Origin of the sequence: Enterococcus termitis, from assembly GCF_001730305.1 — a bacterium.
GTDB lineage: Bacteria > Bacillota > Bacilli > Lactobacillales > Enterococcaceae > Enterococcus_L > Enterococcus_L termitis.
On the sequence record NZ_MIJY01000003.1, the window covers coordinates 1 to 57,671 of the forward strand.

Annotated in this window: 49 protein-coding genes and 3 other annotated features (1 of these 52 running past the window's edge); of the genes, 34 read left to right on the forward strand and 15 right to left on the reverse strand. The window is 37.2% G+C overall.

Annotation, left to right across the window (positions count from 1 at the left end; all coding sequences use genetic code 11):
- A partial coding sequence (locus BCR25_RS03730; protein WP_069662284.1) for an IS3 family transposase occupies positions 1 to 617 on the forward strand: 617 nt, incomplete at its 5' end.
- A 97-nt stretch (positions 618 to 714) separates the two neighbouring features.
- On the opposite strand, the gene BCR25_RS03735 is transcribed toward BCR25_RS03730, so the two are convergent.
- Positions 715 to 1,746 carry a DUF4097 family beta strand repeat-containing protein gene (locus BCR25_RS03735; protein ID WP_069662285.1) on the reverse strand — a complete coding sequence of 344 codons (1,032 nt, stop codon included), beginning with the start codon at positions 1,744 to 1,746 and terminating at the stop codon, positions 715 to 717.
- Between the two features lies 1 nt (position 1,747).
- Complete coding sequence (locus BCR25_RS03740) at positions 1,748 to 2,401, reverse strand: DUF1700 domain-containing protein (RefSeq protein ID WP_069662286.1); 654 nt, start codon at positions 2,399 to 2,401, stop codon at positions 1,748 to 1,750.
- 308 nt (positions 2,402 to 2,709) lie between these two features.
- Here BCR25_RS03740 and BCR25_RS03745 point away from each other — a divergent pair, with 308 nt between their 5' ends.
- From BCR25_RS03745 to BCR25_RS03805, 14 genes are all read left to right on the forward strand, one after another.
- Positions 2,710 to 4,734 (forward strand): muramidase family protein, encoded by a 2,025-nt coding sequence (locus BCR25_RS03745; protein WP_069662287.1) that lies wholly within the window; start codon positions 2,710 to 2,712, stop codon positions 4,732 to 4,734.
- Between the two features lie 51 nt (positions 4,735 to 4,785).
- Positions 4,786 to 5,028: a binding site (T-box leader), on the forward strand.
- A 58-nt stretch (positions 5,029 to 5,086) separates the two neighbouring features.
- Complete coding sequence (locus BCR25_RS20280) at positions 5,087 to 5,245, forward strand: hypothetical protein (protein ID WP_169818981.1); 159 nt, start codon at positions 5,087 to 5,089, stop codon at positions 5,243 to 5,245.
- Between the two features lie 177 nt (positions 5,246 to 5,422).
- Positions 5,423 to 7,936, forward strand: a complete 2,514-nt coding sequence (leuS, locus tag BCR25_RS03750) for a leucine--tRNA ligase (protein WP_069662288.1) — start codon at positions 5,423 to 5,425, stop codon at positions 7,934 to 7,936.
- Positions 7,937 to 8,584: 648 nt separating this feature from the next.
- A complete protein-coding gene (locus BCR25_RS03755) occupies positions 8,585 to 9,382 on the forward strand; it encodes a glycerophosphodiester phosphodiesterase (protein ID WP_069662289.1) in 798 nt (265 codons plus the stop codon).
- A 77-nt stretch (positions 9,383 to 9,459) separates the two neighbouring features.
- Positions 9,460 to 10,728 carry an LPXTG cell wall anchor domain-containing protein gene (locus tag BCR25_RS03760; RefSeq protein WP_069662290.1) on the forward strand — a complete coding sequence of 423 codons (1,269 nt, stop codon included), beginning with the start codon at positions 9,460 to 9,462 and terminating at the stop codon, positions 10,726 to 10,728.
- Between the two features lie 8 nt (positions 10,729 to 10,736).
- Complete coding sequence (locus BCR25_RS03765; RefSeq protein ID WP_069662291.1) at positions 10,737 to 12,695, forward strand: trypsin-like serine peptidase; 1,959 nt, start codon at positions 10,737 to 10,739, stop codon at positions 12,693 to 12,695.
- 771 nt (positions 12,696 to 13,466) lie between these two features.
- Positions 13,467 to 15,056, forward strand: coding sequence for a ribosomal protection-like ABC-F family protein (gene abc-f, locus BCR25_RS03770; protein WP_069662292.1), 1,590 nt, complete (start codon positions 13,467 to 13,469; stop codon positions 15,054 to 15,056).
- Between the two features lie 315 nt (positions 15,057 to 15,371).
- Positions 15,372 to 18,044: a fibronectin type III domain-containing protein gene (locus BCR25_RS03775; RefSeq protein WP_069662293.1), complete on the forward strand. Its 2,673-nt coding sequence runs from the start codon at positions 15,372 to 15,374 to the stop codon at positions 18,042 to 18,044.
- Positions 18,045 to 18,054: 10 nt separating this feature from the next.
- Positions 18,055 to 18,582 carry a hypothetical protein gene (locus tag BCR25_RS03780; protein ID WP_211272483.1) on the forward strand — a complete coding sequence of 176 codons (528 nt, stop codon included), beginning with the start codon at positions 18,055 to 18,057 and terminating at the stop codon, positions 18,580 to 18,582.
- Positions 18,583 to 18,647: 65 nt separating this feature from the next.
- A complete protein-coding gene (locus BCR25_RS03785; protein ID WP_069662295.1) occupies positions 18,648 to 19,304 on the forward strand; it encodes a hypothetical protein in 657 nt (218 codons plus the stop codon).
- Between the two features lie 23 nt (positions 19,305 to 19,327).
- Positions 19,328 to 19,654, forward strand: a complete 327-nt coding sequence (locus BCR25_RS03790) for a hypothetical protein (RefSeq protein ID WP_069662296.1) — start codon at positions 19,328 to 19,330, stop codon at positions 19,652 to 19,654.
- Positions 19,655 to 19,986: 332 nt separating this feature from the next.
- Positions 19,987 to 21,456: a glycoside hydrolase family 1 protein gene (locus BCR25_RS03795; protein WP_069662297.1), complete on the forward strand. Its 1,470-nt coding sequence runs from the start codon at positions 19,987 to 19,989 to the stop codon at positions 21,454 to 21,456.
- Positions 21,457 to 21,665: 209 nt separating this feature from the next.
- Positions 21,666 to 22,166 carry a GNAT family N-acetyltransferase gene (locus BCR25_RS03800; RefSeq protein ID WP_069662298.1) on the forward strand — a complete coding sequence of 167 codons (501 nt, stop codon included), beginning with the start codon at positions 21,666 to 21,668 and terminating at the stop codon, positions 22,164 to 22,166.
- On the forward strand, positions 22,150 to 22,458 hold the full coding sequence (locus BCR25_RS03805) for a rhodanese-like domain-containing protein (RefSeq protein WP_069662299.1): 309 nt from the start codon (positions 22,150 to 22,152) through the stop codon (positions 22,456 to 22,458). The genes BCR25_RS03800 and BCR25_RS03805 overlap by 17 nt, the downstream gene beginning before the upstream one ends.
- A gap of 167 nt (positions 22,459 to 22,625) precedes the next feature.
- Here BCR25_RS03805 and BCR25_RS03810 read toward each other — a convergent pair whose 3' ends face one another.
- The 3 genes from BCR25_RS03810 to BCR25_RS03820 all read right to left on the reverse strand — a co-directional run bounded on the left by BCR25_RS03810 (position 22,626) and on the right by BCR25_RS03820 (position 24,959).
- Positions 22,626 to 23,444 carry an amino acid ABC transporter substrate-binding protein gene (locus BCR25_RS03810; RefSeq protein ID WP_069662300.1) on the reverse strand — a complete coding sequence of 273 codons (819 nt, stop codon included), beginning with the start codon at positions 23,442 to 23,444 and terminating at the stop codon, positions 22,626 to 22,628.
- 12 nt (positions 23,445 to 23,456) lie between these two features.
- The gene (locus BCR25_RS03815; protein ID WP_069662301.1) at positions 23,457 to 24,092 is read right to left on the reverse strand and encodes an amino acid ABC transporter ATP-binding protein; all 636 of its coding nucleotides are present in this window, start codon (positions 24,090 to 24,092) and stop codon (positions 23,457 to 23,459) included.
- A 225-nt stretch (positions 24,093 to 24,317) separates the two neighbouring features.
- On the reverse strand, positions 24,318 to 24,959 hold the full coding sequence (locus tag BCR25_RS03820) for an amino acid ABC transporter permease (RefSeq protein WP_069662302.1): 642 nt from the start codon (positions 24,957 to 24,959) through the stop codon (positions 24,318 to 24,320).
- A gap of 63 nt (positions 24,960 to 25,022) precedes the next feature.
- Positions 25,023 to 25,266 (reverse strand) — a binding site (T-box leader).
- Positions 25,267 to 25,402: 136 nt separating this feature from the next.
- Positions 25,403 to 25,633: a binding site (T-box leader), on the reverse strand.
- A gap of 251 nt (positions 25,634 to 25,884) precedes the next feature.
- Between BCR25_RS03820 and BCR25_RS03825 the strand changes: the two genes are divergently transcribed.
- Together BCR25_RS03825 and BCR25_RS03830 are read left to right on the forward strand one after the other, a co-directional pair.
- The gene (locus tag BCR25_RS03825; protein ID WP_069662303.1) at positions 25,885 to 26,607 is read left to right on the forward strand and encodes a gamma-glutamyl-gamma-aminobutyrate hydrolase family protein; all 723 of its coding nucleotides are present in this window, start codon (positions 25,885 to 25,887) and stop codon (positions 26,605 to 26,607) included.
- A 20-nt stretch (positions 26,608 to 26,627) separates the two neighbouring features.
- Positions 26,628 to 28,268 (forward strand): peptide ABC transporter substrate-binding protein, encoded by a 1,641-nt coding sequence (locus BCR25_RS03830; protein WP_069662304.1) that lies wholly within the window; start codon positions 26,628 to 26,630, stop codon positions 28,266 to 28,268.
- A gap of 142 nt (positions 28,269 to 28,410) precedes the next feature.
- On the opposite strand, the gene BCR25_RS03835 is transcribed toward BCR25_RS03830, so the two are convergent.
- Together BCR25_RS03835 and BCR25_RS03840 are read right to left on the reverse strand one after the other, a co-directional pair.
- Positions 28,411 to 28,686: a hypothetical protein gene (locus tag BCR25_RS03835; RefSeq protein ID WP_069662305.1), complete on the reverse strand. Its 276-nt coding sequence runs from the start codon at positions 28,684 to 28,686 to the stop codon at positions 28,411 to 28,413.
- Positions 28,687 to 29,101: 415 nt separating this feature from the next.
- Entirely contained in the window at positions 29,102 to 30,592 is a 1,491-nt protein-coding gene (locus tag BCR25_RS03840; protein ID WP_069662306.1) for a CHAP domain-containing protein, read from the reverse strand.
- 363 nt (positions 30,593 to 30,955) lie between these two features.
- Between BCR25_RS03840 and BCR25_RS03845 the strand changes: the two genes are divergently transcribed.
- The 4 genes from BCR25_RS03845 to BCR25_RS03865 all read left to right on the forward strand — a co-directional run bounded on the left by BCR25_RS03845 (position 30,956) and on the right by BCR25_RS03865 (position 33,885).
- Positions 30,956 to 31,315 carry a hypothetical protein gene (locus BCR25_RS03845; protein ID WP_069662307.1) on the forward strand — a complete coding sequence of 120 codons (360 nt, stop codon included), beginning with the start codon at positions 30,956 to 30,958 and terminating at the stop codon, positions 31,313 to 31,315.
- Between the two features lie 20 nt (positions 31,316 to 31,335).
- Positions 31,336 to 31,761 carry a FosX/FosE/FosI family fosfomycin resistance hydrolase gene (fosX, locus tag BCR25_RS03850; RefSeq protein WP_069662308.1) on the forward strand — a complete coding sequence of 142 codons (426 nt, stop codon included), beginning with the start codon at positions 31,336 to 31,338 and terminating at the stop codon, positions 31,759 to 31,761.
- A gap of 7 nt (positions 31,762 to 31,768) precedes the next feature.
- Entirely contained in the window at positions 31,769 to 32,035 is a 267-nt protein-coding gene (locus BCR25_RS03855; protein ID WP_069662309.1) for a hypothetical protein, read from the forward strand.
- A gap of 758 nt (positions 32,036 to 32,793) precedes the next feature.
- Entirely contained in the window at positions 32,794 to 33,885 is a 1,092-nt protein-coding gene (locus BCR25_RS03865) for an acyltransferase family protein (protein ID WP_139124516.1), read from the forward strand.
- A gap of 68 nt (positions 33,886 to 33,953) precedes the next feature.
- Here BCR25_RS03865 and fabI read toward each other — a convergent pair whose 3' ends face one another.
- On the reverse strand, positions 33,954 to 34,706 hold the full coding sequence (gene fabI, locus BCR25_RS03870; protein WP_069662311.1) for an enoyl-ACP reductase FabI: 753 nt from the start codon (positions 34,704 to 34,706) through the stop codon (positions 33,954 to 33,956).
- Positions 34,707 to 35,005: 299 nt separating this feature from the next.
- Here fabI and fabF point away from each other — a divergent pair, with 299 nt between their 5' ends.
- Both fabF and fabZ read left to right on the forward strand, forming a co-directional pair.
- Positions 35,006 to 36,244 carry a beta-ketoacyl-ACP synthase II gene (gene fabF / locus BCR25_RS03875; RefSeq protein WP_069662312.1) on the forward strand — a complete coding sequence of 413 codons (1,239 nt, stop codon included), beginning with the start codon at positions 35,006 to 35,008 and terminating at the stop codon, positions 36,242 to 36,244.
- Positions 36,245 to 36,246: 2 nt separating this feature from the next.
- Positions 36,247 to 36,681 (forward strand): 3-hydroxyacyl-ACP dehydratase FabZ, encoded by a 435-nt coding sequence (gene fabZ / locus BCR25_RS03880; RefSeq protein ID WP_010772238.1) that lies wholly within the window; start codon positions 36,247 to 36,249, stop codon positions 36,679 to 36,681.
- A gap of 174 nt (positions 36,682 to 36,855) precedes the next feature.
- Here the strand turns inward: fabZ and BCR25_RS03885 are convergent, their stop codons facing one another.
- Positions 36,856 to 38,532, reverse strand: a complete 1,677-nt coding sequence (locus BCR25_RS03885; RefSeq protein WP_069662313.1) for a PucR family transcriptional regulator — start codon at positions 38,530 to 38,532, stop codon at positions 36,856 to 36,858.
- A 154-nt stretch (positions 38,533 to 38,686) separates the two neighbouring features.
- Between BCR25_RS03885 and BCR25_RS03890 the strand changes: the two genes are divergently transcribed.
- The 8 genes from BCR25_RS03890 to BCR25_RS03925 all read left to right on the forward strand — a co-directional run bounded on the left by BCR25_RS03890 (position 38,687) and on the right by BCR25_RS03925 (position 47,780).
- Entirely contained in the window at positions 38,687 to 39,580 is an 894-nt protein-coding gene (locus tag BCR25_RS03890) for an oxamate carbamoyltransferase subunit AllH family protein (RefSeq protein ID WP_069662314.1), read from the forward strand.
- A gap of 83 nt (positions 39,581 to 39,663) precedes the next feature.
- Positions 39,664 to 41,217, forward strand: coding sequence for an acyl-CoA synthetase FdrA (gene fdrA, locus BCR25_RS03895; protein ID WP_069662315.1), 1,554 nt, complete (start codon positions 39,664 to 39,666; stop codon positions 41,215 to 41,217).
- The gene (locus BCR25_RS03900) at positions 41,214 to 42,638 is read left to right on the forward strand and encodes a YlbE family protein (protein ID WP_069662316.1); all 1,425 of its coding nucleotides are present in this window, start codon (positions 41,214 to 41,216) and stop codon (positions 42,636 to 42,638) included. Before fdrA ends, BCR25_RS03900 begins: the two co-directional genes overlap by 4 nt.
- Before the next feature lie 21 nt (positions 42,639 to 42,659).
- The gene (locus BCR25_RS03905) at positions 42,660 to 43,799 is read left to right on the forward strand and encodes an ankyrin repeat domain-containing protein (protein ID WP_069662317.1); all 1,140 of its coding nucleotides are present in this window, start codon (positions 42,660 to 42,662) and stop codon (positions 43,797 to 43,799) included.
- 24 nt (positions 43,800 to 43,823) lie between these two features.
- Complete coding sequence (locus tag BCR25_RS03910; protein ID WP_069662318.1) at positions 43,824 to 45,263, forward strand: cytosine permease; 1,440 nt, start codon at positions 43,824 to 43,826, stop codon at positions 45,261 to 45,263.
- 17 nt (positions 45,264 to 45,280) lie between these two features.
- Positions 45,281 to 45,739, forward strand: a complete 459-nt coding sequence (locus tag BCR25_RS03915) for a nucleoside deaminase (RefSeq protein ID WP_069662319.1) — start codon at positions 45,281 to 45,283, stop codon at positions 45,737 to 45,739.
- Between the two features lie 190 nt (positions 45,740 to 45,929).
- Positions 45,930 to 46,493 (forward strand): elongation factor P, encoded by a 564-nt coding sequence (gene efp, locus BCR25_RS03920; protein ID WP_069662320.1) that lies wholly within the window; start codon positions 45,930 to 45,932, stop codon positions 46,491 to 46,493.
- A 123-nt stretch (positions 46,494 to 46,616) separates the two neighbouring features.
- A complete protein-coding gene (locus tag BCR25_RS03925) occupies positions 46,617 to 47,780 on the forward strand; it encodes a cation:proton antiporter (protein ID WP_069662321.1) in 1,164 nt (387 codons plus the stop codon).
- Positions 47,781 to 47,862: 82 nt separating this feature from the next.
- Here BCR25_RS03925 and BCR25_RS03930 read toward each other — a convergent pair whose 3' ends face one another.
- The gene (locus tag BCR25_RS03930; RefSeq protein WP_069662322.1) at positions 47,863 to 49,332 is read right to left on the reverse strand and encodes a peptide MFS transporter; all 1,470 of its coding nucleotides are present in this window, start codon (positions 49,330 to 49,332) and stop codon (positions 47,863 to 47,865) included.
- A gap of 216 nt (positions 49,333 to 49,548) precedes the next feature.
- Here BCR25_RS03930 and BCR25_RS03935 point away from each other — a divergent pair, with 216 nt between their 5' ends.
- Complete coding sequence (locus BCR25_RS03935) at positions 49,549 to 49,923, forward strand: YbgA family protein (RefSeq protein WP_083242578.1); 375 nt, start codon at positions 49,549 to 49,551, stop codon at positions 49,921 to 49,923.
- 94 nt (positions 49,924 to 50,017) lie between these two features.
- On the opposite strand, the gene BCR25_RS03940 is transcribed toward BCR25_RS03935, so the two are convergent.
- From BCR25_RS03940 to BCR25_RS03955, 4 genes are read right to left on the reverse strand one after another with little or no spacing between them, the layout of a single operon-like run.
- Positions 50,018 to 51,127 carry an NAD(P)/FAD-dependent oxidoreductase gene (locus tag BCR25_RS03940; RefSeq protein WP_069662323.1) on the reverse strand — a complete coding sequence of 370 codons (1,110 nt, stop codon included), beginning with the start codon at positions 51,125 to 51,127 and terminating at the stop codon, positions 50,018 to 50,020.
- Positions 51,128 to 51,186: 59 nt separating this feature from the next.
- A complete protein-coding gene (locus BCR25_RS03945) occupies positions 51,187 to 53,340 on the reverse strand; it encodes a transglutaminase-like domain-containing protein (RefSeq protein WP_069662324.1) in 2,154 nt (717 codons plus the stop codon).
- Positions 53,330 to 54,406, reverse strand: a complete 1,077-nt coding sequence (locus tag BCR25_RS03950) for a DUF58 domain-containing protein (protein ID WP_069662325.1) — start codon at positions 54,404 to 54,406, stop codon at positions 53,330 to 53,332. The genes BCR25_RS03945 and BCR25_RS03950 overlap by 11 nt, the downstream gene beginning before the upstream one ends.
- A complete protein-coding gene (locus BCR25_RS03955) occupies positions 54,406 to 55,350 on the reverse strand; it encodes an AAA family ATPase (RefSeq protein ID WP_069662326.1) in 945 nt (314 codons plus the stop codon). Before BCR25_RS03955 ends, BCR25_RS03950 begins: the two co-directional genes overlap by 1 nt.
- Before the next feature lie 214 nt (positions 55,351 to 55,564).
- Here BCR25_RS03955 and BCR25_RS03960 point away from each other — a divergent pair, with 214 nt between their 5' ends.
- The gene (locus BCR25_RS03960) at positions 55,565 to 56,629 is read left to right on the forward strand and encodes a zinc-binding alcohol dehydrogenase family protein (protein ID WP_069662327.1); all 1,065 of its coding nucleotides are present in this window, start codon (positions 55,565 to 55,567) and stop codon (positions 56,627 to 56,629) included.
- Positions 56,630 to 56,652: 23 nt separating this feature from the next.
- Positions 56,653 to 57,147 carry an LURP-one-related/scramblase family protein gene (locus BCR25_RS03965; protein ID WP_069662328.1) on the forward strand — a complete coding sequence of 165 codons (495 nt, stop codon included), beginning with the start codon at positions 56,653 to 56,655 and terminating at the stop codon, positions 57,145 to 57,147.
- Between the two features lie 59 nt (positions 57,148 to 57,206).
- Here the strand turns inward: BCR25_RS03965 and BCR25_RS03970 are convergent, their stop codons facing one another.
- Positions 57,207 to 57,671, reverse strand: the 3' portion of a protein-coding gene (locus BCR25_RS03970; protein ID WP_069662329.1) for a MucBP domain-containing protein. Its footprint extends 1,503 nt past the window's final position; the window shows 465 of its 1,968 coding nt (coding positions 1,504-1,968); the start codon falls outside the window, past its right edge; it ends in the stop codon at positions 57,207 to 57,209.

Here is a 57,671-nt window from a genome sequence, read left to right on the forward strand (position 1 = left end):
GTTTTACCCGCCGATCAAGAAGTTACCGTTCTTATAAAGGACGAGTAGGAAGCGTAGCTAAAAATAGAGTGAATCGCCGATTCTTCAGCTCTCTTCCTAGACAAAAGATTTATACAGATATATCAGAATTCCACTATACGGAAATAAATTCCAAAGGAATTAAAACAAAAAGAAAAGCTTACCTTAGCCCTTTCCTAGATGGTTTTAACGGAGAAATCATTGCCTATAAGTTCCAACAGAAACCAACATTGGACTGTGTACTATTACCTCTAGAACTAGTTATTGAAGAACGTAAGAACGTAAACTATCGAATGACGATTCATTCTGATCAAGGATGGCACTATCAAAATAAGCAATATACACGACGAATAAAGCAAGCAAAAATGTATCAGAGTATGTCTCGAAAAGGAAATTGTTTGGACAATGCATTGATGGAGAATTTTTTCGGCTTGATGAAGCAAGAGATGTATTATCGACGTAGCTTTTTTAGTTTCAAAGAATTAGAATTAGCAGTGACAACTTATATTCATTACTACAATCACCATCGAATAAAAGAAAAATTGACTGGTATGAGTCCGGTTCAATACCGAATTCATACCAGCCAATTAGCTGGGTAATCTACGTACAACTTTTAGGGCGCACCTCATTCTGTCCCAGCCTCTTCTTGTAATTTCCAATTTAGAACCTAAAATAAAACACGTTCATATAAAAAAGTTATTCGTCTTCATCGTCATCTGAATCAACAGGACCATCGATTGAAATGTCTCCAGAATTTGACTGAAGATCAAAGCTTCGAGAGCCTTTTCCACGTTTATAAGAAGTTTTTTCTGTACCGTAGATCGTACTGTCGCCTAGCTTGGTTTTAGTGTTTATAGAGACGTCATATAAAATCTCATCTGCATATATTTCAATACTGCCTTGCTGAGTACGAACGTTCAATTTTTTAGGTATTTCCGAACCATATAATGAAAAATCACCGTTGACACTTTTGACATCAGCTTCTCCCTTTAGGTCCCTTGCATCGATATCACCATTTGTCGTTTCGACCGTAGCAATACCTTTGACTGTGTCTAAAGAGATAGAGCCTGAAGTACTTGTTGCTGACCAGTTTGATGCGGCAAAATCGTTGATTTGAATATCACCATTCGTTGTTTTAAATGTTGCTTTGTCTGCATTTACATCTGTATAAACATTTAGATCACCATTATTGGTTTCGATCGATAATTTTTCAGCATTGATGCCATTTGCTTGGATATCTGCATTATCAGTTGTAACAGTAACCTCTTTCGCATTAACTCCTATCAGATTGATTCTGCTAGAAGCCGAACCGTCGATAATAATTCGTTCTGCACTATCTGGAATCGATAAAGAAATCAAGGAACCTCTATCGAAAAAGCCAAAATTAAACCCTTTTAAATCAGAATTTTTTTGGTTACTCGTTGTTGAGACCAGAACTTGACCATTTTTCTCTTCAACAGCTAATGAACTTTTTATCGATACAGGACCAGAGCTGCGCGTATTCATTGTAACCTGATTTGAATTTTCTGTTACGATATTGTATTCTGCATTTCCAGAAAGAGAAAGATGAATCTCCTTTAGATTTTGGTTGTTTTTGATTGTATAGTTTTCTTTTTTTGTGTCCGTCATGGATTGTTCAGCGCGTCTAAAGTAAACAGCGCTGCCAATTCCGCCGATAATCATTGCTAATACACCTATTGTTAGGAAAAAAGCAGTAGTTTTCTTCATCTTACATTTCCCCTCTCAATACACGTATATTCCATAGGAAGTAGCGTTTTAATCCTCTACCCAAAAATCTTGTTAAAGGTGCTAAAATCAATAAACCTATAATACCAGCGCCGAAAAGGAAAATACTAACAAACATTTCGAAAGTTGCTGCATCGTTAAATCCTGAAAAGATAGAGATTCCGCCTAAAATAGGTGAAAATAAAAAGAGTAATGCCATCAACCAAAACGATAAGAGAAGCATAGCCGCACTAAAAATACACCAAAACATTAAAAGAAAATTCAATAAAATAACACCGGTTACTTGGCAAAAACGACCAAATGCGCTATGTTTGGGCCTCTCATAGGATTGATAAGTGTCATCATACGGATGTTCTGTTGGCTCTTCATAATAATCATAGCTTGCTGCAGGTTGGATTTCCTGCCAGCCATCGCGTTCTAATCGTTTTTCAGGTACTTGGATATCAAATTCCTGCAAGATCTCTTCAGCGATTGTTCTGGGTTTTCCCAGATCTTTAGCAATTTCTTCTTCCGTTTCTCCTTCAGACAGACGTTCATCAAAAATAGTTTCATACTTGTTTAAGATGAAAGCTTGCTGTTGAGCTGTTAAAGGCTTTAAATAGATTTTTAATTCAATTAAAAAATGTTCTTTATTCATCTTTTTCCCCTCATTTCGTCAAACAATCCGATTACTTCTTCTTCACTATAATTACTTTTCCTAGCAATAACAAGCCCTAAAGAAAAAAATCAGCCTAAGGTAAAGAGGAATATCAGTCTTGAGACCTAGATTTTGCACAGAAAAAAAACTAGGTATAAGATGAAGGAAGAAAATAATAAAAGAATGAAATAAACAACGTTTGAAATAAAAATTTGGAAAGGATTTATTAAAAAAATATTCTATTTTCCTTAAAAAAAGGGTATAATATGAGAAGGTATACTTTTTTAGAAAACTCGGAGGACTTATATATGGAGAAGTACAAATTATCAAGGAAAGAGCGAAGGAAAGCTGAACAAAATAAACTCGCTGCTGATCAATTAAAAAAAGGCACGACCGTTTTGAGCTCAGCAATAGTTGTTTCATCAATAGCTGCACCTATTGCCGCTCCTAAACTTGCAGAAGCTGCCGAAGACCAGACACCTAATGCACAGATTAGTTACTCAGATTCACTTACACATACAGAAGCCGTTCAAACACAAACGACAACTGACACAACTGATTCGATGACACAAGAAACTCAGGAAACAACTTCCAGTGAAGAAGTCACTGAAACAACTGATTCATCTGAATTAAATACATCAGAAACAGCTCAAAGTACTGAGGAGACGACAGAAACGACGGATTCAACGACAGAAGAATCAGAAGCACCAGAAGTTTCATTACGTTCTTTTTCGGCTCAAACAAGAAGTATCAGTCCTAGTACATTTATCGCTGATATTTCAGGACATGCTCGATCTGTAGCAGCAGCGAATGACTTATATGCTTCTGTCATGATGGCGCAAGCAATCTTAGAAAGTGACTGGGGCAGAAGTACTTTATCTGCTGCACCAAACCATAATTTATTTGGTATCAAAGGCAGCTATCAAGGACAATCTGTTACTATGCAAACTTGGGAAGTCTATAATGGAAAATGGGTTCAGGTGAACGCCGCGTTTAGAAAATATCCTTCCTATTCAGAGTCATTTAGTGACAATGCCTATGTGTTAAAAAACACTTCTTTTCAATCGGGTGTTTATTATTATTCTGGTGCGTGGAAAAGTAATACCAAATCCTATAGAGATGCTACAGCCTGGCTAACAGGTCGTTATGCAACGGATCCAAGCTATAATACAAAATTAAATAACATTATTACAACTTACAATCTAACGCAATATGATACTCCTTCTTCTGGAGGCAACTCAGGCAGTAATACAGGAAGCGGAAATACTGGAGGCAACACAGGTAGTAATACTGGTAATTCCGGTAATACTGGTAGTACAAGCGGTCAAGACGTAACGCATACTGTTAAGGCTGGAGATAGCTTATGGGCATTAGCTTCTAAGTATGGCACATCTGTTGCGAATATCAAAAGCTGGAACAAATTATCCAGTGATATGATTTATGTTGGACAAAAACTAATCGTGAAAAAAGGCTCTGGCAGTACGAATAGCGGTAGCACTGGCGGCAACAGCAGTTCAACAGGCAATACTAGCGGTTCTAGTAATACAGGATCAAATTCTTACTATACAGTGAAGTCAGGCGATTCATTGTGGGCTATTGCGAATGCGAATGGAATAAGTATTACTAATTTGCGTCAGTGGAATAATTTAAGCGGAGATATCATTTATCCTGGACAAAAACTGATTGTAAAAAAAGGTTCTGGCAGTACGAATAGCGGTAGTACTGGCGGCAACAGCAGTTCAACAGGCAATACTAGTGGTTCTAGTAATACAGGATCAAATTCTTATTACACAGTAAAATCAGGCGATTCATTATGGGCAATCGCCAGCGCCAATGGCACGAGTATTGCAAATCTACGTCAATGGAATAATTTAAGCGGAGATATCATTTATCCTGGACAAAAATTGATTGTGAAAAAAGGCGCTGGAACAAGTAGCGGAAGCAGTAATTCATCTAGCAACTCAGGTGGCTCAACAAACAACTCTGGCTCTGCGTCCGGCTATTATACAGTAAAATCAGGTGACTCATTATGGGCGATTGCCAATGCTAACGGAATCAGCTTAACCAATCTGCGCCAATGGAACAATTTAAGCGGTGATATAATATATCCAGGTCAGCGTTTAGTTGTCAAGAAAGGCAGCGGCTCGACAAATGCTTCATCTTCTACAAGTAATCAAAGTAGCAGCCAAAGTGCCGGTAGCCATAGTGTTAAAAGTGGTGATACATTATGGGGACTTGCACAAAAATATGGTACAAGTGTTCAAAAAATCAAGCAGCTAAATGGCTTATCTAGTGATATGATCTACATTGGGCAACGATTAAAAGTTAAATAAAACAATTGAAATTTTTAAAGAAGTTTGGTAGTATGAGGTCACATAACTGATACACAAACAGTGAGAAGGAATAGTAGAAAGAACCATGTTTTAGAGAGCGTATGGCTGGTGAAAATACGTACAGAAGCTTTTGAACTCGCCTTTGAGTTATTTTACTGAACCAGTCAAAGAATAGTTTTTTCGATTATTCTTGCACTTTTAAGTAGATTCGGTGACGACCGTTATATCGTTTGAGGCTTGTATTAATGCAAGTGAATTTAGGTGGTACCACGTTGTATGTCAAACGTCCTATAGGAAATATTTCCTGTAGGACGTTTTTATTGTAAATCACAGCGATTGGGAATCAGAGCTGATGATGCACAATACTTGTCGACCAGAGGGAGAGAAGTTACAAAGCGGGCCAAAACCACAGCAATTGGGAATCGGAGCTGATGATGCACAATACTTTTTGATCAAAGGGAGAGAAGTTACAAAGCGGGCCGAAATCACAGCGATTGGGAATCAGAGCTGATGATGCACAATACTTGTCGACCATAGGGAGAGAAGTTACAAAGCAGGCCAAAACCACAGCGATTGCAAAGGCATAGACGTTTTGAAGCCAAAAAAATCTATACGACGTGTAAAACGATTTTACTTAATCAAAACTGTATTTAAAAATCTTGTTCATAAATTAGGAGGAGAAATAATCGTGAGCTATGATCACAAAAAGATTGAAAAGAAATGGCAAAAATACTGGGCGAAAAACAATAGCTTTATTACCCATGATGATCCAAACAAAGAAAAATTTTATGCATTGGATATGTTTCCATATCCATCAGGTCAAGGGTTACACGTAGGGCACCCAGAAGGCTATACTGCAACTGATATTTTATCTCGGATGAAAAGAAGTCAAGGGTACAGCGTTTTACATCCAATGGGCTGGGATGCGTTTGGCTTGCCTGCTGAGCAATATGCTTTAGATACAGGGAATGATCCAGCTGAATTCACAAAGAAGAATATCGAAACATTTAAACGTCAAATCAACTCATTAGGTTTCAGCTATGACTGGAATCGTGAAATCAACACGACTGATCCAGACTATTACAAATGGACACAATGGATTTTTACTAAATTATATGAGCACGGCTTGGCTTATGAAGCGGAAGTCGCAGTTAACTGGGTCCCAGAACTTGGTACAGTTATTTCTAATGAAGAAGTGATCGATGGTAAAAGTGAGCGAGGCGGCTATGATGTTATCAGAAAGCCAATGCGTCAATGGATGCTGAAAATCACGGCTTATGCAGATCGTTTATTGGATGATTTAGAACTAGTTGACTGGCCGGAAAATATCAAAGATATGCAGCGCAACTGGATTGGTCGTTCAGAAGGTGCGAATATCGATTTCAAAGTCAAAGACAGCGATGAAAAGATTACAGTCTTTACGACTCGGGCAGATACATTGTTTGCTGCCACATACTTAGTCTTGGCACCAGAACTAAAATTAGTTGATATGATCACTACACCAGAACATAAAGCAACTGTTGAAGCGTATCAAGATGAAGTAAGCAAAAAATCTGATCTAGATCGTACCGATTTAGCTAAAACAAAAACAGGTGCCTTTACAGGTGCGTATGCAATCAATCCTGTCAATGGGAAAGAAATCCCTATTTGGATCGCAGATTATGTGTTAGGCAGTTATGGAACAGGTGCTGTAATGGCTGTGCCGGCACATGATGAAAGAGACCATGAATTTGCGACTAAATTTGACATCGAGATGGTCCAAGTGATCGAAGGAGGAGACATCACTAAAGCAGCGTATACAGGTGATGGACTTCATATCAATTCTGGCTTTTTAGATGGACTAAACAAAGAAGACGCGAATGAAAAAATGTATCAATGGCTGGAAGAAAATGAATGTGGGAAAAAAGAAGTGACCTATCGTCTACGTGACTGGTTATTCTCTCGTCAACGTTATTGGGGTGAGCCAATTCCGGTTATTCATTGGGAAGATGGTACTACAACAACAGTACCAGAAGAAGAATTGCCATTAAGATTACCTAAAACCGATGATATCAAGCCAAGCGGTACAGGTGAATCTCCACTAGCCAATATTACTGAATGGATCAATGTTGTTGATCCTGAGACTGGTAAAAAAGGAAAAAGAGAAACGAACACAATGCCGCAATGGGCAGGAAGTTCATGGTATCATTTACGCTATGTGGATCCTCATAATAAAAAAGAGCTAGCTAACTATGAGAAATTGGAACGCTGGCTTCCTGTAGACATCTACATTGGTGGAGCAGAACACGCAGTATTACACTTACTGTATGCTCGCTTTTGGCATAAGTTTTTATATGATATCGGTGTTGTGCCAACAAAAGAACCGTATCAAAAATTATATAATCAAGGAATGATCCTAGGTCAAAGCTTCCGTGACAGCCGCGGAGCTCTTGTACCAACAAATATGGTTGAAAAGCGTGATAACATTTGGGTGAACATTGAAACAGGTGAGGAGCTGGAAGAAGCACCTGCAAAAATGAGTAAATCCTTGAAAAACGTCGTGAATCCTGATGATGTTATTGAAACATACGGTGCAGATACATTAAGAATGTACGAAATGTTCATGGGACCTTTAGATGCATCAATCGCTTGGAGTGAAAATGGTCTAGAAGGCAGCCGTAAATTCTTAGATCGTGTCTGGCGTTTGATCGTCGATGAAAATGACAAGATGCGCGACCGTATTACAACTGTTAACGATGGTCGTCTAACGAAGGTATATAATCAAACAGTCAAAAAAGTAACAGAAGATATGGAAAATCTGCATTTCAACACAGCGATCTCTCAATTGATGGTCTTTGTTAATGAAGCAAATAAGGTCGATGTTTTACCTTACGAGTATATAGAAGGATTTGTTCAGTTATTAGCACCAATTGCTCCACATATCGGTGAAGAGCTTTGGGCAATTCTTGGCAATGAAGAAAGTTTAACAAACGTTCCATGGCCTGTTTATGATGAATCAGCATTGATCGAAGATGAAGTTGAAGTGGTATTCCAAGTCAATGGAAAAGTACGAGCAAAGCTAAATGTTCCTAGAGGCTTAAGTAAAGAAGAGCTTGAAGCAAAAGCTTTGGCTACAGAAGAAATTCAATCATTCATCGAAGGCAAAACAGTACGCAAAGTCATTGTAGTACCTGAAAAATTGGTGAACATCGTAGCAAATTAACTAACTATAAAATAATGAGTGGCTAGAAGTCTTGTATCAAGACTTCTAGCTTTTTTTGTGGAGGGGTCTATACTTTTTTTATCCAACAAACCATGAGTATGTCAAAAGTGATGTGGTATTGTATTCAGTAAATCAGTTTTAGAAATTCGTTGTAATTCTATTGTAAATAATTGGAGTACAAAGAATTTTATTTTACGATAAATAAAGACCTCATAAAGTATGGAGGGAAATGAGATTGATAGTACCTAGTATTACAAAATGAATGACAATGGTACAAAAGTAAGAAACATGAAAAGGACGTTGCATCTCACTTGTTTCTCGTCAAGAGGACTAAGTGATGAGGAATTACTCGAGTAGAAAAGTAATCTAAAATCGCATAATTTATGATAGAAAGTTTCATTTACTTCAAGGTAAAAAGACTTTGAATGTTAATTAGCTATATGTTTATATCTTACAAAATGTGATGAAATAGGTTGTGTATTATGATATTATAAAAGAAGGAGGAGAATCAGCTGAGATGGTGGATGAAGAAATAATAGAGTCTTCATGAATAAAAAGAGGTTTAAGTAACAAGTGAATTAATTCTGTTGGGTAAATGGTGTTTAATGAAGAATAAAACTATAACAATTAAATTAGGAGAATATAAAAATGAGGAAAATGATATTTGCAATGTCGATATCCATGCTTATATTGACAGGTTGTACTGTTGGAAAAGCAAATGAAACGAAAATAATTGCTCATAGAGGAGCTCATATTGCTGCACCTGAGAATACTCTTGAAGCGATTGAAAAAGCTGATGTCTTAGGGTATTCGGGTGTTGAAATTGATGTTAGAACTAGCAAGGATAGAATCAACTTTTTGATGCATGATGATACTTTAGATAGAACAACCAATGGGACAGGAATAGCAGAAACTTTTACTATAAAAGAACTGAAAAATTTGACAATAAAAACTGAAGAATATCCGGAATTTAAAGGTAAGATAGTAAAAATTCCTACATTTGAAGAGACAGTTAAAGCTATTGCCAAAACGAAATTGGAAGTGAACGTTGATGGATCTAAAGGTGATTGGGCGAATGAAAAATTTGTTGATTCAATAATACAAACATTGAAGAAATATAAAGTCTATGATCGATCCTTTTTTGTATTGAGCAACAAGGAAATTCGAGACAATGTGGTTGAGAAATACTCGGATGCAACTGTTTCATGGCTTTATGATAGTAAAAATAATATTGATGATGAAATAAGACAAGTTAAGGAGTATGAACATTCATTATTATCTATATCAAATTCTCAAGCTGATAAACAAATGCTAAGAAAGCTAAGCCAAGCTCAAATAAAATATCAAGTATATGGAGTAAATGATGCTGAAAGGATTCAAGAACTTCAGAGGCAAGGTGTTCCAATCATAGAAACAGATAAAATTGATCCTACGAAATTGGAGTAATTAATTTTTGTCAAAAAACGAAAAGTAGTGTATTTATAATTCGTAATCAGTTACAATATATATGAAGGAGGAAACAAATGAATAATATGTTAATGACGCTTTTTGGTGTTATGATAATTGGTACTTTTTCAAGCGAAGAAGTTTTTAGTGTTGATAATCTTAATAAGCCAACATCAGGTAACCAATCAGAAGTTTTAAAAGAAGACGTACCACTCGAAAATCAAGCAATAGGAATCAATCTGGATCCTGTGCAAGATTCAATAAATGGGGAGGTAGGTAGTGAGGGGAGTTTGGATTTAGGCTTTTTTGAAGACATTAAGCTAGAAGGGATATACACTGAAATAAAAGATAATCCCTATATAGCGCTGGAAAGTGATGGTACATGGAGAGCATTAAAGGTAGGAAATACAAAAATAGTTGTAGGGGTAGAACTATCTCAAAATACATTAGATGCTATCAAAAATAAGTACCCTAATCGAGAGGTTATATATCCGTCAAAGCCACCTAAGATTTTAGAAGTCAAAATAGGAAAGTCAATTTCTATAAGATATAATTTTTCACCAAGTTCTATTGAAACCGAAATTGGTGCTACAGGAGTAATTAGTGTAGGAGATTTTGAGGATATACCTCTAACAGGAACCTTTAAAGAAGTGAAAGATAATCCTTTTGTGGAAGTTCAAAAGGACGGTACATGGAAAGCGCTAAAAGTAGGTGAAACAGCCATTCTACCAACATTTAGTTTGTCAGAAGAAAGTTTAAAAAAAATTGAAGAAAAGTACCCAGATAAACAGATTATGGTACAAGAAATTCAACAATTTATTCCTGTGAAGATTAATGATCCGGCTAATTCAGTGAAAGACAGAATAGGCATTCGTCTAGAACCTCTTGAAAATGAAATTGTGGGTATGGTAGGTGAAAGCGGTCATTTAACGTTAGGTGAATTTGAGGGAATCAAGTTGGAAGGTGTATTCACCGAAATAAAGGACAATCCATATATAGAAATATCAAGTAATGGTACATGGAAAGCACTTACAGCTGGAGAGGACGCTATCTATGTTGGAGTTGAGTTATCAGATAAAACAGTTAAAGATATTAAAGAAAAGTATCCTGATAGAGAAATCATATATCCCGAATTACTGCCGAAGAAGATAAAAGTAAGTATAAAAAATTTAACTACACAAACGAATCAGAATGCTGGTGTTCAAACTAGTAATAAAGGGAGCTCAACTAAAACAGGTGAATTGCCAAAAACAGGTGAGTCACAAAGTCAATTTGTTTTTCAAATTTGGGGGTTAAATTTGTTAGCAATATACACGTTTACAACTTTGTTTAAAAAAATATTTTAGGAGAAAAAATGAAAAAATATCTATTAATGTATTTGAGTATTTTCTCAGTTCTTTTTGTGTCTAATCAATTTGTTTATGCAGAAGATTCTGAGGTTAGTGTTTTTGATGTTGAGCAAAATATGGAGCTTGAGGAGAATATAGTTGAAGATGTGACTCTTGAATCTAGTGTCTTTGAATCTTCATTACCCATTGAAGAATACTCAAGTGCATGGGTTGAGGGAAATGCAGTTCCAGAACCATATGGTATTATTGGTTCAGATGACCGCTATCGAGTAGATACCACAAAATATCCGAATAGCGCTGTTGTCAGACTAGGTTTTTCTAATGGTATAAGAGATTATGCAGGAACAGGATTTTTAGTTTCACCAGACACAGTTGTAACAGCAGCTCACTGTGTCTATTCGAATGGACGATGGACTATTAATGGATTGAAAATTCAACCGGGTTATGATAGTGGATACCTTCCTTTTGGTCAAACTTCAGATATAAGATCAGTTTATATTTTAAAGAGTTGGAAATCTGGCGGTGGTGCTTATGGCAGTAAATATAATACAAAAGATGATATTGCTGTTATAAAGTTAAAGAAAAAAATAGGAGATAGAACGGGTTACTTTGGAATGAGGCAGGCTGTATCAGGTAACGTCAATGTAACTGGTTATCCTGGTAGTAATAATGCTACTGATAAGAATAAGTATGGTAAGATGTATTCCTCATTCGGACCTATAGTAAGCAGTACGTCATATGAACTAAGTTATAGAATTGATACGACATCGGGACATAGTGGAAGCCCAATTCATACACCAGATCATTATACTGTTGGTGTTCATGTTGGGGGCGGTTCGGTAATGAATGACGGAGTCAGGTTTAATGATGAATACTATAATTTTGTTAAAGGTATTAAGGATCAGTATGTTGCTAAACAATTTAATAAGAATGTTACAGTCACAAAGGAAGGAACCACTATTTGGGGAAACTTTGACTGGAATAATAAAAAGGGAAACACGACTGGAAAGTTAGGAAAAGTTTATAAAGCCAAATATGTCTATAAACTAGATAACAATAATAGTTACTACTCACTATATAATGTTGATGGCTCATGGGCAGGCTACATTAATTCTGGAGCTTGCACAGAAGTGAAATCACAGTCTCTAAATAAGAATGTAACTATAACTAAAGAAGGTCTGACGTTGTGGGAAAACTTTTTCTTTTCAGGCAAAAAAGGAAATACAGCTGGAAAGTTAGGGAAAGTTTATAACGCCAAACTCACATATACCTTAGGGAATGGAGTAAAATACTACTCGTTATATAATGCTGAAGGATCGTGGGCAGGATATATCAATTCTAGTGCTGCCAAAGAACTTAAAGCTGACACGTTAAATAAGGATATAACCATAACAAAAGAAGGATTTACCACATGGGGAAATTTCTATTTTTCTAACAAAAAAGGAAATACCCAAGGATCATTGGGGAAGGTATACAAAGCTAAGTATACCTATACATTAGGAAATGGTGTGAAGTATTATTCTCTGTACAATAGTAATGATTCGTGGGCTGGCTATTTAAATGCTAGTGCTGCAAAGGAATTAAAAGCCGAGGCACTTAATAGAAATATAACAATTGCAAAAGAAGGCTACACAATCTGGTCAAACTTTTATTTTAGTGCTAAAAAAGGAAACACAACTGGAAAGCTAAAAACTAAATATAATGCCAAGTATGTATATACTCTAGGAAATGGTGTCAAATACTACTCTTTGTATGACAGTAGTAATGTATGGTCGGGCTATTTGAATACAGGTGCAGCTACAAATGTTAGAAGCCTGATGAATTCAGGGCAAACAAGCGAAAGTTCAACAAGTGAGAGTGTTCCAGAACAAGAATTTAGTGATGGAACAGAAGAAAATATAGATCCAGAATTGGAGACAATGATATCCAGCAACTCAGATAATATAGATCCAATAAATGATTAACTCTGTGTTATATAAAAAAGCGAATAGAAATATTTTTAAAACTTTGAATTTACGATTATTGGCATGATTTGTCTGTATTTATATGTTCATTTATGTAAAACTAAGTAAATGTAGGTTGATAAAAAATGCTATACTTGCAAGCAAAGTCTAGCTGAATTGCAGTGATGTGTTCAAATATCGTAGCAAATTAACTAACTATAAAATCATGAGTGGCTAGAAGTCTTGTATATCAAGGCGTCTAGCCTTTTTTGCTAAATTCCTTTAAGGTATTTATTTTAGTTGTTGATTGTGTGCTGAATTCCAAAAGCTAAACAAGGCTTTGCACATTGAAAAACTTCATGCTACAATAAAAAGACAAAGAATAAAGGTGGTGAATAAGTACGATGGTCAACATGTCAAAAATAACAACAAGTATTTCGTTTTTATTAACGTATCTGGCTTTTTGTCATGTCATTATTTCCAATTTTTTATTCCAAGGCACAAGTGTGTCCAAAATAGGATAATCAATTGAATAAAACAGACCATTCAGACTTATTTACTTAAAGATAACTCGATATAAAATAACGAAACATGCAACGAAATGCTGCATGTTATGTAAGTGATGATGAAGGTTGAACAACTAGTTGTTCAACTTTTTTGTGTACCCTGAAATCATAATAAAAGCGCAGCGATCGAAGTGAAATCTACAAGAGTACAGCGTTATCACATGGATAGTTAAAAGGCTTGAAACCGTTTTTAGTTAATCTGTCTGAATGGCAGAAAGAGGAGAGTATGTTAGTACAAATACAAAATATAAAGAAAAATTACGGCGGCGTACCGTTGTTTGACTCTTTGGACTTACAAATTGATGCAGGTGAGAAAATCGGCCTGATCGGTCTGAATGGTTCTGGAAAATCAACACTCTTAAACGTCATCACTGGACTTGAGACGGTCGATTCTGGAACCGTTAGCCGAAAAAAAAATAGTCATATCGGATATTTGCGACAATTGCCAGAAGCGACGATAGAAAATGTGAAGGACTACCTTCTAGCAACCTTTACTACCTTGCTGGCGATTCAAAAGCAGCTGACACAATTGGAACAACAAATGGCTGACCCAGAATGTAATTTAGAACAAACTTTAGTTCGTTATGGGCAAAAACAAGAGGAATTTTTACAGGCTGGCGGCTATGAAATGGAAAATCGTTTGAGCATGATTGCTAATGGTTTGACGATTAGTCATCTTCTACCTAAAAATCTCTCTGATTTAAGTGGCGGAGAATTAACAATTGTAGCCCTGGCGAGAATATTAATGCAGGAAAATGATTTAGTGTTGCTAGACGAGCCGACGAATCATCTTGATACGCAAAGAATTGCTTGGTTAGAGTCTTATCTAGCGCACGAGAAAATTGCGTATTTAATCGTTTCTCATGATCGTTTATTTTTAGACAATGTTGTTCATAGGATCATTGAATTGGAAGATGGGCATGCATTAGCGTATAAAGGAAATTATTCTGAGTATAAGAAGCAAAAGGAAGAACAGCTGGAAAAATTAAAAAAAGACTTTGCTGAGCAGGAAAAAGAAGTAAAAAAAATAAAGCTGGCAATTCGTCGTTTCCGTCAATGGGGACACGAAGGAGACAATGAAAAATTTTTTAAAAAGGCTAAACAATTAGAAAAGCGATTAGAAAAAATCCAAACGATAACGAAGCCTAAAGAAGAAGTAAGTAAAATAGGAAAAAGTTTTAAAGAAACAGCGCGCTCGGGAAAAGAAGTCCTCCAATTTGAAAAAGTCAGCAAAAGTTATGAAGGACATCATCTATTTAGGGAAGCTGATTTTTCCTTGTTTTGGCAAGAACGTATAGCGGTTATTGGAGAGAACGGAGCTGGGAAAAGCACGTTGCTAAAATTAGCACTAGGGATGGAACCAGTGGACGAGGGGCAAATAAGACGAGGAACCAATCTTAAAATAGGTTATCTAGCTCAAGTGATTAATTATCAAAAGCCAAAGCAAACGATTCTTCAAAATTTTAGTGAAGCTTGCTCTTTGATGGAGCAAGAATCTCGTCAAATTTTAGCGAAGTATTCCTTTTATAAGGAGGATGTGACGAAGCAAATTCGCTTTTTGAGCGGTGGAGAAAAGATTCGTTTAGAATTAGCCAAATTAATGTATAGTGAAACGAATTTTCTAGTGTTAGATGAGCCAACTAATCATTTAGATATTGAGACGCGGGAAGAAATAGAAGAAATCTTACAGTTGTTTAAAGGAACATTGATGGTTGTTTCCCATGATCGCTTTTTTCTGCAAAAAATGGCAGATACCTTTTTAATCGTCGAACATCAGAAAGTAAGAAAAAAATCAAGTGATTTTCTAAGTATTTAAATCTAAAGATTCTATAGTCAATTAAAAAAAGAGATAAAACAATAACACATTGTCTTATCTCTTCTTTTTTATTTTTTTTTCAAAATTTTGATTCGAGTAAAATCACTTGTTTACAAAAAGAAAAAAATGATTTGTTAAAAGATTTTAATAGAAAACCTAAAGGGCGTAATGTATTAATCGTTTGTTTTTATATAAAAATTAAAAAAATAATAAAAATTATAGATATTAAATTGATATTAACTAGGAATTACAATACAATGTTAAATGTGGAAAATATTTTAAAGTATCTTTTTATTGAAAGTGAAGGAGGCAGTCGTGAGAAAAAGTATATCTATCTTTTTAATTTGTACATTAATTATGATGATTTTTCCGAGCGATTGGTCCTATGCTTTAGAATTTGAGCCGGCAAAATCAGTGCAGGAAAAAGAAGAAGTAATGACAGAAGAAACTTCAGAAGAACAAACAGATGTTGAGCAGACTACTGAGACTTCAGAGCTTGAGACAGTAGAAAGTTCAGAAGAGTCTAGTGAGAATGTCAGTACAAACGGTGTAGAAAAAGAAGAGCTAAAAGGTAAAAATAATGAAGAATCTTTACCTATAGAAGAGAAGGATGTTGTAACCAAAACGCAATTATACAGTGAAGATGTTATGCAAGAGGATGCAGATTTTTGGTTAGTAGATTCCGCTGCTACACTCACTGAATATTTAAAAGATAGCCAAAAATTGAAGTTTCGTTTAACGAACAATATCGATTTGGGAACGAGTGCCTTTCAGCTGCAATCTGGTACGATCATTGATGGTGCAGGATATACCATTACCTATAATAAGAGTACGATAGCGGCTAGAGGTTTTTATACGAATCAAGCAAATGCAGTGATTGAGATTCGAAATACTCAATTTGGTAATACTGATGGAACAGGAGCCGTGGGTTATTACGGAATTGTCACAGGATCTGCAACGAATGTCACACTTATTTATGATGGTATTTCTTACTATTCGACAAATGGGCAAATGATTTATAATCCTAACGGTTCAGTTATTATGAGAGGAACAAATCGAATCGAGCAAAAAGGAACGAGTGCTTACTCTCAAGAATGGGCTGAGATCAATTATGTAGAAGTTGAAAATGGAGAAACAGTTATTGAACATTCGTCGAATCAAACAAATGCATTTATTTGGTCGACAAGCACTGCTTCTGGAAATCCTTATGCTAATACATCTCAAATCGTTGTTAGAGAAAACGCAGTATTAGATATCAAAACCAATAGCAATATGACCTACGGCACACTTGCGCCTAGTTACATTGTTGAAAAAAATGCTGTATTTAATTTGGATAAGGTTACATTAGCGACCGGTGGGACGAGGAATCAATTTTTTTATTCATTACAAACACAGCCAGTCAATTTTTCTTTTCAAGAAAATGCGAAGGTCAACTTTGTTCTACCTTTACCAATCAACCTAAATAGTTCTAAGGGTGGAATGGCGATCGGTAAAAATGCGGATGTTTCGATTGATGTTGCTAGTGGAGGAATCTTCACAACATCCGCTTCCAGCATGTTTGCAATCAGTATGGATAAAGCAAAGCAGGTTTCATTTTCAGGAACAAGCCTTGGGACTATTGGTTTAAATGGTGCAAATGGCGTAAATAATTTGTCCTTTACAAGTAACTATTTACAAAAAATAGAGACATTCACAAGTAAAACAAATAGCATGCCCACGCAAGAAATGTTTAAAGAGGCCTCAGATCTAAGTGTTCAAGGAACAAACTTTACAAATATCCCAGGTACATTAGATTCTTTTTCTACTCAAGAGATTCTATCCTTAAAAAATTCGCAGAAAATCATTTTTAGTGAATTTATGGATGTCCCAGATCAGTTAGGGCTAATTGCAGCTGATGAAACAGACACATCCATTTCTTTATACGGTTCATCGGTCAATAACGGAAGTCCTGCTTCGACAGTAAAATTTTTCTTATTTACTGCTGAAGCAGATACAAGCGATTTAAGAAAAGCTAAGCATATCGTCACATTGAATAATTTTGATGATCAAGAAAATACAACACTGAATTCAATTTATAAAGTGACAATAGATGATTTAAACCCAAATACAAACTATTGGGCCCAAATGATTGTCACGAATCAAGTAGGAGAAAGTGATTTTTCGAATGTTGATAGATTTACCACAAAACCACAGCTGAAAAATATCACAGCAGATGTTACAACGACCTCAGCAATCATCAATGGTGAACTGGCTAGTGATACAGGAAAGTGGACAGATTATTCAAATGGAGAAGAGTTAGCGTTGCCTGGTCAACAAGCCTATTATGGCGGCAATTACCAACAAGTCAAAGTGGAATACAGCAAGAACAAAGCCTTTCCTGTACAGGAAACAAAAGCGCAAATTGCGGATCTTTATGGTGACAAAAATCAAAAATTTACGACGAAATTAAATGGACTTGATGGAGATGTGACCTATTACGTTCGTACGAAAGTCACTGGGGTTTCTGGAGAAGAAGTTATCTTAGCGATGTCACCTTTAACCCAATTTCAAACAGTAACAGAAATCATCAATGTGGAAGTTCCTATCGAGATGGCTTTTCAGACACAGAACAAAGATCTAGGTACCTTACAAGAAGGGAATGTATCTTCAGCTGAATATCATGTTGTGAACAAAGGGAATGTATCTACAAAAGTATCAATAACGGATCTCACGAAGGAAAATATAGCTGCAAATCAACTACTATTATTAGATCACTTTTCTGGCAATTCAGGCCAGGATGAATTGGCGTTACAAATGATAATAGACAATAATCAGCAAGAACCACTTTTTTTGACAAGTGATTTATCAAACAATCCTTTAACAGTTGGCGTTTTGAACGTGAATGAACAAAAAAGTTTGAGTCTCGAAGGTAAGTACTTTAATCCAACGAAACAGGCAGTATTTCCGCTATATAAAATGACTTTCAAAGTTGAGAGAAATGAAGAATGAGAGGGATTCTATGGACAAATCAAATGAAGAAAAGAAAAAGAAAAAACGACTGCTGCTATTATTACTGCTCCTTTTGGCAGTCGCAGCAGGAGGACTGTATTATTATTTTTCTAACAACACAGAGCCTGTTCAAGTCGTGTCTGGAGATTATCTGCCGGAGGCTAAAGGTGCAAAAAAAATGACTGATGCAGAACTTAAAGCTGCTGAACAAAAAGCCGTGGATGAAAGTAAATTCAATATGGTCATTAAATCGGTCGCTGTTTTTGAAACTGGCGAAAGTGAAGGCAGTCTTTATATCCAAAATCCAGTTGAGAATGGTTATCCAATCAACGTGGTCATTCATTTAGATAATTCCGATGAACAAATTTATTCTTCTGGAGCGATTCAACCAGGCTATGAAATAACCAGTGCAAAACTAGATAAAAAGCTGGAAAAAGGTGATCATCCGGCGACTGCAACCTTTAATATCTATGATTCAAAAACCAAGAAGAAGCGTGGCCAAGTTCAGGCGGGGATAACGATTCAAGTCAACAACTAAAATTGTATTTAACAGTATATCTGTTAAAAAATATATTATTCTACACACAAGAAGGAGAAATCAATATGAAAAGAACAAAATTAGTACTTAGTGCAGCAATGTTAAGTTTAAGTGTAGCTGGTTTAACGCACTTTGCGTCTGCACAAACGATCGATGGTGAAAATTCAGCAGATGTGATCATCAATGGAACGATTGGAAAATTAGACAATACAGATCCTGATACAAATATTCCAGAAGGGTCTGACGAATGGATCAATGTGACAGTCGATACGGCAACAGCATTCCACACTACGACTGCTAGTGCACATAAAAACATCGAATCAGCTGATTACAGTATTGTAAATAATTCAGGTCGTGGCGTAGCTGTTACGTTGAACAAAATGACTGGAACACCAACATATGTGGATACGTTAAAAATCAAAGCTAAAGGGACTGGTTTATTCGCTACCCCTACTGAAAAAGATTTAATTAAAGATAATGCTGTTGTAGACTTAACAAGCTCACCAGTTTGGCTAACACTAGCTAACAAAGATGGTCGCTTAAATATTGATACTGATGAAGCAGCAGCTTACGCAAATGAAGCAAAATTTACCTATGTAGGAACAACAGTAGCGGACTTACCTACGGATGTAAATCAAACAGCTGCTAATGAAGATTATACGTTGACATTGAAATTTGCCTCAATTCAAAAAGATGGTACGACGATCGGTGTAACACCATAATAATCAAAAGGTTGTGATGAAGGATGAAACGATATCGAATTTCGCTCGTCACATTGATTCTTTTAACTGGTTTTAGTCTTTTTCAAATAGCCTTCGATCGTGTAGCTGCTGCCGAGATACAAATCTCCGGTCAGATTGGTAAAGATGAACAAGCGGTCGAACCATCAGTTGAACCAGAAAAAAAGCAGGAACTTGCACAACCAATGCAAACACACATAGTATTAAAAAAATTTCCCGATACAGGTTTTATTACGAATAAACTAGCGCTAATTGGTTTGCTTGTATTATTAATCTATTTAACGATTTTGATAAGGGAAGCACATAGAAAAAGAACAGGATCCAGCCGTTAAAGACTGGAATAACTCTTGTGATGATTAGGCAAGGTTAGATGAAAAATGCTAACTTTGAAGAAACGATCATTGCAGGAGTTTTATTTTTATTAAACGAATCTTACCAGTAAATCAAGGATTGACAGCGTTTTCCAGTAATGTTATGATTAATGTAATCAATGGAATGTAACTGGATTTTCTGGGCATAACCACAGTATAGCAAAGAGGACAATGCGTTTGTCGTTTTTTCTATGTTGTGGTTTTATTTTTTGGCGGGAGTCAAAAAGCTCAACTAAATCAAGAAAATGAAGGAACGCAACGTTTTTTAAAAAACATAGTAAGGAGAATGATGAATGAGTAAATCAGGATTTCCAGAAAACTTTTTGTGGGGCGGAGCAACTGCTGCAAATCAGTATGAAGGCGGTTATCTGTCTGGTGGCAAAGGGCTAAGTACACTTGATGCGATCACAGGAGGTAGTCCGGCAAAACCAAGAATGATCACGTATAAAACCAAAGATGGAAAAATCGAAACGTGCGCTAGAGACCAAGCCTTGCCAGAAGGAGCTGTGGGCTATGTTGATCCAGATCAGTATTATCCAAGTCATGTAGCAACTGATTTTTACAACCATTATAAAGAGGACATTGCGTTGTTTGCAGAGATGGGATTTAAATGCTTTAGATTATCGATCGCCTGGTCAAGAATTTGTCCAAAAGGAACGATGGAGATCAACGAAGAGGGATTGGCTTTTTATGATAAAGTGTTCGATGAATTGCTAAAATATGGAATTGAACCTGTTGTGACGATCAATCATTTTGATATTCCAATGTATTTGGCAGATGAGTTAGATGGATGGTCCAATCGAAAAGTGATCGATTATTTCCTATTTTTCTGTGAGACTCTGTTTAAACGCTATAAAAATAAAGTGAAATACTGGATGACCTTCAATGAAATCAATTTTCTGCGGAGCTGGACACAAATCGGTATTCACAAAAATGATAAACAAGCAAAATATCAAGCGGCGCATCATTTATTTGTTGCAAGTGCTAAGGCAGTCAAACTAGGGCATGAAATCAATCCAGATTTTCAAATCGGCATGATGGTGGCTTATATCCCAAGTTATCCAATGAGCTGTAAGCCAGAAGATGTTATGGAAGCAATCAAATTTAATCGTGAGCAAGAGTTTTATATCGATGTTCAAGTCAAAGGCTACTATCCTGCCCATAAACTAAAAGAATACGAACGAGAAAATGTCGTGATTCAAAAAGAAGCAGGAGATGATGAGATTATCCGTGAAGGAACAGTCGATTATATTGGCTTCAGTTATTACATGTCTACTGTTTCTGCCTCTAATCCTGATCAAGTAAAATATGTTGGCGGCAATCAAATGCCAGCAGTAAAAAATCCTCACTTACAGGAATCGGAGTGGGGCTGGGCGGTTGATCCATTAGGTCTGAGAATCTCCTTGTGTAAATTGTACGATCGTTACAATGTACCGTTATTTGTTGTTGAAAACGGATTTGGCGCAGTTGATAAAATAGAAGCAGATGGGACGATTCAAGATGATTATCGGATTGACTACTTCAGCAAACATATTGCTGCAATGAAAGAAGCAGTTGAATTAGATGGTGTTGATTTGATTGGTTACACACCATGGGGCTGTATTGATGTGGTGAGTTCCGGTACAGGTGAAATGAAAAAACGGTATGGTTTTATTCATGTAGATATGGACGATGAAGGGCATGGAACCTTGAATCGCTCGAGAAAACAATCTTTTTACTGGTACAAGCAACTGATCGCCGCTAATGGTGAACAAGAGAAATAAAAACAGAAAAAAAATGTTTTATTCATTTAAGCGCGGATTTGTACTTCTGTTCCCGCCGGTTATAAGGATCCCACGTGAGTGAGATATGACTCGAAGAGTTATGTCTCACTCACTCTTTTTTGCATATATTTTTAATCAAATTCATAGAAAAAATAAGAATCACTTGTTGTAAATAAGAACAATGGTATACTGCTAATGGGGTGAAATTCATGATTATCAGAGAAATCTTACCAAAAGACGATAAAGCAATCAAACATCTCATCAAAGCTACTTTAGAATCCTTCGATCTGGCTATTGCTGGGACAGCCTATTTTGACCCTGAACTTGAACAACTAAGTCAGTACTATGCACGTCAAACCAATGGTACATATTGGGTAGTTGAAATCAATGATGAGATTATCGGTGGTTGCGGTATTGCACCTTTTGATATGAATAGAAAAATTTGTGAGTTGCAAAAACTTTATTTAGACCCAAAAGCTCAAGGGCAAGGAATCGCCAAAGTACTGATGAAAACAGCATTGAGCTATGCCCAAAACTATTATGATTACTGCTATTTAGAGACAATGAACAAGATGGACAAAGCGAATAGTTTGTATCGGTCATTTGGCTTTACAAAATTAAATGAACCTTTAGTAGGATCTGTTCACAGTGTTATGGACGTTTGGTATTTGAAAAAGCTGCAGGAGGAACCTAATGAAGAGAATATCTAATAAAGAATTAAAAGAATTGATTGAGTTAACCACCAATCAGTCTGTATCGATCATTGATGTTCGTGAGGCAGAAGAGTTTATGGATGGACACATTGCAAGTGCTAAAAATGTTCCCTTATCAACATTATTTCAAGCGATGAAAGAACTTGATCCAGAACAAGCACATTATGTTATTTGTCAGCATGGTGTTCGTTCGGAGCATGCGTGTTCTTTTCTTGAAAATTACGGTTATAATGTTATTTCCGTTTCAGAAGGAATGTCTGTTTGGAACGGACAAGTCAGCAGTATATAAGAATTGAGTGATTTATGATAGAAAATAAGCACGTTTGTTAAAGTATCTGCCTTAAAGAAAACCCCTGTCAAGGATCGCCTTGTGCAGGGGTTTAGTGTTTAGCACAGTACCAAATGCAGTATAATAAGCGGCTAAGTAATGAGTAGAAGAGAAGAAAGCGTGAAAAATTATTTTGTTACATCTTCTCCAAACCATTCTTTAGATATTTCCGCAAGTTTTCCTGATTTTCTTAGCTGTTCAAAGGCAGTGTTGATCTTTTGAGCAAGCTTTTGATCAGATTTTCTTATTCCGACAGCAAAGGCCTCACTTTCAAAATCACCGCTGACGATCGAGTAGTCAGCTAGATTGTCCTCATGAGAAAGATAGTAATTAGCGTATACTCGATCGATCAGTAACCCATCAATTCGTCCAGATTTTAAATCCATGAAGGCTTCATTGAACCCATCATACAAAATCGCCGTTTGATCTTTTACACTATTTTTCAGGATTTCTGGTTGTTCTTCAAAACTATGGTAGCCGGAAGAGCCATTTTGAGCACCTAAAATTTTACCTTTCATATCAGAAAAATGATTGATCTGATTTTTCTTCAAAGAGACGACTACTTGTTCATTTTCCATATATTCATCGCTGAACAAGACTTTTTCTTCCCGCTCCGCGCTTTTAGAATAGCCATTCCAAATTAAGTCGATCGTTTGGTTTTGTAGTTCATTTTCTTTCATGGACCAGTCGATTGGCTGGAAATCTACCTTGATCCCATATTGTTCAAATACAGCTCTAGCTAAATCAACATCAAAGCCGATAATTTTTCCTGCTTTACTTTGAAAGCCCATTGGTACAAAGGAATCATCCAAACCAACAATGATGCGTTTTTCATTATCGATACGTGACCATTGATCCGTATCCGTTTTTTTTCTGCCGCAGCCAGAGATGATCAGAATTAAAAGTAAGATGAGAATCGTGGAGAATAGTTTTCTTTTTTTCTTCATAGTGGCTCCTTTCTACTGAACAGGTGTGACTGTCAGGATATTATCAGCGATATTTTCAGCAAACGTCATGTCGTGGGTAACGACGATTTGAGTCATTCCTTGGGCTTTCAAGGTTAAAATCACTTCTTCTACTTGTTGTCGAAGCTCAGGATCGAGGGCACTAGTAGGTTCGTCATAACCCAATATTTTCGGCTTCATTGCTAATGCTCGTGCGAGAGCAACACGCTGTTTTTGACCACCAGATAATTGGTAAGGGTACAAATTTTCTTTATCGCTTAATCCAAATTTAGCTAATAGATCAAGTGCTTCAGTCACACTTGCTTCTTTTGTTTGTTTTAAGGAAAGCATGGGTGCTAAAGTTATATTCTCTAAAACGGAGAGATGTGGAAATAATTGAAAGTCCTGAAAAACAATCCCGACCACTTGATCTGCATTATCCATTTCAACTGGATCAAATTTCGTACCATCTATGATCAGTTCTCCAGAATCAATCGTCTCTAATCCTGCCAAACATCTTAGTAAGGTCGTCTTACCTCCGCCAGATGGTCCGACGATCGTTAAAATCTCACCATCTTGGATCTCCAAATTTAATTGATCGATAATTCGTCGACCATCGAAGCTTTTCGTTAAATCTTTAATAAGTAACATAGAAATTCCTCCTTAATATAATAGCGGAACAAGCTGCTTAGCCTTAACAGGAAAATAGGAAGGCTGGCTTGTGCAGTGGGATAAGAATAAACGTGGAACAGGCTCACTCACTAAGCCTTGATAGGAAATTAGGAAATTAGCTTTGAGATGATTTTTGTCTCACTGACAATTTATTTATTTTCCTAAGGATTGATTTAGGCAATTCGATAATAAGAACAGTCAATTCTATTTATAATATTGATAATGTTTTTCTAATTTCTTTGAAGCTAAGGTCAAAACGGCAGTCAATAAAAGATAAATGATGCCCACTAAAACTAGAGGTAATAGACTGACATCTCGACTCATCGCAATTTTTCCTGCACGCAATAGATCGCCTAGGCCAAGAACATAAATAAGTGAAGTATCTTTGACTAAATTGATTACTTCATTCCCTATAGAAGGTAGGACTACTTTGATTACTTGAGGCAAAATAATTTTTGAAACAGTTTGAAATTTTGTTAAACGAAGAACCTTTGCGGCTTCATACTGACCTTCTGGAATCGACTGAATTCCGCCTCGAAAGATTTCAGCAAAATAAGCAGCATAGTTCAAAATAAAAGCGAATAAGGCAGCATCATAACGCTCGAAAACAACTCCAATCAACGGTAGTCCGTAAAAAACAAAGATCAGCTGTAAAAGTAAAGGTGTTCCGCGCATCAACCAAATATAAATATTGATCAAAAACTGTAGCGGTTTAAAATTCGTTTGCAAAGCGAAAGCCACTAAAATTCCTAAAGGGATCGAGCCGAGCAACGTAAAGATAAACACCTTCAATGTCATAAATGCGCCATCCAATAAAGCAGGTAAAATTTCTAAAATATAATCCATGATAATTCCTCCATTTTTTTTATGTGTAGCAAATAAAACAAAAAAGCCCCCTTGGCAAAATGCCAAGAGGACGAAGATTCGCGGTTCCACCTCAATTTGTCACGATTTCGCAATGGTGACCTCATAGAGTCTCTAATAGTAATAGAGATTCTTTTCTGATAACGGAGAATGCCGCAGCTTCTTACTAAATTCAGAAGCTGACTAGACAGATGTGTTCGTCAACGGTTTCCAGCTTTTTCTCTCAGCGAATGAAAAAGTCTCTGTCAGGAAATGAACGATGACTACTTGTTCTGAATATGTGTTTTGTTTTATTGACTAGTCTTTATTTTTTTGTGATAGGTAAGGAGCTTAATGATTTTAAGGTCATCAAGTAATGTCAAACATCAACTCTAGCCTTGCACCAATCACAGGATTGTATAAAAAAAGTCCTTTGGCAATGAATGCCAAAGGACGTAAAATTCGTGGTTCCACCTTTTTTCATTATCGCCTCACAACGATAACCTCATGAAGTCATAGACTTCTAATGCTGTAACGGGCACTCCCGAACTTTCCTACTGATACCTTCAAAAAGTTAACTCCCAGATGTGGTTCGCCTTATTTTTCTGTCTTTTTCCACCAACCAAAGACTCTCTTGAATGAAACAATAAAGGTACTCTTCTGTTCTTTGTTTTTTATAACTTTACCATCAGGTGGCGAGAATGTCAACAAGTTATCGTTTAGAAAATTCTGAAAATAATAAAATGAAGCATAAAAATTAACGAATGACAAAAAGTAAGGTACACTATAATAGGGATTTTCTATCAAAAAGTAAGTGAAGCGTGATAGCTAAAATCTATCGCACTGTTCTTATTGCTACTACCCTTCCATAAATAAATCTGATAAACTATGTACAATTATCAGTGAAACAATGGAGAGGTGAGGCGAGTTGACACGAGGGATCATAGGAATTGCAGCGAATGAAATGGCAGATGCTGGCGCTGCGTTATATCATTTACCGATCAGTTATACACCTCAGGGCTATGTAAAGGCGGTACAAAAGGCAGGCGGGTTGCCCTTTTTATTACCAGTCGGCTCTCCTGATTTGGCGAAAGAATATGTGAGTAAAATAGATAAATTAATTTTAGCTGGCGGACAAAATGTTTCACCATCACTTTATGGAGAAAAGGTTCTGATCAAAGAGGCAGGGATCTCCGATGAAAGAGATCGATTTGAATTAGCACTGATCGAAGAAGCTCTGAAACAACAAAAACCGATTTTTGCAGTGTGTCGTGGATTACAATTGGTCAATGTTGCCTTAGGCGGTAGTTTACATCAAGATATTCGTCACTTATCAGATAAAAAAATAGCGCATATGCAAGTGCCGGTGGCTAGACAGATTCCAACTCATCGGATCCAAACTAAAGAACGCAGCATTTTACGTAAAATTTATGGTAAAGAAACAACAGTCAATTCTTTTCACTTTCAAGCGGTAAAAAAATTAGCTGAGCGCTTGCAGGTAACAGCGCTTAGTGAAGATGGTATAGTAGAAGGTGTTGAAAGCAATGATCCTGCGTTTGCTTTTTTAGGGGTCCAATGGCATCCTGATTTTGCCTATGATCATTTAGAACAAGAGATGGCTGTTTTTCGATATGTCGTTAAGAATTTATAAAACAGAGGGGGATTTAAACAATGAAGAAAAAGTTAAGCGTCGTTGTTTTGCTGGCAAGTCTATTATTGGCAGCTTGCGGTGGGAAAAATGGGGAAACAGATTCATCAGCAAAAAAAGAAGCTGGAAATGCTGAGCAAGTAATCACAGTCGCTTCTGGTGGTGAATTATCTACTCTGGATAGTGCTCATTATACAGATGTCTACAGCTCAGATATGATCGGACAGGTCGTTGAAGGTCTTTATCGAATGGACAAAAATCATGATCCAGAACTAGCTGTTGCAGCCAGTGAGCCGACTGTTAGTGATGATGGACTTGTTTATACCTTTAAACTAAAAGAATCCAAATGGAGTAATGGGGATCCTGTTGTTGCTGGAGATTTCGTCTCTGCTTTTAAAAATGTGGTGGACCCAAGCTTTGGTTCAAGCAGCAGTAATCAGATGGATATCTTCAAAAACGGTCGTAAAATTCGTGAAGGACAGGCATCTATCGATGAGCTTGGTGTAAAAGCGATTGATGATCAAACGCTAGAAATGACCTTGGAATACCCAATTCCTTATCTAGCACAAGTATTGGTCGGTACGCCTTTCATGCCTAAAAACGAAAAATTCGTGAAGGAAAAAGGGGAAGATTACGGGACATCTGCTGATAATTTTGTAGGAAACGGTCCTTTTGTGATTTCTGGTTGGGATGGCAACACTGAGACTTGGAAATTAACGAAAAATAAGGACTACTGGGATCAAAAAAATGTTAAGCTTGACACGATCAATGTTCAAGTTGTAAAAGAAATCGGGACAGGAACCAATTTATTTGATGCTGGAGACCTAGATTATACCGTTCTAGCTGATACGTATGCTTTGCAATACAAAGATTCACCACAAGCGAATTTTGTACCTAAGGCAATGGTGGGCTATTTAAGTCCAAACCATAAACGAGAAGTCACAGGGAATGTCAATGTTCGTAAAGCGATTCTGCAAGCCATCGATAAAGAGACGTTTGCAAAGGATATTTTGGGCGACGGTTCAACAGCGATCAACGGTTTTGTACCAAAAGATTTTGCTAAAGATCCTGAAATAGGCGAAGATTTCCGTAAAGAAAATGGTGATTTTCTAGCTTATGATTTAGAGGCAGCACAAAAAAGTTGGGAAACAGCTAAGAAGGAATTAGGCAAAGATCAAATCGAATTAGAACTGCTTTCTGCCGATTCTGCACTTGCGAAAAAGACGATCGAATACGTACAAGGTCAATTACAACAAAATCTGTCTGGCTTAAAGATCACATTGAAATCAGTGCCATTACAAAATCGTTTAGATTTACAAACGGCAGGAAATTTTGATTTAGTATTTGGGACGTGGACACCTGATTATGCAGACCCAATCAACTTCTTAGAATTTTATGATTCCAAGAGTGGTTTGAATACTGCGGGGTATAACAATCCAGAATACGATCAAGGGTTGAATGATGCACGAATCACTTTAGCGAATGAACCAGAAAAACGTTGGGATAAGTTAAAAGAACTAGAAGAAACGTTGATTGAAAAAGATGCAGCTGTTTTGCCACTGTATCAAGGAGCAATCGGCTATCTGAAAGCCGATCAATTAAAAGATCTCCAAGTATTTCCTTTTGGAAGAACCGTTTCCTATCGTCTAGCTTATGTTGAATAAACAATCAGATAATAGGTAGAAATAGAATAGGAGACTATGGGAACAGAAGAGACACCGCGCAAACTGAACGTGTGTCACAAGAAGAAAAATAACAGCAACAAAAAGAACTTGAGACTTATGACTCAAGTTCTTTTTGTTGCTGTTATACTCTATAAGTATAAGCGATATGTCCTGGATTTTTACTCATATGTTCATTAGCTCTTTTTACTGCAGTATTTGCAAATGCATGCCATTCACTAGTGTAGCCACAGCTATCACAGCGCCAACGATAGCCACTTCTAGACGCTGCTTCATTGGTTAGTGATTCTTCTGTGGTTTGTTCTAATACGGTTGATTTTGCCTGACTTTCTACTGCGGTATAACTTACGACAGAACCTAAACATAATAATAAAAACAAAGCTGAAATAATTTTTTTCATTTTATTACCTCCGTTATTTTATACTTTTTAGTATACTATGAAAATTCCATAATGTCAATAATTGTTATCATTTATGAAGAAATTTTTATATATGGCTAATTTGAAGAACGCAGAGGAGTTGACTTTACAATGCAAGTAAAACTGTATGGGGGATGAAAGTTATATAAAGTATGTAAGTTAGAGGAACGTTCAATCTTATTTTTATAGTATGAATTTTAATGTTTAATTGATGGACTATCTGGACTTTTTTATGCTTAAGATAAATTAGTTGTTTCATCATTAGACAACTACAGCGATGAATAGATGTTATAGCAGAATCATTTATCTAGTAAATGCCAAAAAATAAACTAGGACAAATACCGATGAGAGTTATTGACTCATAGGCGTTTGTCCTAGCCTCTTAGTTACTTACACTTTAACGCTGTAAAAAGATCTGCGCATTTGTATACTCATTTGTATCTCCCGGAAACCAGCCTTTTAATTTGGCTGCAAGTTCAGTTGCACGTTCTTTATTTTCGATATTAATAATTTGGAAATAGAACTTTCCGTCGCTTTGTTTCCCATAAGAGACTCTTGTATCAAGAAAATATTGACAGAAGCGTTCGCGTAAATTATATCTTAGGCGGTTACTAATCGCTTGCCAATCTTTTGGTAAATTGTCAATTTCAATCCAATTGTATTTTTTATTGGTTTGCAAAACAACTTTCATATCGCGTTCATTATATTTGGGAATTTGACCTTTAGTCAGTCTTAAGCACTCTGCTTTAACAGAAGCTGTAGAATCCAATTTTACACCTACAACTTTGACCATCAAATGCGTAGGATATTCAATTAAGAAGACATTTCCATTTGTCAACATCGGCCAAGTCTTGCTTCTAGTAAACTCAGCCATTAATTTCGCTGTTGATTCCTTTGAAATATTATTGATGACGGTTTTATAGAGGTTCTTATTTTTGACCTCGGGATTTTGATTATGCTCTTGATTCATGAATGGTTCGTTGGTAATAAAACGAATTGTTCTGTCTGCTAGATCCTGTTCCAGTACCCATAGATTACCTAAAGTGTTACTGCTAATCAAATATTGATAAGGACTTTGAGATTCAGCGGTTGCCACTACATCTCCAATTGTATATTCTTGTCCAAGAAACTTTTTCTCTAAAATACGTCTACTCCAATAACGACTTGCATTTGTTGCACCTGTACTTAAACGTACTTTCATCCCTTTTTTAAATTTTGCTGCTGGTGCAACTAATAAATCTTGTTCATAAATCCACTTTCGGTAACTACTTGCATCAGAGTTAATTAAAACTTGATATTCTGAACTTTGCCATTTTTCATTCAATTTTTCGACTCGTTCGACGCGGTAATAGTTATTGACCATGTTTGCTGGAATATTTTCATTTGATGACCATGGTGAGGTCACTTTTGCGCCGCCGGTCAGTAAAACAATATTGCCTACTTTTACCTTACAGGGTCTACTTGGAAACGGTTGTACGACGACAGTAAAGGGTGGTCGTACAACTCCTGCAAAACCTGCATAGTTGAATGCTCTTTGAGTGGAAGGTTCATTATTAGATCTGCCGTTTTGATCAACGCCAATAAAGCCGGTCGTTGTTACTGAACCTAGAACAATGCCTGTATGTCCAGCTGATCCATTGGTATAAACAAAAATATCTCCTGGCAACGGATAAAAATTTGCTGTATTTGGAATTACTCGAAATCCGCCTACATTTCCTGTTTGCATTAAATCTTTGGCAACTGCTCCCCTAAATGAAATTCCAAATAAATCATGTGCATATTGATTTATCAAGTCAAAACATTGAATCCCAAATGCACCATCAAAATCATATGCCCTTCCAATTGAATTTTTTGCCCATTGTACTCCTTGTGCTTGTGTAACGCCCATTTTTATTCCTTCTCTCTTTTTTTAATAGTTTATAACACGTCTGTTATAACGGAATTCCTACTATTACTATACAAGTGTATAGTTTTCTGAAACTGTCTGAAATCTGTGTTCATTCTGTCAGTATTTCTTTTCAAATGTCCGTTTTAATGATTTTTTTATATGTTTTTATTTATAATGAGAGTTGTGAGAATCAAAAGGAATAGCTTAACTCCGTGTTTTTCCTTTTTTACTTTAAGTATATATTTAGTGTATAATCGTTGTGTTCAAAAAGAAAACGGAACAATACATTTTTTTAACTACTAAGCCAAAATTTTTATGAAAAAGATCCAAAGAAGTTAACTCAGGTTAAAAGGAGAAATGTGAATGGAAAGAGTTATTATTGTAGCTCTCGTGATTGTAGTCTTGTTTTTAATTAGGAAGCTTTATTACGGCTGGATGCAGCGATCATTGAATATCGTTTGGATTGAGAGTAATGTAGAGATCATAAAGAGTGAATTTTCAAGCCGTACGTATGGAAACGACATTTCTTATGCAAAAGGTGAATCAACGCGACGAGTAAAACTAACTGTTAAAATTATTCTCAGTAATGGAAAATCCGTCATTACAACTAGAAAAGTTTGGACAAAAACAAAGAATCGAGCCTTTTTTCACGAAGGACAATATGTAGCGATTTTATATGATCAAGAGAACCCAAAACGATTTAAACTAAAATATGATATATAAAGTGAGGGGGGGAGGTAATAATGATTGAAGGAATAAGTCATATAACATTTATTGTTCAAGATATCGAAAAAAGTGCTAAATTATTTAAGGAGATATTTTCTGCAGAGGAAGTATATGATAGCTTAGAAAAAAATTTCTCTTATTCAAGAGAAAAATTTTTCCTGATATCAAATCAATGGATCGTCTTAATGGAAGGAAGCAGTCTTAAAGAACAGTCATATAATCATTTAGCATTTAAAATTGATGAGAGCGATTACGACGAGATGCTGAAAAAAATTAAAGCATATGGTTTGGTGATTAAAGAGGGCCGGAAAAGAATCGAGGCTGATTCAAAATCTATTTATTTTTACGATTATGATAATCACTTATTTGAGTTTCATACTGGCACATTGAAAGATCGATTAACGGGATATAATGATGTTCTCAAAAAAAATCTGAAAGGATAGAGACTATATGGAAGATAAAATAAGAGAATTAGAGATTCAGATAATGAGTTTGACATTTATGAATGAATTACTAATGGATAAGTTAGGCGTTACTACGGAAGAAATCAAGAATTTTGCAAAAAAATGTTTAGAGAATATGGATAGTAGCGAGAAAAATACAGATATGTATTTTTCACTTATGGGTTTTGCTTATCAAGAAGAAGCCTCTGAAATGCTGCAAAAAGAATTTTTACGGAAATCATTCCAAAAGGATCAGAACTGCAGGGAAAACTAACATGAAAAAATTTCCAAAAGTAAACAGTAAAAATTCCTGAAGTTGGAAATAGTTCGATTTCTTAAAAATTTTGTAATGAAAGTAGGAAGGTGTGAAATTTTTAGAAATTAGAGATGGAGGAGAATTATGAACAATGTAAAAGTTGTCACACTGTGTGGTTCAGTACGGTTTAAAGATCAATTCAAGGAAATTGAAACCAAATTAACGTTAGAAGGAACAGCAGTGTTTAGTTTATGTTTTTTTTGAGGAAAGTGAGGGAATTGAAGTAACTGCAGAACAAAAAAAATTATTTGGACAAATTCATTTGAAAAAAATCGATTTATCAGATGAAATATTTGTTATAAATGTTGATGGGTATATTGGGGATAGTACTAGAAAAGAAATTGCTTATGCAATTCAGAATAACAAAATCGTTAATTATTATTCACAGTAATTAATGCCCGAAAAGGATAGGAAGGGGGCTTAGTGGTTAATAATAAAAGAAAAAAAATATTTGAGTATAATAGTTTTGTAGAAAAATACTATGTTTCAGTAATCTCTCAGAACAAAAAGGACAAAAAATATTTTTGAAACGCTGGTCGTTGCTGTTTCTATCTAAAAAAGGAACGAGAGATTGGTTTTAGTCATTCTTTCGCTCCTTTTTTGCATCTTTGTAGGACTTTTTATAGAGAGAAAATTCAGACTTTGTACCGATAAAATAGGAAGAAAGCTTTGCTATACTTTTTGATAGGAGTAGGAAATAAAAAGAGAAGGTGGAGGTGTGTCCTATCGAACAGAGGAGCAACAAACAAGCGAATGCAAATAGTGGAATCGATTTGATAAAATATATAGCGGCGATTTTAGTGATTTGTTTTCATTGTGAGCGAGTATTTCAAGAACCTGAACTGAATTTTATATTTAAAAATGTACTATGTCGCATTGCAGTGCCTTATTTTTTGATTTCAACCAGCTATTTCGTTAGAAGAGGACAACAAAAATCTTCTGGCTATACGCAACGTTATGTAAAGTCATTATTAAAATCTTATTTATTTTGGAGCTTGATCTATTTACCAGTCGGTTTTTTATGGATTCAGCAAAACTATTCACTTACCCCAATAACATATCCCGTTGCCTTATTCGCAGGATTTTTTTATACAGGCACTTATTATCATCTTTGGTATATTCCTGCGGCCATTTTCGCGATCATTGTAGTGCAGTGGTTAATAAAAAAAGTAGGCTATCCGATTCTTTTTGGAATTGCTGGATTGATGTATAGTTTTGGTTCATTGGAAACGTATTATGCATATATCAAAAATGAACAAGTAAAGCATTTTTTTGATCAATATATCCGTATATTTATCACAACACGCAATGGTTTATTCTTCGCGTTGATATTTGTCGCAATGGGCTTCTTTATTTGGGATTATCGTGAAAAATTTGCAAGTTATCAAAAATACAGCGGAAAATTAGTTGTACTGGCAGCTTTGCTTTTACTGGGAGAAGGACTAGTCGTTTATAAAAACAGCGGCATTGATAAAAATTTTATGTTTAGTTTGATTCCGCTTGTCCTGGTACTTTTTTGGTGGAGTTTAACGATTGCTGTGAATAAAGCAGTTGATGTGCGGCGATTGAGAGAATTAGGGAAGTATTATTTCTTCCTACATCCTTTATGTATAGTGTGGGCGAAAAGCCTTATTAAGAGTTATGATTTTCTTAGTCATAGTTGGGTACAACTGGCGATTGTTCTTGTGATGACCCATATTTTAAGTTCGTTGATCATTTCGTTGATCGAGTATCCACCAACAGGTTATGTTGATGTGTGGCAGAGAATCAAATTTACTCGCTTTTCTTTACCCGTTTTAAATGAATAATAAGGACTGGGGCGGCCTAAAAGGCTGTCCCAGTCTTTAGTTTTGAAAAGATTAACCAGAATAAAAAATTAAGTAAGGTGAACGCCTTTGTCGACATAAATAATATCGCCAACGATTCCCGCTGCAAGTTCGCTCACTAAAAAGGCACATGTATTGCCGACTTCCTCGATCGTAACGCCAGCTTTATCTGGTGTACGGTCTTCTGAAAGTTTGATCAGCTGATCGTAATCTTTTACACCTGTTACAGCTAATGTTTTGATCGCTCCTGCTGAGATTCCATTTACTCGAATTTTGTCTGCAGCAAACTCATACGCTAAATATTTAACTGCTGTTTCCAAAGAAGCTTTGGCGATTCCCATCATATTGTAATTAGGAATGGCTCTTTCCGAACCAAGATAAGTCATTGTAACGATCCCAGATCCAGGGTTTAACAACGGTTTTGCGTAGTGAGCAACAGCTAGAAGTGAATAACTGCTGATGTCTTGAGCCAACAAATAACCTGAACGGCTAATGTCACTGACATTTCCGTCTAATTCTTCTTTGTTAGCGAAGGCGATAGCATGAACTAAACCATCGATTTTGTCATAGTTCTCTTGAATGGTTTGGAAGGCTTGGGCAATCGACTCGTCAGAAGCAACATCACATTCGACTAGTAAATCGGTGGGTTCAGCCAATTTCAATACTTGTTTTTTCATCCGTTCGTTTTGGTATGTATAAATGATATCCGCGCCTTGTTCCTTTAGTGCTTTGGCACAGCCCCAGGCGATACTTCTTTTATTTGCTACACCCATTACGACGACTTTTTTATTTTTTAGAAACATTTTGATTTTCCCCTTTATAATTATTTTAATATGTGAAAAATGCTTTCACGACTTAATAAAATCGTAATAACTGATTTTATTTAAGTTGACGGATAAAAAGACAACTGGTATTATCTGTGTGAGAATGATAATATAATTCTCTAATTGATAATCACAACCAGACAGACATTTTATCGATGTCTGAATTATTAACTAAAATACTTTGAAAGTCAAACTATTTTACTTAATTTTAAACAAAAAAGTATTGGTTAAGCAAGTTTTTTTTAATTTGAACATCAAAATATCAGTGGAGGTGCAAGATGAAACGCGTAGTGATAACAGGAATGGGAGCGGTGACTCCCATAGGCAATACAGTAAAAGAATATTGGCAAAATTTAGTTAATGGAAAATTAGGAATTGCCAAAATTACTAAGTTTGATTCCGAAGATACAGGGGTTGCTTTAGCTGGAGAAGTGAAGGACTTTGACCCAAGCGGTGTACTTGACCGTAAGGAACAAAAACGAATGGACTTATTTTCACAATATGGATTGGTTGCTGCTTTAGAAGCTTGGGAAATGAGTGGCTTAACCTATGATTCGATTGATCCAAAACGTTTTGGTGTGATTGTCGGCAGTGGTATCGGTGGTATGACCACATTGCAGGATCAAGTCCGAGTAATGGACAAAAAAGGAGCGAAACGTGTAACACCATTTTTTGTTCCAATGGTCATTGCGAATATGGCATCAGGAAATATTTCTATCAAATTAGGTGCAAAAGGACCTTCTCAAACGATCGTAACAGCTTGTGCATCAGCGACCAATGCGATCGGCGAAGCTTTTCGGACAATTAAATATGGTTTGGCGGATGTGATGATCACAGGTGGAACAGAAGCCACGATTTGTGAAATCGGTATTGCTGGTTTTGCGGCATTGAGTGCATTGAATACAACGGAGGATCCCAAACGTGCATCGATCCCCTTTGATAAAGAAAGACATGGCTTCGTTATGGGCGAAGGGGCAGGAATGTTGATGCTGGAAGAATTAGAGCATGCCAAGAAGCGTGGTGCTGAGATTTTAGGCGAAATCGTTGGCTATGGAAGTAATTGTGATGCAAGTCATATGACTGCGCCGCTGAAAGATGGTAGTGGTGCAGCTGATGCGATCGAGCTAGCTTTAGCAGAAGCGGCTATTGATGCGGATGCTGTTGGCTATATCAACGCACATGGTACCTCCACACCAGCAAATGATGCAGCGGAAACCGCGGCTATCAAACGTGTTTTTGGTGATCGTGCATATGATATTCCAATTTCCAGCACGAAGAGTATGACTGGGCATCTTTTGGGGGCAGCTGGCGGGATCGAAGCCATTGCCTGTGTGAAAACCTTACAAGAAGGTACCGCTCATCTAACTGCTGGCTATGAAACAGCTGATCCGGAGTGTGATCTGGATTATCTCACTAATGGTTCACGTGCGATCCAAGCTGAATATGCTATCAGCAATTCGTTTGGCTTCGGTGGACATAATGGCGTTATTTGTATGAAAAAATGGGAGGAAGAGTAACAATGACAAGACTAATGAATGCAACTGAAATTATGGAAATGATCCCAAATCGCTACCCGATTTGTTTTATTGACTATGTGGATGAAATCATCCCGGAGAAGAAAATCATCGCAACGAAAAATGTAACGATCAATGAAGAATTTTTCCAAGGACATTTCCCGGGAAATCCGACAATGCCAGGCGTTTTGATCATCGAGGCGTTGGCACAGGTTGGTTCGATCCTAATTTTGAAGATGGAACAATTTCAAGGGGAAACGGCGTATATCGGTGGCATCAACAAAGCGAAATTCCGTCAAAAAGTAGTACCTGGTGATGTATTGAAACTACATTTTGAAATCGTGAAAATCAGAGATTACGTTGGTATCGGAAAAGCTACTGCATTTGTGGAAGATAAAAAAGTATGTGAATGTGAACTGACCTTTATCGTTGGAAGATAAATAGGTGGAATAGCGAGGTTGCTGCTACTTCCGTCGTTTATTCGCACTCTAAAGCGTAATAAACGGTGGCTAAAAATCAGGATCTTCGGCAATTTCGCAAAAATCGAGCAATACAAAAAGCGTATTGTTCGATTTTTGTATTGCTCGAACCTAATCGACTTTTTTGTTCCAACCTCATTGATGCAGATCATATAATTTTAAGGCTAATTGTAAGGCAAAGGTATTTTTTTCCTGCTCTAAATCCACGGGCAGTAAGCTTTTGATCTTGTCGATCCGATATAAAAGCGTATTGCGGTGGATAAACAGCGCTCTAGAGGTTGTTGCAACATTTAAATGATGAGCTAAATAGGCTTTTAAGGTTGGTGTGAAGCTAGTATTATTTTTTTGATCATAGGCCAACAACGGATTTAAATAATGCGCATAAAAGGCTTTTCCTTGCTCCTTCGAAATGGAATCAACCAAAAAAGAGTCAAAATAGAAATCATTGAAAAAATAAATTTTCTCTTCTTTTTCGTCATCCTCAAGTAAGTGGATGACTTTTTTTGCTTCTTCAAAGCTTCTAGAGAGTTCTAAAATCGGCAAGGTAGAACCAATGGTACAAAAAATCTCGCGATCCATTTTTCCTGATTGTTCTAAATACATGCGAATCCGCTCAGCGGTGTCAGATACTTCATTGTGCGTTTTAACTGTACTTAGAGTAGGCGTGGTTCCCAAAAGCATGACCAATTGATTTTTACGGCTAAATACATGCAAATGCGGGAAACGGTTGGCTATATAAGTGGTTAAAGAAGACAGCATACTTTTCATCAAGCGGTCTTCTATTTGTTTTTTCTGCATCAATGAAGTGGATTCATTACCAGTCGTTTGAATAGAAAAAATCAAGACCGTATAGTTTAGAGCGGGATCGATCGTTGTATCGTAAGCAGCCAAAGTGGTTAAATCTTTGATTTGGCCTGATAATAGCTGATCAAAAAAATCTCTGCGAATGCGATTTTCAGTTCGCTCGATTTCAAATAGACGCATTTGTTCAAGCGCAAAAGCCATCGAACCATTTTCCAATGCAACATAATCAAGATCAGTCAAAGACTGCTCGATTTGACAGACAAGTATAAAACCATAGTGAATCGTATCGAAATAAACTGGCATGATTACGCAAGGATATTCTACTTCGTTGAAAAGCAGCGATCGAGTGATCGGTTTTTGGATACGTTCAAAATTTGTTGGTAGATCAGTGAATATTTCGATTGGAAATAAGAAAGTATCACCGACTTTTTTGAGAATATCTGTTATTGCTGTCTGTTTTTGGTCACTGACTGTGATGACTGCCCAATTCGTATCGACTAAAATGATTGGATTGTGAACCATTTGTGCTAAGCCAGCGGCGATTTTTTTCATCCCGCCGCCATGTAATGAAATCTCAAAAAATTGCGAATGGATCTCTAAAGAAGCCTGATTCAATTCATTTACGTGCCCTGAAATTTCCGCCATAACAATATTCATGATTTTTGAAAAAGCAATTCCATAGGGGATTTCAATGATCGGAAGTGAAAGAGTTTCGGCTAATTGCCGCATTGATTCAGGAATTTCTTTTAAATAAATATGTGGTTTAATACAGATCGCAGAACAGTTTATTTCTTTAAAACGCTGAATGAATTTTTGCTGGACCTCTGGATTTTCACTAAAAAAGTAACCTGAGGTAATCAACAATTCCCCAGCAGACAACCAGTCCGAAGCATCTGGATTATCTAAAATATTCACACCAGTAATTTCATTTTCTAGGCCGCCTTTTCCAGCGACTAGATTAAATGCTTTAAATTGAGGGAGTTGTAAAAAGCTTTTGACGGTTAACATGAGGACACCTACTTTCAATAATCAGGAGTAATTAATCTAACTATACGGTAATTGGTTAAAGTATACAACTTAAAGCGCTGATATTCAGATAGTTTGCCTGTTTTTGAAAAGGCTTTCTTGGTGTAAATTTAATCTTGTAAAGGAGGTGCCGGGCATGAAGTCGTATCAAAGCCTATCTGGTGCTCAAAACTTCTTAGTAGAAATTCAAGAAAATCAATGGAGTGGTGAAGTTCACAGTACTTTTGAACGAACAATCAATCTTGTTGATGGCTCTGGTACATTGTATACAATTGCCGCTGCAGAGCTTGATGATGCCCCTAATACAATTCGAGTGGCTGGCTTTTTTAAAGAGCACATACATTTACCGTTAAAAACACCAGCCTTTGTACAAAATAACCAGTTAATGTTTGAAGGAGTGGCAAGTATTGCAGTTAATGAAGCGAGAAAGTGGCAGTATCCTCAAATCAAATTTCCAGCAAAAGAAGCGTATGAACAGGTGCTTGTTCGTAGTCAACAGGTACAAAACTGGTTGGAAGAACGTGAAATAAAGGGCGGCTATCTTTTGAACGACAGACAAGCGACGACATATGAAAAGATGATGCATACGATGCTATGGAAGGAGTCGACTATTTTATTAGAATATTTGAAAAACAAACAGCCCTTTCAAGCTATGACACAACTGAATCGAGTGATCGGGCTGGGGCCAGGCTTAACGCCATCAGGAGATGATTTTTTAGTTGGTTTAGCACTTATTTTTACCACTGTTGAGTATCCCTATCACTCATTGCAGCAATGGTTGGTTAATTGTCGTAAGACAATTAAACGTCGAACAAATGCTATCAGCTTTTCAACATTGGATTGGGCAATCAAAGGTGCAGCGCGTGAGCGGATAGGTGAATTTTTAAACGAATTGTTTTATGGAGAGCATGATGCGCTGCTAAAGCAAAAAATGTTGGCGGTATTAGCGATTGGCTCCAGCTCTGGAGGGGATATATTAGCCGGAATACTTGCTGGAATAGCATTGACGATGACATTGTTAGAAATTTAGTTAGCCAACGAGAACTGATGCTTAGTAGTGTAAAGATATAACACAATCGAATCATGTTACTTTTAATTAGAGGAGGAATTTTTATGTCAATCAGTATTAAGATACAACCGAATACGTACATTGATTCTGTATCGCTGATGGCTTTATCTACAAGAGCCAATCAATTAGATGGTGTGGATCAGGCGATTATTGCAATGGCCACTGAGATGAATAAAGAAGTGATGAAAAACGTCGGCTTGTATACAGATGAGATCGATCAAGCTCAGACAAGTGATTTGGTGATTGCGGTCGATGCAGGTCAGTCAATGGATTCAGCCGATTTAATTAGAGAAATCGAGCTGCTGATGACAGAAAAAAAAGAGAAAAACACGAGTCAATCCGTTGAACGCTATACAACGATCGAGACAGCCAAGAAAGCGATACCCGAAGCAAATTTAGCAGTTATTTCAGTGAACGGTCAATATGCTGCTAGAGAAGCGAGAAAAGCGTTGGCTAATGATTTACACGTTATGATGTTTAGTGACAATGTAAGTGTAGAAGAAGAGATTCAACTAAAAGAGTTAGCGCATGAAAAAGGACTGCTGCTGATGGGGCCCGATTGTGGTACTGCGATCATTAACAATGTTGGTCTTTGTTTTGCGAATAAGGTAAGAAAAGGAAGTATAGGTATCGTAGGTGCTTCAGGGACTGGCAGTCAGGAAATCAGTGTGCGGATTCATGAATTTGGAGAAGGTGTCTCACAATTGATTGGAACTGGCGGACGCGATCTAAGTGAAGCGGTCGGCGGTCGAATGATGCTGGATGCGATCGATGCGTTAGAAGAAGATTCTGACACAAAAGTGATCGTATTGATTTCTAAACCACCAGCAAAAAACGTGGAAGAAAAAATTCTTGCACGTGTTAGACAAGCGAACAAGCCAGTCGTGATTTGGTTTATTGGCAGTGATTCTCGTCCAAATGAAAATGGGATCTATTTTGAAAAAATGTCCAAAGCAGCAGCACTTCGAGCAGTAACGCTTGCCGGAATCAATGCAGATCAATTGGATAGTCATCCGCTCAACGTACCATTAATCGATGAAATTCGTGAAAAACTAAATCCAGAGCAGCGCTATATCCGCGGTTTATTCACTGGAGGCACACTTTGCGATGAGGCAATGTATACAGCCAAAGAACGTTTTTCTGATGTATACAGCAATATAGCGACTGATGAAGAACATATTCTTCATTTTGGAGAACAAAGCCGTGCTCATACCTTTATCGATTTTGGTGCTGATGAATTTACCAACGGCAAACCACATCCAATGATCGATCCTTCGAATCGAATTGCTCGTTTTGTTGAAGAAGCAGCTGATCCAACTGTAGGTGTGATCGTAATGGATTTTGTCTTAGGCTATGGTTCGCATCCTGATCCGGTTGGGGTAATGGTTCCGTATATGAAAGAGGCAAAAGAAAAAGCGGCCAAAGAAGGTCGTCATTTGGAAATCATCGGCTATGTTTTAGGAACTGATTTGGATAAACAAGATATCAATGAACAAGTTGAAAAATTAACAGCCATTGGCGCAACCTATGCCAGCAGTAGTCAAAATGCTGGTCTATTAGCAAGAGAATTTGTAGTAAAAGGAGTGACAGAACAATGAGTAAAATGACTGAGCTATTTCAAGAAGAACCTGTGATCATCGATTTAGGGATCGAAGCGTTTCAAGAAGAGTTGACTGAACAACAGGTACAAGCCAACTATTTAAACTGGGCTCCTCCTGGTCAAGGAAAAGCTAGTATTCTAGCCGCACTGGAAAAAATCGAAACACCTGAAAATTTAGAAAAAATCCAAAAGGCCAATGAAGAGGCGGTAAATCGGATTATTTCTTCTCAAATTTCTCTGATTGGCTACGATCAAGCTATCAATGTTGTACCAGGAATGACTAAACATACAATTTTACATGCGGGACCACCAATCACATGGGAAAAAATGAATGGTCCGATGAAAGGTGCGGTTAAAGGTGCACTGGTGTTTGAGGGTTTGGCGAAAGACTTAAAAGAGGCTGAACAAGTTGCTGCATCTGGCGAGATCATCTTTTCTCCTTGTCATGAACATCAATGCGTAGGCTCGATGGCGGGGGTCACTTCTGCTTCCATGTATATGCATATCGTAGAAAATAAAACATATGGAAATTTGGCATTTACTAATTTAAGTGAACAAATGTCTAAAATTTTACGAATGGGCGCAAATGATGAGACCGTGATTGAACGCTTGATTTGGATGAGAGATACATTTGGTCCGATTTTGAGAGATGCGATGAAACTATGTCCAGAAGGAATCGACTTAAAGCTTATGTTGGCACAAGCTCTGCATATGGGGGATGAATGTCACAATCGTAATAATGCCGGAACGACATTGTTGATTCAAGCATTAACACCTTATATTATTCAAACAGATCATTCGATTGAAGAAATGAAAGAGGTGTTTGATTTTGTTGCCAGCAGTGATTACTTTTCAGGTCCAACCTGGATGGCGATGTGTAAAGCAGCGTTAGATTCTGCTGTGGGGATTCCTTACAGCACAGTTGTTACAACGATGGCTAGGAATGGTACAGAATTTGGTATCCATATCAGTGGAATCGAAGGAAATCCTTGGTTTGTTGGTCCCTCACAAAAAGTAATCGGTCCCATGTTTGCTGGGTATAAACCAGAAGATGCAGGGCTTGATATTGGCGATAGTGCAATTACTGAAACCTATGGAATTGGTGGATTTGCAATGGCAGCAGCGCCTGCGATCGTCGCTTTAGTTGGTGGAACGATTGAGGATGCTTTACGTTTTTCAGTAGAAATGCAGGGAATCACAACAGCTGAAAATCCCAATATTACGATTCCAACTCTTGATTTTATGGGGATTCCTTCAGGGATCGACAGCTTAAAAGTCATCCAAACAAATACATTACCGATCATTAATACAGCAATCGCTCATAAAGAAGCAGGAATTGGTATGATCGGCGCTGGCATTACTCATCCGCCGATGGAAGCCTTTGAAAAAGCAATTATTGCATTTAGTGAGCAACTATAAAACGAGAGAGGAGTGAAGGTGATGACTGTAGTAAAAGCAGATCAACAATTACTTGAAGCGGTGTCGCTTGGAAGGCTGGAAGATGTTGAACGAGTTCTCAAAGCAGGTGCTGAAATCTCAGTGACAGATGCTCTGGGTCGTTCACCCTTAATGCTGGCTGTTCAGCAAAATAATTTAGACATCGTTAAGGTCCTGCTTGCGTTTGGAGCAGATGTTAACCAAAAAGATCACACTAGTTTGTCTCCTTTTATCTGCGCGGCAGCTAATGGGTTTGATGAGATCGTTCATGAGTTGCTTCATGCAGGAGCGGATCTAGCATCTGTCAATCGTTTTGGCGGAACGGCTCTACTTCCTTCTAGTGAAAAAGGCTATTTAAAAACAGTCCAACTCTGTCTAGAGGCGGGAGTACCGGTCAATCATGTCAATCGATTAAGCTGGTCAGCGTTATTAGAAGCAACGATTTTGGGAAATGGCGGCTTTTTGTACCGTGATGTGATCCGTGAGCTTATTTGGCATCAAGCAGATAGTGAACAAACCGACGATACAGGAAAAAATGCCCTTGATTATGCTAAAGAATCAGCTAATGAATCATTAATTGCGATCATAGAGAAAAAAGAAGTGGAGCAATCGTTTTTCAAAAAAATCAGAAGTCTATTAAGAGAAGATAAACTAAAGCAAGCGCTTGAACTGCTCGAGGAACAGGAGCAAACAAGTCTAGATGTCCTTTACTATCTAGGTTATACGTATCAGCGTTTAAAAGATTACTCGACTGCGATTACTTTTTATGAAAAAGGCTGGCAACTGGACCCTGAGTTTGCTTTTTATATTGCGAATGCATATCGGATGCTGGGGGAAAATGAGCGGGCACTTCAAATCTATGATCAAGCAATCGAAACAGATGAAAGCTTCTTTTATCGTTATCATAAATCAAATTTGTTAAGAGAACTTGGACAGCATGAGGCGGCAATCGAATGGATGGATGATTTATTGAATGATTATCCCGAACGAGTGGATTTCTACTTTCATAAGGCGAATAGTCTACGCAGCTTAAATCGCCATCAAGAAGCAATCAAAGCGATGGATAAGGCAATTCAGCTAAATCCAGGTAATCCATTATTTTCAGAGCATAAAGCACAATCACTTCAGTTAGTAAAAAACTAAAGAAATGTATTGGAGGAAAAAACGATGGAATCAGTAGAAAAACAAACTGTCGAAACGATGCCAACCTACTCCGCTGACCTCTTGCCTAAAACAGGAGCAGATAAAAATTGGGGTGTTTTTAACTATGTGACATTATGGATGGGAGCAGTCCACAATATCCTTTCGTATATGACGGTAGCAGGATTTTTCTTATTGGGGTTGAATACGAAGCAAGTTCTTTCAGCTGTTATGTTGTCCGCGTTGATCGTCTCGATCTTTTATGTTTTGAATGGGGTTGCTTCTGCTAAATACGGGTTGCCTTTTCCCATGCTGCTACGATCCGTATTTGGTGTCAAAGGAGCGATCATTCCAGCGTTATGTCGGGGATTGATTGCCGGAGTCGTCTTTTTTGGAACACAAAGTGTAGTTAGTGCACAGTCCTTAGATGTGTTATTTAGCCGAATCATTCCAAATTATATGAGTATTGGCGGAGGAATGACGATTTTGGGAATGCCGGCGCCTACGATGCTTAGTTATTTGATCGTTTGGTGTGTGACCGTAGCTCTGTTTTTAGGTGGGACAAGAGTATTGGATAAATTTGGTAATTGGTCCTCTCCGATCGTCTACGTCTTTATCATTGGTGCGGCGATTTGGACGATTCAGATTGCTGGCGGCTTTGGTCCAATTTTAGCGTATACACCTGCAAATGCAACAACGAGTCCAATAGTATTTATTGCTTGTGTTAGTGCGCTAGTTTCAAACTGGGCAGGTCCAATCGTGAATATCGGAGACTTTACCCAAAAAGCGAAAACACCCAAAGCGATGATCATTGGGTTACCGTTAGGATTTATTTTATCTTATATTCTATTTGCCATAACATGTGTTGGCTTGATTGCGGGAACACAAATTGCATTTGGTGAGCCGATTTTCAACATCGTTAACGCTTTTGATAAAATCAATAATACTTTTGCAGTCTTTGTTTTGATCCTAGCATTGAATATGGGGGCATTGGCGTTCGTTGTATTTGGCAATCTGTTTCCTGCTGGGCTGCAAATGTCTTCCCTATTTCCTAAAGTACTTGATGTTAAAAAGGCTGGTGTATTGACTGCTATCATTGGTACAATGATCTTACCGTGGAAATTGGTAGAAAATGCCTCAACGTTGTTTTATTTTTATAGTTTCATCGGATCTATGTTTGGTCCAATCGCTGGTATTATGCTGGCTAGCTTTTACGTTGAACATAAACAAGTGATCAATTTAGAGGATATCTATGTAGAAGAAGGAAATTTAGGTGAATTTAAATCCGGATATAATAAAAAAGCGATGTTAACCTTAGGAATCAGTTTTGTTCTCACTATGTCAGGAGCCTTTTTACAATCACTATCATTTTTGAAAACGATCAATGATTTTGCGTTTTTCTCTGGCTTGATCTTTTCATTTATTGTCTATAGTGTTCTTAGTAAACTGATGAAAGAAAATAATTAAACACAGGAGGGAAAATCATGGACTACATGAAAATGGCGGCAGAGGCCACTGTTTTAGGAATGGAAAAGAAATACGGCGGACCATTTGGTGCTACGTTGGTCAGAAATGGCGAAGTGGTCGTATCGGTCAGTAATACAATGATGAAAGATACGGATCCATCTGCACATGCAGAAATGATAGCTGTGCGTGAAGCCTGCAAAAAATTAGATACGATGGATTTATCTGATTGTGAGATTTACGCGACTTGTGAACCTTGTCCAATGTGTGTAGGAGCGATCCTTTGGGCAGGAATCAAAACAGTTTATTATTCAAACACACGAGAAGATGCGGCCAAACATGGCTTCTCTGACATGCATTTACGCCATTATTTAGATGGCTCAGACCAATCACCACTTGCGATGATTCACACAGGCAGTTGCGCGGAATGTGATGAATTGTGGACGAAATTTGACGAGATTTCCCAAAAAATGGAATAATTTCATTAAAAGAGCTGGTTGCAAAAAAAGATGCAGTCGGTTCTTTTGTGTATAGTATGAAAAAATCATCATAGACATGCGTATTCGCTAGAATAACTGCTGTGAATCTGCTACAATAGTCTAGGAGTATAGTAGCGTCACTATTTTTAATAGCGACGATCAAACTTAACAGAAGAAGGAGAACTATAATATGATAGCAGTAAGCGATCTTAAAGCAGGCATGACTTTTGAGCAAGACGGAAAATTGATCCGTGTAATGGAAGCCAGCCACCACAAACCAGGTAAAGGCAATACCGTTATGCGTATGAAATTAAAAGACGTCCGTACAGGTGCGACGACAGATACAACAATGCGTCCAGATGATAAAGTGAAAAAAGCGTTCATCGAAAGCAAACCTGTACAATATCTATACAGCCAAGATGACACAGCGAATTTCATGGATTTAGAAACATACGAACAATATGAAATTCCTACAACGGTCATTGAAGATGAATTGAAATATCTTCTTGAAAACATGGAAGTAAAAATTCAATTCTACGGTTCAGAAGTAATTGGTGTTACTTTACCGACAACAGTTGTTTTACGTGTACAAGAAACACAACCATCGATCAAAGGTGCGACTGTTTCAGGTTCTGGTAAACCAGCTGTGATGGAAACAGGATTAGTAGTCAACGTTCCTGACTTTATCGAAGCAGATGAACTATTAGAAATCAATACACAAGAAGGTACGTATTTAAAACGTGCATCTAAGTAATCGACATCTAGCCAGCAGTTATCTGCTGGTTTTTTTGTGTCTGCTGCAATCCTCGCTGCAAGGGAAAATCAGTGAAGCATGTTATAATCAAACAGAACGTTTTTTTTAGAAAGGAAGAGCAGTATGTTTTTTTTATTAACATTGTGCCTGGTTTTATTATTCACTAAACTTGCCGGACATTTTTGTAATCGAATCGGTATACCTTCAGTGATCGGAGAATTATTGGTTGGTATTTTGATTGGGCCTGCTATGTTAGGGTGGATTAAACCGGATGAATTTATGCATTATTTTTCAGAAATTGGTGTTATTATTTTAATGTTTATTGCAGGACTGGAAAGTGATCTGGAACTGCTGAAAAAATATTGGCATCCGGCATTGGCAGTAGCTTTAATGGGAATTCTTTTTCCAGCAGCTATGGGTTTTGGCGTAGGAGAGCTCTTTCAGTTTTCGGTTCAGAATTCTATTTTTCTAGGTGTACTTTTTAGTGCGACATCGGTCAGTATTTCTGTGCAAGTATTGAAAGATTTGAAAAAAATCGATACAGAAGAAGGTGCCACGATCCTTGGTGCAGCAGTAGTTGATGATATTGTGGTGGTATTGATTTTAGGGATCATGTTGAGTTTAATGAACCGCTCGACACCGGATAGTAGTTTACCCTTGTGGGAAGTGTTGCTATTGAAGGTTTTCTTTTTTATTGTGATTTTTGCAGCAAGTAAATGGCTGGTTCCCTGGCTGTTGAATCTAAGCGAAAAATTGATCACAATCGAAGCGGTTTCGGCGTTTTCCCTAGTTGTTTGTTTAGGTTTCGCTTATTTTGCAGAAATGCTGGATATGGGTGCGATTATCGGTGCTTTTTTTGCAGGTGTAGCGATTGCTCAAACAGATTATCGCAAACGGGTGGATGAAAAGCTGGAAACGATTGGTTACGCCGTATTTATTCCTATGTTTTTTGTTTCGATTGGTTTAAACATGACGTTTACCGGCATGTCTAAACATCTTTTATTTATCCTTATTTTGACTGTTGTAGCTGTTTTATCGAAATTATTAGGTGGCGCTCTAGGTGCCAGAGCAACTGGATTTAAAGGGATTTCGACCTTGATCATTGGTTCGGGAATGGTTTCCAGAGGGGAAATGGCGCTAATTATTGCTCAAGTGGGTTTAACCTCTAGTTTTCTTTCAGAGGAATATTATTCATCGGTGATCATTGTGGTGATTGCAACGACGATCATTGCACCGTTGTTGTTAAAAGCAACGATTGTTAGGCAAAGTAAACAGTTAGAAAACTAAAGAAGGCTAAGAAAAAAGACACGGAAATTTGAAGATCAATTTCCGTGTCTTTTTTGTCAACTGTTCTAGCTTTTTTTTTAGTCTAATGAACAGAACCCATTAATTTTTTGATTGGATTTTTGCAAAGAATCAGAATAATTCCGGCAATCACTGCCACGATCCCAACGATCCCAAAATATGCTGATTCAGTTTGCGGTGTATAAAAACGGGCAATTTGGGCATTAATTGCTTGTGAAGCGGCATCTGCCAGTAACCAAATAGCTACTGTTTGCGATTCAAATGCTTTAGGTGCTAACTTCGTTGTAATAGAGAGTCCAACGGGAGAAATGCACATTTCGCCAACGATCATTATAAAGAAGCTAAAGAACAACCATAATGGACTGACTTGTCCTTCTGTTCCATATAATAATCCCGGGAGCATCAATAAAACAAAGGAAAGTCCGGCAAAAACGAGTCCTAAAGAAAATTTAACGACTGTTGAAGGCTGTCTTTTCCCTAATCGTGTCCATAATGCAACAAAAATCGGTGTTAAAACAACAACGAAGATTGGATTCAATGACTGGAACCAGCTAGGTGCGATCGAAAAACCAAACAAAGTGCTTTTAGTTCGCTCATTTGCAAATAAAGCTAGGATAGAAGAACCTTGTTCTTCCAGTGACCAAAAGACGATGCCAGCTAAAAATAAAGGAATGTAGCCCAAGACACGGGGCTTTTCTTCGTCTGTAACATCTTTTGAAGTCATCATTTTGACAAAATAATATGCTGGTAGCAAAATACCGATGATACTGACGACGTTAATAAAGAAATCGATTGTTAAGCGACCTAAGACAAAGGCGCCGCCGAAAAGGATAACGGCTACACCAAGTGCAACTAGTAACGAATGCATGAATTTTTTTCGTTCCACTGTATCCATTGGATTTGTTGGTGCCAAGCCGATTCCAGATAAAGATTTTTTTCCTTGAAAATGATATTGTAGTAGGCCAAAGAACATCCCAAAAGCTGCTACAGAAAAACCAATGTGGTAGTTATATGTTTGACCAAGTGTTCCAACGACAAATGGAGCAATCAAGGCTCCAATGTTGATTCCCATATAAAAAATAGAAAAGCCTGCATCCCGACGTGTGTCAGTTTTTGAATAAAGGTGTCCGACCATACCAGACACATTTGGTTTTAACATTCCTGTGCCGATAACGATCAAAAGAATGGACAGAAATAGCGCAGCGACACCAAACGGCGTTGCTAATACAATGTGACCCACCATGATGAAGATTCCGCCGAAGAAAACTGTTTTTCTGGCGCCTAATACACGATCGGATATCCAACCGCCGATAATACTAGACATGAATACCAGAGAACCATAAATCGACATAATTGCCAAGGCAGTTTCTTTTGGTAAACCTAACCCGCCATTTGCCACTGTATCATAAATATAGTAGAGTAAAATTGCCCGCATGCCATAGTAACTAAATCTTTCCCACATCTCAGTAAAGAAAAGGGTGGACAAACCTTTAGGCTGACCTAAAAAAGATTTATCTAGCTGCTGTTCGTTCATAGAAATAACCTCAATTCTTTTTAATATTCAGAAAATTCACTAAATGTTTATTTTCTGAAAATATACATCATACATTCTAACCCGTTACTCTTTTAATTGTCATAAAATTTAATGATTAGAGTATAAGAAATTGAAGCGTTTTATATCATCTTTTTTTCATAATGTAGTATTTAAGGCAAATTAAATCATTAATTTATAAGAAAGAGAGGGGATTTTTTGAAAGAAATTATAAAAAAACAACAAGAATGGGCAACCTTGAAGTACTTGATTTTATCAAAGTCTCAAAATGATTATAAAGCGATTCGAAAGCTAGTATCAGGTAAGGAATGGAATGAAGAAAAAGAAGTGCTGTTTCAGCAGTATATCCAACATGCTCTGGCACAACCGGATCACAAAGGAAATAAACTGAATGCGTATCAGCATGTCTGGGGCTATTTTAAAAAGCTGGCAACAGAAGAAGAACGCGAGGTATATGCGGATCTTTCAGAAAATTTTTCATTAGACAATGATCAGTTATTTTCTTTTTTAAAGGAATTGATCATAAAATATGATGAAGCATACTTATATCAGTCAAAGCTATTTTTTCCGTAAACAGACGAAGCTAGATTGAAAGTATGTAACCATTTTAGGTAACTGAGCAGTAGCTTGTAGAGTTATAGCCCAGTTACCTTTTTAGTTATGCCCATCAGTACTCTTTAACGATATAGGTGTCGATCGTTTTTTGAAAATCTTGCCAGTTATGCTGTCCTTCATTGAAATACTGCGCTAAGAGAAAACCAATATAAGGTCCAGTCGTCAAACCGGACGAACCTAAGCCACTGGCAACTACAGCAGTCGAGTCGTTAGGTAGACAATTGAAAAACGGCGCAAAATCTGATGTATACGCGCGAGTACCTACTCGATACGCAAAAGAATGGTCCTCAAAAAAAGCACTGTTTGAAAGAAAAGGAATCGATTTTTGCTTTAGCTGTGTATAAGCTTCCTCTGTTGGCGTCAAATCAAATCCCGCCTCATTTTCGTGAGTTGCACCAATCAAGATCCTGCCATTTTCAAATGGAATTAAATCACTTTCGCCATCCAGCATCGCAACGGGCCAGTTGCCGCTATTCTTGTAGCTCGTTTCAAATGCTAGTAATTGCCCTTTTTGTGCACGAATATCTATTTTGTATCCTAAAGGAGTAAGCAAATCAGAAAGTCCGGGACCAGCACATAAGGCAACCGTATCGAAAGCTTCCGTTTGAGTTTCTGTGTGAATCAGCCAGTGACTCTGTGTGCGTTCTAGCTGAGCAGAAACGGTTTTTAGTTCAATATTTTTCTGAACAGCATGCCGTCGTAGATGATCTAAATAGCTTGCGCCGTCTAGCTTTCCGCCGCCAGAGATCGAAAGTGCAGGTAACTGTTTCAGTAAAGGTAGCCTTGTTGAGACCTCCTGAGCATGCAACAGTTGAATGTCTCCGATTTCAGGCGCTGACAATTTACGTTCTTCAGCTAGCCTTGCTAATGGTTCTAGCTCCCCATCTTTTCTAAGAATTAAGGTTCCTGTTTGCTGATATACGGATGGGGGCAAAGAGAAATCCTGAATCAATTTAGGATAAAAAGCTGCACCACTTTTGGCTAAATGATACCATTTTTTATTGCGCCGTTTTGACAGCCAGGGAGAAATGATCCCGGCACTGGCTTTTGTCGCTTGTCCTGTAGGATTGTCAAAAAGTGTAACGTTGTATTTGCTTAAATCAATATAATTGGCTAGAGTCAAACCGATGATTCCGCCGCCGATAATCGCTAATTTTTTCATAAAAAACTCCTTTATAAGAGGTTGGAAAAAGGTTTCAAACGCTAAGAGAATAACGGAAGTTATTTTACTTGTTTCAATGGTGTCAATAATTTTCCTGTATGCAGCAATAAACCTGCGTAGTCTGATTTTCTAGGCTTGATTTTTCCATATAAATTTTGTTCGTATAATTCAGTTAATTGATAAAAACTCCCATGAAATTGTGGATAAACTTTTTCAAAGCGAGTAGCATACATAATCAATGATTCATTATCTGCTCGTTGCAAGATGTTCTCTGCTTTTTTTAATAACCGAATATAAGCACCGCTGAATTGCTGTGGATGAACTGCTAGATACACACGCAACGAAAGAATAAAGTAATATTTTTTCAAAAAGTAGGCACTAATCAGTAGCAGAATGACTAAGAAACCCCAAAAAATGTTTCTTAAAAAATCTGGCCAGTTGGAGGCTTTTTCTTTTTCAGCTATTTGCGAATCTTGTGTAGTGCTTTCAGTAGTCGTTTTTGTTTTTTTAGTGCTGTTTACAGTTGTAGATTCAGAAGTAGTACTTTGAGATTCATTTGTTGTAGAACTGACAGTGCCAGTGGCTGGGCTGGCATTATTGGTAAAACTTGGTGTAGGTTCAAATGGAATCCATCCGAATCCTTCAAAATACACTTCAGGCCATGAATGAGCATCACTATTTCTGATTGTATAGACCTTTTGTTGACCTGTGCCGCTTGTCCGTTCACCAGAGCTGAAGCCTTTAGCCCAACGACTGGGAATACCGACTGAACGCAGCAGAACCGTCATCGCGCTGGAAAAGTTATCACAGTAGCCAACCTTTGAATCAAATAAAAAGTAATCAACATAGTCTTCTGATTCAGGGGTATAAGCCGCATCGACCTTCGAATAGCGGTAGTCTCCGTCTTTTTTTAAATATTGCTCGACAGCTTTGACTTTACCATACAATGTCTCTTGATCTTCGGTCAATGAATATGCTAATTCTTGTACTCGCTTAGGAAGCGTATGTGGCACTTGTGTTGTTTGGATATCGACGTTAGTTTCTAAAGCAACCTGTTGTAAGCTTTCTATTGAAAAATCTGGTTCCTCCCAAGTAATTTGAAAGTTTTTAGGTTTATCTGAAAGAATAATACGATTTTTTTCCTCGATTTTTTCAGTTTGACCGATCTCTTCAAAGGGAACGGTGCTGTTGCCATATGGATAAGGTAAATATTCCTTGGCTGTACTAAATGAAAATGTGATTATTTCAGCTGGTTTAAAAGCTCCTTGATACTCAGAATTAGTCGAAATCACTAATGGCTGTCCAAGCGGATCAGGAGTTACTTTAGCAATGTTATTCCAACCTTTGCCAGTATAATTATTTTTTGTTTCCACTCTCCAATAATGTTCAGCTGACTGTTTAGCTGTAAAAAGGGCTGTTTGATCATCTTGCATTGGACCGCCGAGTTTTGAATCATCCTCACTAAATCCTGTCATTGCAGAAGAGTTTATGCCATATTGATTGATCTGTTGATACAAGCCTTGTTGATTTAAAGCGGTTCGCAGTCCAGCAGTTTGCGTAAAAAGAAACGCTTTTGATTTTGGAACAGCGATCGGGAAAAAATAGGCACTTGCAGCAGTTAAACCTAACAACATACTAGTTAAAAGCGTAAAGATCATCTTGTTCTTTGAGTTTGTGTGGAAGGAATGTTTTAACTTATAAAACAGAACAGCGCTACAAGTCATTATAATCACCTGCCAGCTTAGATTCAAACGATTGAACACTGCCAGCATCAGTAAATAACCGACCAACAATAAATAGCTAAAAACCCACCGCTCATAATGAATAAGCAGTATCGCTAAAAAAATCATTAAAAACAAAATCAATACGAATGCAACAAAATCAGGTAAATAACTGATTTCTCCAGAAAGCATGTTGAAATAAGCTTGCACAGAAATATCAAAAAAGTGTTTTAACCAGCTAATACCAAAACGTTCCTTTAATGGAAAATAGTGATAGAGTGTGTACAAATAAGTAAAGAGGTACAAAGGTATTTTTACGAAGTGACTTTTAAATAGTACCGCAATCAAACAAAACGCGGCAAGCATGCTGATAAAAAAAGGCGTCGAAGCTTGATTTAATTGATAAACCGTTAGAAAGGGGATCGCCGTTGTAACAAGCATTAAAAAACTGAGCAGTCCTAAGCCCCATTTTTCTTTTATTCTATTTTTCAATCGAGTCCCCCCTCTTCGCAAAATTAATCACTTGATCTTTCCAAAATAGACAAAGCTCATTGTTTTCAAAGGTAATTAAAAATAGCTCATTGTTTTTCTGCAATAGATGAAGTTGCTCCTTTAAGTTTGGCGTCAGAGCAGGGCTGAATAGCACAAGCTTTTGATTGGAAAAAGTAGGAATAATTGGTTCTTCCAGCAGAGGTTCAATTGTTGCTAAGAGATATTCTTGAGATGCATCGTCTGGAATATTTGCTAAGATCACTTGTTCGAAATTTGGTTTATTTTTAGCTAGTTGAGTAAATGAATAATAGATCGAAAGGATCTCTTCGAACTGTTCATGAGCGATTCCATAGAATAAAAAGTGTGTATCGCTCTCTGATTCATGCTCATATTCTTTGACGATTAATTCATTTCTTTTACCAGTTTGTTTCCAATCGATTGAATGCAGTGCGTCGCCTTTTTGATAAGGACGGAAATTTCGGATCAAGAAAGTTTGAGTACCGAAAGCCAGTGCTAAATTAGGTTGAAATATAAGTAACTGTTCATACAGTTTTTCAGAAATCTCTTGCTGAATGACTGGCTGTACAATAAAAGGGCCCCTTAAATTGATGGTTGTTTGTTTGGTGAAAAGATCCAGCCAATCAGAGCTGATGAAGACAAAAGGAAGTTCTTGAAAAAATCCTCTTTGTGCTGGAGTCCATTGAAAAGATACTTCCTTTTTTTGACCTGTATATAAGTAAAACGATTGTTGTTCCAATGAACTGTTCCCAATAGGAACTATCAGAAGTCTAGGAATTGGCAGTAACGTTGGCCGGTAGCGAAATAGTTCACACACAATCCTACTTTGCTCAAAAGCGGTGTAGACAGCTGATTCCGTTAGCCGAAGTTCAATTTTTTTTGTGGAAGGGATCAGTGTCAATAAATCAAACAAAAATAAAAAGCTCAAAAAGAAAAAGAGTAGCCAGCCAGTTGAGTTGTTAAAAACTACTGCATATAAGAAGACACCTATGAAAAAAAGCATACTAGCACCAATTTTTGTCAATGATTGGATCTTTTTTCTCTTCATTAGGACTTCCTAACTGGAACTGGGACACGTCGCAAGATTTGTGTAAACAGCTCCTCCAATTGTTCGTTAGAAGGTGAGATTCCCCCTTTTAGCAATAGCCGATGCCCAAATGTTGCCGGTAAAATTTGTTGTAAATCATTGGGACTAACATAGCCTCGTCCTTGAGTTAAGGCAAAAGCTTTGGCAGCACGAATAAAAGCAACTGATCCTCGAGGACTAACGCCAAGTGCGATGCCGTCGTGATTTCTAGTAGCGTGAACCAGCTGCAAGGCATATCTGGCAACTTGAGGATCTACATAAACTTCTTCAACCATTTTCTTGAGCTGACTAATATCAGAAGCATCCATGATTTGCTGGACTTGATTTACTTCATTTCCAGTTTGTTGCATCACTAGTCTTAATTCATCTGGGAATTCAGGGTAACCAATTTTAAGCTTAAATAAAAAACGATCTAGCTGTGCCTCTGGTAAAGGGTAGGTTCCTTCGTAGTCCAAAGGATTTTGTGTAGCTAGGACAAAGAAATGTTCATCTAAAGGATATGTATGGTTGTCGATCGTCACATGCTTTTCAGACATCGCTTCCAATAAGGCGGCCTGTGTTCTTGGTGTAGTACGATTGATTTCATCTGCAAGTAGAACGGTTGTAAAAATAGGTCCTTTATGGAATTCAAAACTTTGAGAGACTGTGTTAAAAATAGACACACCTAAAATATCGTTAGGTAAAAGATCAGGCGTGAATTGGATTCGATTGAATTCTCCGTGTGTCGCTTTGGCTAAGGTTTTTATCATCGTTGTTTTCCCAACGCCAGGGATATCTTCTAGTAAAACATGTCCACCAGCCAAAAAAGCTGTTACGGTCATTTGAAGGACCTCTCGTTTACCTAAAATGACCTTTTCCATTTCATTGATTAATAATGTGATTTTTTCATAAGCTGATTCGAGCATTCGGGCTTTCGCCTCCTATCTATATTTTTAGAATGATTATATTTGACTGAATAGGTTTCTTTTATTGTATAGTTAACCATACGTCAGTTCAAGTTCCCTAAGTATTTCTTAAGAAAGCGCTTGTTTTTTTACTACTCTTAGTGAGCATAAAAGTGTTAAAGCTGCATGAATGTGTTCATACTGGAAGAGAGAAACTCAAAGGAGGGAATAACTAATGACCAATACTGATTTCATTAAGGCAGTTGGTTTTTACGAAGGATTACCACTTGAAGAACAGGCAAGTTTTGTAGATGCCTATAGTACAGTACCAAATCTTGAACCACGAGATATTTTAGTGAAAGTCAAAGCAGTTTCTATCAATCCGGTGGATACAAAATTAAGGCAAACAGCAAAGAAAAAAGCTGAGTTGACCGTCCTCGGATTTGATGGTGTGGGAGAAGTTGTTGCTATTGGGGAAAACGTTGAAAAATTCTCAGTTGGAGATCGTGTTTTTTACGCAGGTACAACTAAACGTGCTGGTAGTAACCAAGAGTATCAGCGAGTAGATGAGCGAATCGTCGCGCTTGCCCCTAAAGGTTTAAGTGATGAAGCTGCCGCCGCGCTACCGCTGACTGCATTAACGGCGTATGAATTACTATTTGAGAAATTTGCTCTCCTGCCAAAAGAGAATGCGAATCGGGGGAAAACGATTTTAGTGATCAATGCTGCTGGAGGTGTGGGTTCGATTTTAACCCAACTGGCAAAGTGGGCTGGTTTAACTGTATACGGAACGGCCAGTCTAGCTAAATTTAACTGGCTTGAAGAACACGGCGTGGATCATTCGATCGATTATCATCAAGATATCAAAGAAGCATTAGCCAAAATAGGCGTTACTAGTGTTGACTACAGTGCAGTTTTATTTGATGTTCGCCCGTATTTTGATTTATTAGTAGAATTGCTCGCTCCTTTTGGACATCTGGGAACGATCGTTGGGCTGGATTCGCCGATAGATATCGCTTGTTTAAAGGATAAATCGATTAGTTTCGATTGGGAGTATATGTTTGCTAAAACGGATTATGCGTATCGGCTTGAATCACAAGGAGAAATACTAGCTTTGGTTGCTAAATTGATGGATCAAGGAAAATTAACAAGTACGCTTTCGAAATCTTATAAAGAGGGGATCAATGCGGTTAGTTTAAAGCAAGCAACAGCGGAGGTAGAATCAGGTCACATGCAAGGCAAAGTTGTGGTCAGCGGTCCATTTAATGGTAGTATTCAAGCGTCTTCTATGGGAAAATGAAAGGAACTAGAGGGGGCGTTTTGATGAGTAGACTATATATTAAACAAAAAGTATTTAGTTTTGGCGGTCATTTTACTGTAAAAGACGAAAACGAACAGGATAAGTACATTGTTGAAGGCAGCTTTCTTTCGATTCCCAAAGTATTTACGATAAAAGATTTGAATGATCAGGTCATTGGTACGATTACGAAGAAGGTATTTAGCTGGTTGCCTAAATTTTTTGTGGCTGTGGATGGCAAAGAGGAACTGATTATTGAAAAACAACTCACTTTTTTTAAAGCAAAATATCAAATAGATTCGGAAGATTTAACTATTCAAGGCGATTGGTGGGATAAGCAGTTTACTATTTTACGCAGAGGTAAGGTTGTTGCTGCGATCAATGAAAAATGGTTTACTTGGGGAGATACATTCGAGGTAGAAGTTTACGATGAGACTTTGGAACACTTGGTCATTTCTGTCGTTATAGCGATTGATTTTGTAAAACAAGAAGAAGCTGCCTCGGCCTCAAGCTCATCCTAAGAATAAAAAAAGAAAGATCGGCTTTAGAAGTAGTCGGTCTTTCTTTGTTCTTTAAAAAATTATTTTCTATGTTGTTTTGCTTTTTTGAAGCTAAAGAAAGAATAGGCACTTATCAATAGAGCGAAACCTAACCATAACCAAGAGGCATTTGTTTTTTCACCTGTAGCTGGAAAAATGGTGGTGGTTGTCTTTTTTTGACTTTCTTTAGTCTTGGTGCTGTTTGTTGTTGGAGTAACAGTTGTCTTCACAGGCTTCTTTTCTCTTGTCTTACTAGGTTCTTTTGGATCAGAAGGTTTGGCTGGAGTGATTTCTTCTACTTTGCCTTCTGTTTTAGCATACACATAAGTCAGAACTTGATCTTCTTTGCTAAAAATCCCGCGCTCATTTCCTCTGATTTCTTTAAAGGTAAATCCTTCAATAGATGGTTTTTTTACAGTAAATGCTTCGCCGACCTTACCTGAAAGTATGGCTGGATCTTTTATTGTGTTATTATCAGTATCAACATAGTGAACAAGAACACGTCC

What these genes read in the sequence shown, in the direction of transcription:
- BCR25_RS03735 (WP_069662285.1), bottom strand. Translation starts at nt 1,746, where the DNA reads ATGAAGAAAACTACTGCTTTTTTCCTAACAATAGGTGTATTAGCAATG.
- BCR25_RS03740 (WP_069662286.1), bottom strand. Translation starts at nt 2,401, where the DNA reads ATGAATAAAGAACATTTTTTAATTGAATTAAAAATCTATTTAAAGCCT.
- BCR25_RS03745 (WP_069662287.1), top strand. Translation starts at nt 2,710, where the DNA reads ATGGAGAAGTACAAATTATCAAGGAAAGAGCGAAGGAAAGCTGAACAA.
- BCR25_RS20280 (WP_169818981.1), top strand. Translation starts at nt 5,087, where the DNA reads ATGATGCACAATACTTGTCGACCAGAGGGAGAGAAGTTACAAAGCGGG.
- BCR25_RS03755 (WP_069662289.1), top strand. Translation starts at nt 8,585, where the DNA reads ATGAGGAAAATGATATTTGCAATGTCGATATCCATGCTTATATTGACA.
- BCR25_RS03760 (WP_069662290.1), top strand. Translation starts at nt 9,460, where the DNA reads ATGAATAATATGTTAATGACGCTTTTTGGTGTTATGATAATTGGTACT.
- BCR25_RS03765 (WP_069662291.1), top strand. Translation starts at nt 10,737, where the DNA reads ATGAAAAAATATCTATTAATGTATTTGAGTATTTTCTCAGTTCTTTTT.
- abc-f (WP_069662292.1), top strand. Translation starts at nt 13,467, where the DNA reads ATGTTAGTACAAATACAAAATATAAAGAAAAATTACGGCGGCGTACCG.
- BCR25_RS03780 (WP_211272483.1), top strand. Translation starts at nt 18,055, where the DNA reads ATGGACAAATCAAATGAAGAAAAGAAAAAGAAAAAACGACTGCTGCTA.
- BCR25_RS03785 (WP_069662295.1), top strand. Translation starts at nt 18,648, where the DNA reads ATGAAAAGAACAAAATTAGTACTTAGTGCAGCAATGTTAAGTTTAAGT.
- BCR25_RS03790 (WP_069662296.1), top strand. Translation starts at nt 19,328, where the DNA reads ATGAAACGATATCGAATTTCGCTCGTCACATTGATTCTTTTAACTGGT.
- BCR25_RS03795 (WP_069662297.1), top strand. Translation starts at nt 19,987, where the DNA reads ATGAGTAAATCAGGATTTCCAGAAAACTTTTTGTGGGGCGGAGCAACT.
- BCR25_RS03800 (WP_069662298.1), top strand. Translation starts at nt 21,666, where the DNA reads ATGATTATCAGAGAAATCTTACCAAAAGACGATAAAGCAATCAAACAT.
- BCR25_RS03805 (WP_069662299.1), top strand. Translation starts at nt 22,150, where the DNA reads ATGAAGAGAATATCTAATAAAGAATTAAAAGAATTGATTGAGTTAACC.
- BCR25_RS03810 (WP_069662300.1), bottom strand. Translation starts at nt 23,444, where the DNA reads ATGAAGAAAAAAAGAAAACTATTCTCCACGATTCTCATCTTACTTTTA.
- BCR25_RS03815 (WP_069662301.1), bottom strand. Translation starts at nt 24,092, where the DNA reads ATGTTACTTATTAAAGATTTAACGAAAAGCTTCGATGGTCGACGAATT.
- BCR25_RS03820 (WP_069662302.1), bottom strand. Translation starts at nt 24,959, where the DNA reads ATGGATTATATTTTAGAAATTTTACCTGCTTTATTGGATGGCGCATTT.
- BCR25_RS03830 (WP_069662304.1), top strand. Translation starts at nt 26,628, where the DNA reads ATGAAGAAAAAGTTAAGCGTCGTTGTTTTGCTGGCAAGTCTATTATTG.
- BCR25_RS03835 (WP_069662305.1), bottom strand. Translation starts at nt 28,686, where the DNA reads ATGAAAAAAATTATTTCAGCTTTGTTTTTATTATTATGTTTAGGTTCT.
- BCR25_RS03840 (WP_069662306.1), bottom strand. Translation starts at nt 30,592, where the DNA reads ATGGGCGTTACACAAGCACAAGGAGTACAATGGGCAAAAAATTCAATT.
- BCR25_RS03845 (WP_069662307.1), top strand. Translation starts at nt 30,956, where the DNA reads ATGGAAAGAGTTATTATTGTAGCTCTCGTGATTGTAGTCTTGTTTTTA.
- fosX (WP_069662308.1), top strand. Translation starts at nt 31,336, where the DNA reads ATGATTGAAGGAATAAGTCATATAACATTTATTGTTCAAGATATCGAA.
- BCR25_RS03855 (WP_069662309.1), top strand. Translation starts at nt 31,769, where the DNA reads ATGGAAGATAAAATAAGAGAATTAGAGATTCAGATAATGAGTTTGACA.
- fabI (WP_069662311.1), bottom strand. Translation starts at nt 34,706, where the DNA reads ATGTTTCTAAAAAATAAAAAAGTCGTCGTAATGGGTGTAGCAAATAAA.
- fabF (WP_069662312.1), top strand. Translation starts at nt 35,006, where the DNA reads ATGAAACGCGTAGTGATAACAGGAATGGGAGCGGTGACTCCCATAGGC.
- fabZ (WP_010772238.1), top strand. Translation starts at nt 36,247, where the DNA reads ATGACAAGACTAATGAATGCAACTGAAATTATGGAAATGATCCCAAAT.
- BCR25_RS03885 (WP_069662313.1), bottom strand. Translation starts at nt 38,532, where the DNA reads ATGTTAACCGTCAAAAGCTTTTTACAACTCCCTCAATTTAAAGCATTT.
- BCR25_RS03890 (WP_069662314.1), top strand. Translation starts at nt 38,687, where the DNA reads ATGAAGTCGTATCAAAGCCTATCTGGTGCTCAAAACTTCTTAGTAGAA.
- fdrA (WP_069662315.1), top strand. Translation starts at nt 39,664, where the DNA reads ATGTCAATCAGTATTAAGATACAACCGAATACGTACATTGATTCTGTA.
- BCR25_RS03900 (WP_069662316.1), top strand. Translation starts at nt 41,214, where the DNA reads ATGAGTAAAATGACTGAGCTATTTCAAGAAGAACCTGTGATCATCGAT.
- BCR25_RS03905 (WP_069662317.1), top strand. Translation starts at nt 42,660, where the DNA reads ATGACTGTAGTAAAAGCAGATCAACAATTACTTGAAGCGGTGTCGCTT.
- BCR25_RS03910 (WP_069662318.1), top strand. Translation starts at nt 43,824, where the DNA reads ATGGAATCAGTAGAAAAACAAACTGTCGAAACGATGCCAACCTACTCC.
- BCR25_RS03915 (WP_069662319.1), top strand. Translation starts at nt 45,281, where the DNA reads ATGGACTACATGAAAATGGCGGCAGAGGCCACTGTTTTAGGAATGGAA.
- efp (WP_069662320.1), top strand. Translation starts at nt 45,930, where the DNA reads ATGATAGCAGTAAGCGATCTTAAAGCAGGCATGACTTTTGAGCAAGAC.
- BCR25_RS03925 (WP_069662321.1), top strand. Translation starts at nt 46,617, where the DNA reads ATGTTTTTTTTATTAACATTGTGCCTGGTTTTATTATTCACTAAACTT.
- BCR25_RS03930 (WP_069662322.1), bottom strand. Translation starts at nt 49,332, where the DNA reads ATGAACGAACAGCAGCTAGATAAATCTTTTTTAGGTCAGCCTAAAGGT.
- BCR25_RS03940 (WP_069662323.1), bottom strand. Translation starts at nt 51,127, where the DNA reads ATGAAAAAATTAGCGATTATCGGCGGCGGAATCATCGGTTTGACTCTA.
- BCR25_RS03950 (WP_069662325.1), bottom strand. Translation starts at nt 54,406, where the DNA reads ATGAAGAGAAAAAAGATCCAATCATTGACAAAAATTGGTGCTAGTATG.
- BCR25_RS03955 (WP_069662326.1), bottom strand. Translation starts at nt 55,350, where the DNA reads ATGCTCGAATCAGCTTATGAAAAAATCACATTATTAATCAATGAAATG.
- BCR25_RS03960 (WP_069662327.1), top strand. Translation starts at nt 55,565, where the DNA reads ATGACCAATACTGATTTCATTAAGGCAGTTGGTTTTTACGAAGGATTA.
- BCR25_RS03965 (WP_069662328.1), top strand. Translation starts at nt 56,653, where the DNA reads ATGAGTAGACTATATATTAAACAAAAAGTATTTAGTTTTGGCGGTCAT.